This is a genomic window from Pseudomonas sp. 10(2024), assembly GCF_045164175.1.
In the GTDB taxonomy this organism is placed as follows: Bacteria; Pseudomonadota; Gammaproteobacteria; order Pseudomonadales; family Pseudomonadaceae; genus Aquipseudomonas; species Aquipseudomonas alloputida.
Genome location: NZ_CP174006.1, coordinates 2,838,726 through 2,892,943 on the forward strand (window position 1 = coordinate 2,838,726; position 54,218 = coordinate 2,892,943).

At 61.7% G+C, this 54,218-nt stretch carries 58 protein-coding genes and 2 pseudogenes (2 of these 60 cut by a window edge); 33 read left to right on the forward strand and 27 right to left on the reverse strand.

Annotated elements, in window-relative coordinates; translation table 11 throughout:
- Positions 1–209: the 5' portion of a hypothetical protein gene (locus tag ACI7M0_RS12565; RefSeq protein ID WP_177413589.1), read on the reverse strand. 79 nt of this gene lie to the left of the window's left edge; only the first 209 of its 288 coding nucleotides appear in the window; it begins with the start codon at positions 207–209; the stop codon falls past the left edge of the window.
- Between the two features lie 26 nt (positions 210–235).
- Positions 236–499 (reverse strand): hypothetical protein, encoded by a 264-nt coding sequence (locus ACI7M0_RS12570; RefSeq protein ID WP_177413588.1) that lies wholly within the window; start codon positions 497–499, stop codon positions 236–238.
- Positions 500–872: 373 nt separating this feature from the next.
- Here ACI7M0_RS12570 and ACI7M0_RS12575 point away from each other — a divergent pair, with 373 nt between their 5' ends.
- Complete coding sequence (locus ACI7M0_RS12575) at positions 873–3,017, forward strand: AAA family ATPase (protein ID WP_129931781.1); 2,145 nt, start codon at positions 873–875, stop codon at positions 3,015–3,017.
- Between the two features lie 400 nt (positions 3,018–3,417).
- Here ACI7M0_RS12575 and ACI7M0_RS12580 read toward each other — a convergent pair whose 3' ends face one another.
- The 5 genes from ACI7M0_RS12580 to ACI7M0_RS12600 all read right to left on the reverse strand — a co-directional run bounded on the left by ACI7M0_RS12580 (position 3,418) and on the right by ACI7M0_RS12600 (position 7,322).
- The gene (locus ACI7M0_RS12580) at positions 3,418–3,888 is read right to left on the reverse strand and encodes a hypothetical protein (protein WP_129931780.1); all 471 of its coding nucleotides are present in this window, start codon (positions 3,886–3,888) and stop codon (positions 3,418–3,420) included.
- An 864-nt stretch (positions 3,889–4,752) separates the two neighbouring features.
- Positions 4,753–5,088: a hypothetical protein gene (locus tag ACI7M0_RS12585; RefSeq protein WP_256658150.1), complete on the reverse strand. Its 336-nt coding sequence runs from the start codon at positions 5,086–5,088 to the stop codon at positions 4,753–4,755.
- A 416-nt stretch (positions 5,089–5,504) separates the two neighbouring features.
- Entirely contained in the window at positions 5,505–5,939 is a 435-nt protein-coding gene (locus ACI7M0_RS12590; RefSeq protein WP_129931778.1) for a DUF6691 family protein, read from the reverse strand.
- Position 5,940: 1 nt separating this feature from the next.
- Complete coding sequence (locus ACI7M0_RS12595) at positions 5,941–6,378, reverse strand: YeeE/YedE family protein (RefSeq protein ID WP_129931777.1); 438 nt, start codon at positions 6,376–6,378, stop codon at positions 5,941–5,943.
- 53 nt (positions 6,379–6,431) lie between these two features.
- Complete coding sequence (locus ACI7M0_RS12600; RefSeq protein ID WP_129931776.1) at positions 6,432–7,322, reverse strand: universal stress protein; 891 nt, start codon at positions 7,320–7,322, stop codon at positions 6,432–6,434.
- A gap of 212 nt (positions 7,323–7,534) precedes the next feature.
- Here ACI7M0_RS12600 and ACI7M0_RS12605 point away from each other — a divergent pair, with 212 nt between their 5' ends.
- Positions 7,535–7,960, forward strand: a complete 426-nt coding sequence (locus tag ACI7M0_RS12605) for a potassium channel family protein (RefSeq protein ID WP_129931775.1) — start codon at positions 7,535–7,537, stop codon at positions 7,958–7,960.
- A gap of 59 nt (positions 7,961–8,019) precedes the next feature.
- Here ACI7M0_RS12605 and ACI7M0_RS12610 read toward each other — a convergent pair whose 3' ends face one another.
- The 3 genes from ACI7M0_RS12610 to ACI7M0_RS12620 form a co-directional block, all read right to left on the reverse strand.
- Positions 8,020–8,664, reverse strand: coding sequence for a hypothetical protein (locus ACI7M0_RS12610; RefSeq protein WP_129931774.1), 645 nt, complete (start codon positions 8,662–8,664; stop codon positions 8,020–8,022).
- A gap of 74 nt (positions 8,665–8,738) precedes the next feature.
- On the reverse strand, positions 8,739–10,106 hold the full coding sequence (locus ACI7M0_RS12615) for an MBL fold metallo-hydrolase RNA specificity domain-containing protein (protein WP_129931773.1): 1,368 nt from the start codon (positions 10,104–10,106) through the stop codon (positions 8,739–8,741).
- Complete coding sequence (locus tag ACI7M0_RS12620; protein ID WP_121161630.1) at positions 10,097–11,023, reverse strand: universal stress protein; 927 nt, start codon at positions 11,021–11,023, stop codon at positions 10,097–10,099. The genes ACI7M0_RS12615 and ACI7M0_RS12620 overlap by 10 nt, the downstream gene beginning before the upstream one ends.
- A gap of 182 nt (positions 11,024–11,205) precedes the next feature.
- Here ACI7M0_RS12620 and ACI7M0_RS12625 point away from each other — a divergent pair, with 182 nt between their 5' ends.
- Positions 11,206–11,754 carry a GNAT family N-acetyltransferase gene (locus ACI7M0_RS12625; protein WP_104961636.1) on the forward strand — a complete coding sequence of 183 codons (549 nt, stop codon included), beginning with the start codon at positions 11,206–11,208 and terminating at the stop codon, positions 11,752–11,754.
- A 29-nt stretch (positions 11,755–11,783) separates the two neighbouring features.
- Here ACI7M0_RS12625 and ACI7M0_RS12630 read toward each other — a convergent pair whose 3' ends face one another.
- A complete protein-coding gene (locus ACI7M0_RS12630; RefSeq protein WP_129931772.1) occupies positions 11,784–12,710 on the reverse strand; it encodes a universal stress protein in 927 nt (308 codons plus the stop codon).
- A gap of 285 nt (positions 12,711–12,995) precedes the next feature.
- Between ACI7M0_RS12630 and ACI7M0_RS12635 the strand changes: the two genes are divergently transcribed.
- Both ACI7M0_RS12635 and fnrC read left to right on the forward strand, forming a co-directional pair.
- Positions 12,996–13,229 carry a hypothetical protein gene (locus tag ACI7M0_RS12635; RefSeq protein WP_129931771.1) on the forward strand — a complete coding sequence of 78 codons (234 nt, stop codon included), beginning with the start codon at positions 12,996–12,998 and terminating at the stop codon, positions 13,227–13,229.
- A gap of 2 nt (positions 13,230–13,231) precedes the next feature.
- The gene (gene fnrC / locus ACI7M0_RS12640; protein WP_129931770.1) at positions 13,232–14,029 is read left to right on the forward strand and encodes a Crp/Fnr family transcriptional regulator FnrC; all 798 of its coding nucleotides are present in this window, start codon (positions 13,232–13,234) and stop codon (positions 14,027–14,029) included.
- 58 nt (positions 14,030–14,087) lie between these two features.
- On the opposite strand, the gene paaX is transcribed toward fnrC, so the two are convergent.
- Positions 14,088–15,011 carry a phenylacetic acid degradation operon negative regulatory protein PaaX gene (paaX, locus tag ACI7M0_RS12645; RefSeq protein ID WP_177410047.1) on the reverse strand — a complete coding sequence of 308 codons (924 nt, stop codon included), beginning with the start codon at positions 15,009–15,011 and terminating at the stop codon, positions 14,088–14,090.
- A gap of 77 nt (positions 15,012–15,088) precedes the next feature.
- A complete protein-coding gene (gene paaY, locus ACI7M0_RS12650; RefSeq protein ID WP_129931769.1) occupies positions 15,089–15,688 on the reverse strand; it encodes a phenylacetic acid degradation protein PaaY in 600 nt (199 codons plus the stop codon).
- A 345-nt stretch (positions 15,689–16,033) separates the two neighbouring features.
- Here paaY and paaF point away from each other — a divergent pair, with 345 nt between their 5' ends.
- From paaF to ACI7M0_RS12730, 16 genes and pseudogenes are all read left to right on the forward strand, one after another.
- Positions 16,034–16,807, forward strand: a complete 774-nt coding sequence (paaF, locus tag ACI7M0_RS12655; RefSeq protein WP_129931768.1) for a 2,3-dehydroadipyl-CoA hydratase PaaF — start codon at positions 16,034–16,036, stop codon at positions 16,805–16,807.
- 34 nt (positions 16,808–16,841) lie between these two features.
- On the forward strand, positions 16,842–17,633 hold the full coding sequence (gene paaG, locus ACI7M0_RS12660; protein ID WP_104961642.1) for a 2-(1,2-epoxy-1,2-dihydrophenyl)acetyl-CoA isomerase PaaG: 792 nt from the start codon (positions 16,842–16,844) through the stop codon (positions 17,631–17,633).
- 2 nt (positions 17,634–17,635) lie between these two features.
- Positions 17,636–19,153 (forward strand): 3-hydroxyacyl-CoA dehydrogenase PaaH, encoded by a 1,518-nt coding sequence (gene paaH / locus ACI7M0_RS12665; protein ID WP_104961643.1) that lies wholly within the window; start codon positions 17,636–17,638, stop codon positions 19,151–19,153.
- Positions 19,146–19,586, forward strand: coding sequence for a hydroxyphenylacetyl-CoA thioesterase PaaI (gene paaI, locus ACI7M0_RS12670; RefSeq protein ID WP_129931767.1), 441 nt, complete (start codon positions 19,146–19,148; stop codon positions 19,584–19,586). Before paaH ends, paaI begins: the two co-directional genes overlap by 8 nt.
- On the forward strand, positions 19,579–20,799 hold the full coding sequence (gene pcaF, locus ACI7M0_RS12675) for a 3-oxoadipyl-CoA thiolase (RefSeq protein WP_129931766.1): 1,221 nt from the start codon (positions 19,579–19,581) through the stop codon (positions 20,797–20,799). Before paaI ends, pcaF begins: the two co-directional genes overlap by 8 nt.
- Before the next feature lie 121 nt (positions 20,800–20,920).
- Positions 20,921–22,240, forward strand: coding sequence for a phenylacetate--CoA ligase PaaK (gene paaK / locus ACI7M0_RS12680; RefSeq protein WP_029615400.1), 1,320 nt, complete (start codon positions 20,921–20,923; stop codon positions 22,238–22,240).
- A 198-nt stretch (positions 22,241–22,438) separates the two neighbouring features.
- The gene (gene paaA / locus ACI7M0_RS12685; RefSeq protein WP_129931765.1) at positions 22,439–23,428 is read left to right on the forward strand and encodes a 1,2-phenylacetyl-CoA epoxidase subunit PaaA; all 990 of its coding nucleotides are present in this window, start codon (positions 22,439–22,441) and stop codon (positions 23,426–23,428) included.
- A gap of 25 nt (positions 23,429–23,453) precedes the next feature.
- Positions 23,454–23,735: a 1,2-phenylacetyl-CoA epoxidase subunit PaaB gene (gene paaB / locus ACI7M0_RS12690; RefSeq protein ID WP_004374528.1), complete on the forward strand. Its 282-nt coding sequence runs from the start codon at positions 23,454–23,456 to the stop codon at positions 23,733–23,735.
- An 8-nt stretch (positions 23,736–23,743) separates the two neighbouring features.
- Positions 23,744–24,502 (forward strand): 1,2-phenylacetyl-CoA epoxidase subunit PaaC, encoded by a 759-nt coding sequence (paaC, locus tag ACI7M0_RS12695; RefSeq protein WP_129931764.1) that lies wholly within the window; start codon positions 23,744–23,746, stop codon positions 24,500–24,502.
- Positions 24,489–25,022 (forward strand): 1,2-phenylacetyl-CoA epoxidase subunit PaaD, encoded by a 534-nt coding sequence (paaD, locus tag ACI7M0_RS12700; protein WP_020190807.1) that lies wholly within the window; start codon positions 24,489–24,491, stop codon positions 25,020–25,022. The genes paaC and paaD overlap by 14 nt, the downstream gene beginning before the upstream one ends.
- Positions 25,023–25,037: 15 nt before the next feature.
- Positions 25,038–26,114: a 1,2-phenylacetyl-CoA epoxidase subunit PaaE gene (gene paaE / locus ACI7M0_RS12705; protein WP_070383930.1), complete on the forward strand. Its 1,077-nt coding sequence runs from the start codon at positions 25,038–25,040 to the stop codon at positions 26,112–26,114.
- Positions 26,115–26,266: 152 nt separating this feature from the next.
- Positions 26,267–26,575 carry a DUF485 domain-containing protein gene (locus ACI7M0_RS12710; protein WP_004374508.1) on the forward strand — a complete coding sequence of 103 codons (309 nt, stop codon included), beginning with the start codon at positions 26,267–26,269 and terminating at the stop codon, positions 26,573–26,575.
- Positions 26,566–28,134, forward strand: a pseudogene (locus tag ACI7M0_RS12715) (cation acetate symporter); the annotation flags it as partial. The gene ACI7M0_RS12710 and the pseudogene ACI7M0_RS12715, both read left to right, overlap by 10 nt.
- A gap of 39 nt (positions 28,135–28,173) precedes the next feature.
- Entirely contained in the window at positions 28,174–29,406 is a 1,233-nt protein-coding gene (locus ACI7M0_RS12720) for an OprD family porin (protein WP_129931763.1), read from the forward strand.
- A 39-nt stretch (positions 29,407–29,445) separates the two neighbouring features.
- A complete protein-coding gene (paaZ, locus tag ACI7M0_RS12725; protein WP_020190812.1) occupies positions 29,446–31,500 on the forward strand; it encodes a phenylacetic acid degradation bifunctional protein PaaZ in 2,055 nt (684 codons plus the stop codon).
- A 251-nt stretch (positions 31,501–31,751) separates the two neighbouring features.
- Positions 31,752–31,922, forward strand: a complete 171-nt coding sequence (locus tag ACI7M0_RS12730) for a hypothetical protein (protein ID WP_061405658.1) — start codon at positions 31,752–31,754, stop codon at positions 31,920–31,922.
- 78 nt (positions 31,923–32,000) lie between these two features.
- On the opposite strand, the gene ACI7M0_RS12735 is transcribed toward ACI7M0_RS12730, so the two are convergent.
- On the reverse strand, positions 32,001–32,270 hold the full coding sequence (locus ACI7M0_RS12735) for a DUF6555 family protein (RefSeq protein ID WP_004374494.1): 270 nt from the start codon (positions 32,268–32,270) through the stop codon (positions 32,001–32,003).
- A gap of 288 nt (positions 32,271–32,558) precedes the next feature.
- Here ACI7M0_RS12735 and ACI7M0_RS12740 point away from each other — a divergent pair, with 288 nt between their 5' ends.
- Positions 32,559–32,957, forward strand: a complete 399-nt coding sequence (locus ACI7M0_RS12740) for an NUDIX hydrolase (RefSeq protein ID WP_129931762.1) — start codon at positions 32,559–32,561, stop codon at positions 32,955–32,957.
- A gap of 1 nt (position 32,958) precedes the next feature.
- On the opposite strand, the gene ACI7M0_RS12745 is transcribed toward ACI7M0_RS12740, so the two are convergent.
- On the reverse strand, positions 32,959–33,510 hold the full coding sequence (locus ACI7M0_RS12745) for an ATP-dependent Clp protease proteolytic subunit (protein WP_014590953.1): 552 nt from the start codon (positions 33,508–33,510) through the stop codon (positions 32,959–32,961).
- A gap of 259 nt (positions 33,511–33,769) precedes the next feature.
- Here ACI7M0_RS12745 and ACI7M0_RS12750 point away from each other — a divergent pair, with 259 nt between their 5' ends.
- The 4 genes from ACI7M0_RS12750 to ACI7M0_RS12765 are packed head-to-tail and all read left to right on the forward strand — an operon-like array spanning position 33,770 to position 37,609.
- Entirely contained in the window at positions 33,770–34,687 is a 918-nt protein-coding gene (locus ACI7M0_RS12750; protein WP_165366963.1) for a DUF72 domain-containing protein, read from the forward strand.
- Complete coding sequence (locus ACI7M0_RS12755) at positions 34,684–35,457, forward strand: endonuclease/exonuclease/phosphatase family protein (RefSeq protein WP_064492044.1); 774 nt, start codon at positions 34,684–34,686, stop codon at positions 35,455–35,457. The genes ACI7M0_RS12750 and ACI7M0_RS12755 overlap by 4 nt, the downstream gene beginning before the upstream one ends.
- The gene (clsB, locus tag ACI7M0_RS12760) at positions 35,454–36,656 is read left to right on the forward strand and encodes a cardiolipin synthase ClsB (protein ID WP_020190817.1); all 1,203 of its coding nucleotides are present in this window, start codon (positions 35,454–35,456) and stop codon (positions 36,654–36,656) included. Before ACI7M0_RS12755 ends, clsB begins: the two co-directional genes overlap by 4 nt.
- Complete coding sequence (locus tag ACI7M0_RS12765; RefSeq protein ID WP_129931760.1) at positions 36,656–37,609, forward strand: lysylphosphatidylglycerol synthase domain-containing protein; 954 nt, start codon at positions 36,656–36,658, stop codon at positions 37,607–37,609. The genes clsB and ACI7M0_RS12765 overlap by 1 nt, the downstream gene beginning before the upstream one ends.
- 362 nt (positions 37,610–37,971) lie before the next feature.
- Here ACI7M0_RS12765 and ACI7M0_RS12770 read toward each other — a convergent pair whose 3' ends face one another.
- Complete coding sequence (locus ACI7M0_RS12770; RefSeq protein WP_104961651.1) at positions 37,972–38,196, reverse strand: metallothionein; 225 nt, start codon at positions 38,194–38,196, stop codon at positions 37,972–37,974.
- The gene (locus ACI7M0_RS12775) at positions 38,193–38,657 is read right to left on the reverse strand and encodes a phosphotransferase system, HPr-related protein (RefSeq protein ID WP_129931759.1); all 465 of its coding nucleotides are present in this window, start codon (positions 38,655–38,657) and stop codon (positions 38,193–38,195) included. Before ACI7M0_RS12775 ends, ACI7M0_RS12770 begins: the two co-directional genes overlap by 4 nt.
- Before the next feature lie 127 nt (positions 38,658–38,784).
- Here ACI7M0_RS12775 and ligD point away from each other — a divergent pair, with 127 nt between their 5' ends.
- From ligD to ACI7M0_RS12800, 5 genes are read left to right on the forward strand one after another with little or no spacing between them, the layout of a single operon-like run.
- Positions 38,785–41,286: a DNA ligase D gene (ligD, locus tag ACI7M0_RS12780; protein WP_129931758.1), complete on the forward strand. Its 2,502-nt coding sequence runs from the start codon at positions 38,785–38,787 to the stop codon at positions 41,284–41,286.
- A gap of 40 nt (positions 41,287–41,326) precedes the next feature.
- The gene (locus ACI7M0_RS12785) at positions 41,327–42,370 is read left to right on the forward strand and encodes an acyl-CoA dehydrogenase family protein (RefSeq protein ID WP_064492039.1); all 1,044 of its coding nucleotides are present in this window, start codon (positions 41,327–41,329) and stop codon (positions 42,368–42,370) included.
- The gene (locus tag ACI7M0_RS12790) at positions 42,367–43,122 is read left to right on the forward strand and encodes a PIG-L deacetylase family protein (RefSeq protein WP_129931757.1); all 756 of its coding nucleotides are present in this window, start codon (positions 42,367–42,369) and stop codon (positions 43,120–43,122) included. The genes ACI7M0_RS12785 and ACI7M0_RS12790 overlap by 4 nt, the downstream gene beginning before the upstream one ends.
- An 11-nt stretch (positions 43,123–43,133) precedes the next feature.
- Positions 43,134–43,733 carry a bifunctional 2-polyprenyl-6-hydroxyphenol methylase/3-demethylubiquinol 3-O-methyltransferase UbiG gene (locus ACI7M0_RS12795; RefSeq protein ID WP_129931756.1) on the forward strand — a complete coding sequence of 200 codons (600 nt, stop codon included), beginning with the start codon at positions 43,134–43,136 and terminating at the stop codon, positions 43,731–43,733.
- Complete coding sequence (locus ACI7M0_RS12800; protein ID WP_029615402.1) at positions 43,730–44,389, forward strand: glycosyltransferase family 2 protein; 660 nt, start codon at positions 43,730–43,732, stop codon at positions 44,387–44,389. The genes ACI7M0_RS12795 and ACI7M0_RS12800 overlap by 4 nt, the downstream gene beginning before the upstream one ends.
- A gap of 22 nt (positions 44,390–44,411) precedes the next feature.
- On the opposite strand, the gene ACI7M0_RS12805 is transcribed toward ACI7M0_RS12800, so the two are convergent.
- The 9 genes and pseudogenes from ACI7M0_RS12805 to ACI7M0_RS12845 form a co-directional block, all read right to left on the reverse strand.
- A complete protein-coding gene (locus ACI7M0_RS12805) occupies positions 44,412–45,233 on the reverse strand; it encodes a Ku protein (RefSeq protein ID WP_108190835.1) in 822 nt (273 codons plus the stop codon).
- Between the two features lie 85 nt (positions 45,234–45,318).
- Complete coding sequence (locus tag ACI7M0_RS12810) at positions 45,319–45,906, reverse strand: nucleosidase (protein WP_129931755.1); 588 nt, start codon at positions 45,904–45,906, stop codon at positions 45,319–45,321.
- A gap of 145 nt (positions 45,907–46,051) precedes the next feature.
- Positions 46,052–47,005 (reverse strand): class I SAM-dependent methyltransferase, encoded by a 954-nt coding sequence (locus ACI7M0_RS12815; RefSeq protein WP_129931754.1) that lies wholly within the window; start codon positions 47,003–47,005, stop codon positions 46,052–46,054.
- Positions 47,005–48,336 (reverse strand): iron-containing redox enzyme family protein, encoded by a 1,332-nt coding sequence (locus tag ACI7M0_RS12820; RefSeq protein WP_129931753.1) that lies wholly within the window; start codon positions 48,334–48,336, stop codon positions 47,005–47,007. Before ACI7M0_RS12820 ends, ACI7M0_RS12815 begins: the two co-directional genes overlap by 1 nt.
- An 18-nt stretch (positions 48,337–48,354) precedes the next feature.
- Positions 48,355–48,552: a hypothetical protein gene (locus tag ACI7M0_RS12825; RefSeq protein WP_020190830.1), complete on the reverse strand. Its 198-nt coding sequence runs from the start codon at positions 48,550–48,552 to the stop codon at positions 48,355–48,357.
- Positions 48,553–48,610: 58 nt separating this feature from the next.
- Positions 48,611–48,736, reverse strand: a pseudogene (locus ACI7M0_RS12830) (general stress protein); the annotation flags it as partial.
- Between the two features lie 204 nt (positions 48,737–48,940).
- Complete coding sequence (locus tag ACI7M0_RS12835; RefSeq protein WP_129931752.1) at positions 48,941–50,224, reverse strand: NTP/NDP exchange transporter; 1,284 nt, start codon at positions 50,222–50,224, stop codon at positions 48,941–48,943.
- A 4-nt stretch (positions 50,225–50,228) separates the two neighbouring features.
- Entirely contained in the window at positions 50,229–51,140 is a 912-nt protein-coding gene (locus ACI7M0_RS12840) for an aldo/keto reductase (protein WP_129931751.1), read from the reverse strand.
- 108 nt (positions 51,141–51,248) lie between these two features.
- Complete coding sequence (locus ACI7M0_RS12845) at positions 51,249–52,112, reverse strand: Dyp-type peroxidase (protein WP_129931750.1); 864 nt, start codon at positions 52,110–52,112, stop codon at positions 51,249–51,251.
- A 184-nt stretch (positions 52,113–52,296) separates the two neighbouring features.
- Between ACI7M0_RS12845 and ACI7M0_RS12850 the strand changes: the two genes are divergently transcribed.
- Positions 52,297–53,190: a bile acid:sodium symporter family protein gene (locus ACI7M0_RS12850; RefSeq protein WP_012052327.1), complete on the forward strand. Its 894-nt coding sequence runs from the start codon at positions 52,297–52,299 to the stop codon at positions 53,188–53,190.
- A 43-nt stretch (positions 53,191–53,233) separates the two neighbouring features.
- Here the strand turns inward: ACI7M0_RS12850 and ACI7M0_RS12855 are convergent, their stop codons facing one another.
- On the reverse strand, positions 53,234–53,701 hold the full coding sequence (locus ACI7M0_RS12855) for a sterol desaturase family protein (RefSeq protein ID WP_004374446.1): 468 nt from the start codon (positions 53,699–53,701) through the stop codon (positions 53,234–53,236).
- A 397-nt stretch (positions 53,702–54,098) separates the two neighbouring features.
- Between ACI7M0_RS12855 and ACI7M0_RS12860 the strand changes: the two genes are divergently transcribed.
- On the forward strand, positions 54,099–54,218 hold the 5' portion of the coding sequence (locus ACI7M0_RS12860; protein ID WP_004374444.1) for an MgtC/SapB family protein. It continues 594 nt past the right edge of the window; only the first 120 of its 714 coding nucleotides appear in the window; the start codon lies at positions 54,099–54,101; its stop codon lies off the right edge, out of view.

Genomic DNA, 54,218 nt, shown 5'->3' on the forward strand with positions numbered 1-54,218 from the left:
TGCCAGTCCTGATTTGCCAGGTTCAGATTGCGCTGAAGTTCCGGCAGGTTGAGGCTGTCAACATTGCCTTCACAGTTGTTGAGGTCAGTCAGGACAGCGTTCAACTCACCCTCCATTTCTTCCCAGACCTGCAGCAAGAAACCAATCAGGCTGCCCGCCGATTGTGACAGCTCAATAAGCTTGTTGAGCTGATCGTTCAGTGCAGCCAATCTGGCAGATTGCTAGGTCGCTGCATTCATTTTCGATGTGGCGGCGTCAATCTGGCTGCGCAACGTCTTGATCTTGATCTCTGCAGCCACCATTGTCGCAATCCCTGCAGCAGCGCCGACAATGCCGAATGCGATCCCGATACCAAAGGTGAGATTGCAATCACTGCACCCGCGAAGAATGCTACGCCAGCACTGATGGCCGCAGCGGTTTCCACCACCTGCCAGGTCTTGACCTGCTTACGCATGTCTTCAATCAACGCCTGAGATTCTGCGATCTGCTCGCGGTTCACATCCCTAAAACGGTACTGATCAAGAAGTAGTGGGTGCGGGTTGCTGAAAACCAGCCGCTCCCTACGTTGTCCGGGGGATTGATAATACGACCCTCCAAGGCTCTCACTGCCGGGCCTTGGAGGGTGAGGGCACTTTCATGCCCTTTGGCCCAGACCAGGTGACAGGCGCAAATTAAGCCCGATATTGCTGGAGCGGCTATCCATGGCGCGCCGTAGCAGTTGGACTGTGAGCACAGACCGATAAAGGTGCATTGCGTGCGGGTTGAGCGTATTGACCACGAACGTTTTTCGAGCATGTGTATTAGCTTCCCAACTCTCGCGCGCACCACTAGGATGAGACACGACTCGCCCCGTCTTCGCTAAGGATTGCTCTGTGATCAAGCGCATTATTCTTCGCGGTGTTTCCAGCTATTGCCCAGACACCAACCTGTCGATCGGCCCACTCACCAAGGTGAATTTGTTCTACGGACACAATGGGACGGGGAAAACTACGATCAGCAATTTTCTCCAGGCGCCTGGGCATAGCGATTTCCGTCAATGCCGCGTGCAGCCGGTCAACCCCGAGCGGGAGTTGATTGTCTATAACCACACTTTTCTCGAGCAAAATTTCCAAGCCAGCTCTCAACCGGGTGTGTTCACCCTGAATGAGGGCAATATCGAGGCCGAAAATGCATTGCTGGCCGCCGAGGCGGAGCTGAGCAAGCTCGCCAAGGAGCGCATGAGCCTCGTTGACGCGGGCATGGAACTGGCTACGGAGCAGGGGCGGGCTGACGAGAAGCACTGGGACGAGCTTTGGGCTCAAAAGAAGCTCTACGACGGTGAGGCTCTGAAATACTGTTTTGTTGGTTACAACACGAGGGAAAAGCTCGCTGAGAAAATCAACTCGGTGAAGCTGGTGCCGGTCGTGGACACGCTCGAGGGGTTAGCCACTGAGGCGCAGGAGCTCCTAGCTGCGGATGGTGAAGAGATTGCAAGTATCCCAGCATTCACGTTTCAGCCGGGCGAAATCGAAAAGGATCCACTGCTACAGGAGGCGATCGTAGGGTCGCAGGATTCGTACTTGGCGGCCCTGATCAATGAGCTGGGCAACTCCGATTGGATAAGGCAAGCGCTGGGATTCGTTGATCAGCAAGACTCTCGTTGCCCCTACTGTCAGCAACCTTTGCCACCAGACTTCTATGCTGAGCTTGGTCGGGTGTTTGATCAGACCTACTCCAAACGAGTCAAGCAACTTACCGCACTCAAGGCAAGGTACGAAGCTGGCGTCGCTCACATCCAGGATCAGTCGAGCCGCAAGGCGTACCAGCTGCCTGATTATCAGCCTCACCTGGCTGCTTTGCAGGTGACCTTCCAGAAGAATATCCAGTTGCTGGCAGGTAAAATCACCAATCCCTCAACCTCCATTTCACTAGCGTCAACGGCAGACATCGTGGCCAAGCTCAACTCAATCGTTCAGGTCGAGCAGGAAAAGATCGACGCCTTCAACCTTAAGGTACGAAACAGAAAGGTCTACCTGGAGAAGATCAAGACCCGGTTCTGGGACTGCTTCCGCGCGGCGTGTGACGGGATGATCGTGGCAGCGAAGAAAGCAGAGAAGGCCAATCTGGTTAAGCGCGATGAGAAGCGTGAGGCCATCGAAGACATCAAAAAGAAGGCCCAGATCCAGAAGGACATTATTGCCAGGAGCAGGGCGCAGATCACCAACATCGACCAGGCGATCGAAAGCATCAACAACTCGCTCAACATGCTCGGCCTCAAGGGCTTCGAGGTGGTTCGCGAAGAGAGCGAGCTGCCACGGTATCGCCTGGTGCGTCCGAGTAGGCAGGACGGTGTTTTCAAGACGCTCAGTGAGGGTGAGAAGACCCTGATCTCGTTCCTCTACTTTCTTGAGGTCTGCAACGGGGAGCTCGATACAAAGAGCGGGAAGCTCAAGACCAACCGCGTGATCGTCATGGACGACCCTATCTCTAGCCTTTCGCACAATTACGTCTACGACATCGCCTCGCTCATTTATCGACGGGTTCTGAACCCCAAGGATCGCTTCAAGCAGGTCTTCATCCTCACGCACAACCTTTTCTTCTTCCACGAGATGCTTAAGCACCTCAAGAAAGCGGATGAGTTTTCGCTGTTCAGGATCACCAAGGCACAGTACAGCGGCTTCGTGCCGATGAAAGCATCGGACGTGCAGAATGACTACCAGTCGTTCTGGCAGACTATCAAGGACGCGCAGGAAGGGCGCACCTCGGCGTCAGTCATCCCGAACATGATGCGCAACATTCTGGAGTACTACTTCAACTTCGTGCATCGGCAGGAAGCGCTCGCGGAGGCGCTCCAGTCCCTGGCAGAAGAAGACACCGCATTCCGGGCACTCTATCGCTACGTCAACCGAGAATCACACTCCGACGCGGTCAACCTTACCGATTTTGGCGAGATCGTCCCAGCTCATTACATTGATCGCTTCAAGCAGGTCTTCGTGAAAACAGGCTTTGAGGAGCACTACGTGAAAATGATGGGGTAGGGTGAATAGTCTGAGCGTAAAGCAGGCTGCGCGTGGAAGCCGCGCTCAGCCAACCTTTTGAAGTGTCAGCTGCTCCTGTATTTGGGACATCAAGAGCTTGCCAGCAGCCTCCAGAAGCTCCCCATAGAGGCTGATGTCGGTGCACGTGCGGCAGGTCAGAATCGAGTTTTTGTGCAGCCTGGTCGGTGTAACGAAATCCTCACCAGCGCAGTGTGGACATACCAATGTAATGCTCAATGCTTTCCTCTCCATGTAGGCATTAAGCTTCGCCCTATGCCTACCGAGAAGACTTTTGCTTGTAGGCTCAATCAGGCCGGTCTGCACCTGGCGAACTGTGTCTACCCATGCAAATGCATGAATCAATCAACTCGGGCAAGCGGAGCGCGCAGGCGTGAGGATGTCAGCCCGAAGGGTCAAGACGCACGCTCAGCGGGCGGCTTGATTTACGACAGCCCAGCTCACTTGAGGTGAAATAAAGTGGCGGCTTAACTTTCTCTAAACTGTCTAGGATGTCGCGCAGGCATTCCTCCGCGCAATTAGCTTTTAGCAATCCAGTTTCCGCCAAGTAAAAATCAAAGAAAACTTTTGCCGCTATCGCAGATCGCCCCAAGGCCCATTGCACTAGCTTTCCAAAACGTCCGTCGCCACTGTTTTCTTTATGAAAGACCTCAGCTTTCCGACGAAAAATCCGCCACCGTTCGTTGATAGGCCAATCGGCAAATTCGATCCTATTATTTGGCAGATATCTAAGGTGCGAAATAGAACTGCACCAGGCAACTGGAGGGTTGCATTGAAAGTTAAGAAACTCTCGAAAATCGCCGACATCCCAACCCATCAGTGGAATACCTTTGAAAAAGCTCCAGTTCAGCATGAGCTCCAGGCAATGGCAGGTTAGCGAATAGCGGCCTTTGGCTTGATCGGGGTCCACTCAAGCGCTGAACACTCCAGAAACTTCGAGCAATACATGACGCTCGTATAGGCTTTGCAGGTAGGGTCAACCTGGTCGAGCCTGGAACGGACATCATGGTTCTGAGGGACGCAGTGCGAACTGGCAGGTTTCCAATGTTCATACGGAGCGAAGATCGGGAATGGAGTGAACGGTAACGCCATATGCGCTCCCTGAGCCTATAATGGGTGCGAGAAGTCGGTGTCTAGTGAGCAGCATTTGAGGCGTCTGGGGCATGAATAGCCCCTGATCGGCGAAAGCGGCAGTGATCTCAAATGGTCTCAGTTATTAGATATGTATAGCGCAGATCACGTTTGCAGGTGCGTGCCGGCGCAGCAAATCTGATGATCGTTGTTGGCTTGGGTAGATCTTGGTGCAACGCGCTGGGTAGCAGTTGGAAGTGCGTAGCAGTACGTCAGGGGTTCGTGAAACGACGGGTGACAGAATGGATGAGCAAGGGATCGTAAGGCTGCTGATTTTCAACGGGTTCGGGGGTTTGCGTAATCAGCTGCGTAGGTTAGTGGAGACAGACAGGAGCTCAAGAGCATTTCTGACGTAGCATCTGATTTAACATAATATGCATTATGAGCATCTTCTTATGGGGCTGCCGGGGCGTGGGGTGGGCAGATTGCAAGCTAGGCCACGTCCGCTCAGGCGCCTTTCTGGCCTTGAGATGGAACATTTGGCGTCATGCCATGGCAAAGGATAAACAAATCCTCACAGCCTCGTTCGCGGTACCAAGACACGACATTGTCAATCAGCTCGCCAAGGATATGGACCAGCGTGTCGTCATAGCCACCAGGTGAGTCGGCCTCGCACGGATAAGTTAGTGAAAACGTTGCGATAACGCTCAATACATTCCTCGTGCCGAGTTAGGTCAAGGTGGCTCCGGAGTGTGGCCGGCACTGCATAAAACAATGTCAGCAGATCATGCTTATCAGCCCATTTTCGTTTGATGTCGACTATGCCGACACGTTGTAAATCTTGATGAGCGGCCTGGATAAGGTCGATATCCAAGTCGTAGGTTTCATCGACCTGGCCATGATTACCGTTTGGTCTAGCAACGGAGGTTTTCAGCAGAATTTCCATGCCAATGGCTGCATTCACCTGGGCAACTGCCATCATGTCGTACCCCTTAAGGAGGTACTTTGCTGCGGGATTCTCCAAGAGTAACGGCCCCGGGATTTTGGCTTTCCCTAGTTCAACAGACTATCGGCGGACAAGCTGCGGGATCACTGAAGCAGCCTCAAGATCAACGCAGTGACAGTGACCACAACGGTGATCAGCCCGACAGAAATCGCCACTGGATACCAAAAATTTTCGCGACTTAACTTGGTCGAATCCTGGTTTAGCGCTGCAGTTTCGGCAATCAGTTTCTGGATTTCCGAGTGCATTTCAAAACCCTTTGACCTGCTTGTACCGCTAGCCATACCCTGCCCCTATAATAACCTTAAGGAATAACTACGCTAAATATTCATTTAGTAGAGTTACACTCAGTAAGTGCCTTATTCTGATATCGATCAGAACTCAATTGTTTACCGTCAAACCCTGCCCTGATGACGGCTGCGAAACGCTTCCGCAACATTGAATAATCCCATACCGGCAAGCATCGCGAGCACGAATAGCCAGGCTTGCCAGTACCCCCCGGCGAGCAACACCAGCACCGGCCCCGGACATACGCCGGCAAGCCCCCAGCCTATGCCGAAAACCAGGCTCCCGCCGACGAGTCGACGGTCGATGTCGCCTCTGGCAGGCAGCTGTATCTTACCTCCCAGTAAGGCCGTGGTATGACGTCGCGCCCAAGTCATCGGCAACAGTGCGGCACCTATCGCACCCACCATGACCAGTCCCAGCGACGGGTCCCACTGCCCGGCAATGTCGAGAAACCCCAGCACCTTGGCAGGGTTTGCCATACCGGATAGCAATATCCCCATGCCGAACAGCAACCCAGCGATAAAGCCACTGATCCGCTTCATTTCATGCTCCTGAAAGTACATGCCTGACCACGAAGACCGTGGCAAAGCCTGCTGCCATGAAGCACAGCGTCGCCACTGCAGAACGAGGCGACAGGCGTGACAAGCCACAAACGCCATGGCCACTGGTGCAGCCACTGCCATAGCGGGTACCGAGGCCTACCAGAATTCCCGAGACCATAAACAGCCAAGGCGCCACTCTGAAATGAACGGGAGGCATTGCTGAGAACAGTTGCCAGGAAAGTGGCGCGGCAAGGAGTCCCAGCAAAAAGCACACTTTTTCGCCCCGCCCTTCCCCGCCACTTTGCAGCATAGAACCGAGCAAACCGCTGATGCCCGCGATGCGCCCGTTCGCAACGGCGAACAGCCCAGCGGCCAAACCGATCAATGCCCCGCCTGCCAATGCCGACCACGGTGTGAAGGCAGCCATATCAACAAACATCTCAGCGCTCCATTGTCGAATCAGCGACAAGAAAAGATGCCATCTTAATGAAGTCAGCTGGCGGGTGCAGACCTGATCGTCAGGATGCTGCACGGTGCATGGCTGACAAGCCGCTCGGTGGTATCGCCGATCACCTTGGCCCAATGCCTGGGCTGCACAGTGCCGACCACCACTGCATCGATTTTCAGCGTGGCGATGTAGGACTTGATCACGCGCAGGGGCGCACCTTCGCTGAAATGCCGGTGCGTGTGGGCGATGCCATGTGCATCGGCCAACGCATCGAAAGGCAGCTGCAGTGACTCGCGTAATTGGTTCACCCAAGGGCCGGCAAGGTCAGGGTTGGCCAGCATGGCGATGGGTAGGTCGTAAGCCGAGAGCAGGTGCAACTGCCCCTTGCATTGAGTCGCCAGTTGCTGACCTGCCGCGACCAGGGCATGGTTGAGGGCGTCGTTGTGTGGCGACGGGTTGGCGACATCCACTGCGACCAGAATGTTCTGGGGGATGGCTGGGGCATCCGCCGGTACGAACAACAACGGCGTCTCACTCCCATGCAGCAGCGCCTGGTCGAGCGAGGTCCGAGCGATCTGCTCGAGCAGGGAGTGGCCCGGGCAGCCCTTGATCACCAAATCAGGCGCGTAGCGGGCAATGCACGCTGGCAGCTGATCACGCGGATTGGAGGTTTCAACTGCCTCGAAACCTGGCCGAGCCCCAACGAATGGCTGCTCATCCAGCAGTGCTTTGAGTTCGGTACTGAAATGCATGAACGAGGCCGAATGAAGTGGGGCCTCCTGCAATTCGTGAGGCAGGCGCAGTGCACAAGATTCATGGATACCCAGTACATGCAAACTCGCACCGGACGCCGCAGACAATGCCATGGCCCGGGACAGCGCGGCATTGGCTTGGGCCTCGGTCATGATAAGCAGAATCCGGCGATACGGCTTCATGGGTACCTCCCGGCGCGTTGCCTGGGTTGCATGCGATGTCATTATTGAAGCAGGTGCTGGTTCGTTCTTGATAAATATCAATGCCCCCCAGGCGCCACTTTGCACCTGCTAGTGAAGAAATCCTACCGTTGCTGCCGCAGGCCAATGAGCTACCATCCATGCGTTGGTCGACAACTTGAAATGAACCGCCCATCAGGGCAAGAGTGCAGGCGATGCTCATTGTCACGCTGATCAACATGCTGGTCGTGATCCTGGTGGTGATCATTCACTACGAATGCTTGTTGCGCCTGAATGACTGGCTACCCCGCCTGAAGCTCTGGAGCCGGTTTCGCATCGTGGCGGGTGTGTTCGGCGCACTGCTGGCCCATGCCCTTGAGGTCTGGTGCTTTGCCCTGGTGTATTACCTGATGGCCCATGCCGACGGCTGGGGCACACTCAGCGGCAATTTCGACGGGAGTTTCCTGGACTGCGTGTACTTTTCCTTCACCACCTATACCACCATCGGTTTTGGCGACATCACCCCGAGCGGGCACCTGAAATACCTGACCGGCCTGCAGGCATTGACCGGCCTGGTGCTGATCACCTGGACCGCTTCGTTTCTCTTCCTGGAAATGCAGAAGTACTGGAAAGCCAAATAGCGGCGGTTCAGTCGTCCGGCTGCGGCGTCCAGCACCAGGGCACCCACAGGCGGGCCGGCTCAAGGCGCGGTTGCCTGGGGCTCCTCGGGCAGCAGGTCGAACTGTTCAAGACAGCGCTGCTCATCATCTGCAGTGAGCACCTTCAAGCCGCTCACTTCCTGCATGGGGGTTTCGAACAAGGCCATGCGCAGCACACCGTTGCGTTTCATGAAGGTCTGCGCCAGGCACGTGCACACCGGTTTGCCGACAAGCGCGGTGAGTTTTTCATCTTCGGGTATATCCACTTGAGCCTGCAGGTTGGCCTCGCAGTTCGCCACGATCTGCGTCACTGAGCGCCCTGCCAACCACAAGGTGCCTGTGCCCAGCAGGGCCAGGCACAACAGCACCACCAGCAGGATGTTCGATTCCCGAGCCACTGAGCGAAGGAACGCCAGTCTGGCCTGCCAACCTGTCTCCTGGCCGTTGAAAATGGCTTTGCCAACGGTGCGCTTCACGCCCCGCTGCACCGCCCAGCCTAGCGCCACGCTCAAGGTCAGCAAGGCCAGCATCACGACCGGATTGTCCAGGGGCAGGCGCCAGGTGGGGCTCAGCCCGCGGTAGGCCGATGCGGCGAGGAGTAACACAAGGATCGCTACGATCCAACCCAGGCTGCCCTTGGGGCGATGCAACCACGCTCTGAGTTTCGCCCTAGCTTGTGTGTTCATGAATACCTCCCGTGCCAGCCTGGGCTCTGTATGAAAAGCCTTGATACTCGGTGATGTTGCGTGGAAAACAGCCTCTAGCGAACAGGGTCGATGGCAACCGTTTCCTGATATTCAGGCACGCACACTTGCCAGCCGAGTTCGAGGCTGATCCGCCGCCGCAAGGTGTCGGCAGCGTGTGGCTCGCCATGAATCACATAGGTCTGACGGGGTGGCCGGGTGAACCCGCGCAACCATTCCATGATTTCATCGGCATCGGCGTGCGCAGAAAGATTCTCCATCGCGTGCACCTGTGCACGGATGGGCACATCCTCGCCTTGCAACCGCACACTGTGGGCGCCCGCGACGATATCGGCACCCCGCGTCCCCCCGGCTTGAAAGCCGGAGAACAGAATGCTGTTGCGCGGGTTTGGCGCCAGTGCCTTCAGGTGGTGAAGCACCCGTCCACCGGTCGCCATGCCACTGGCGGCGATGATCACTGAGGGCTCGCGCAGCTGGTCCAGGTGCCTGGACTCATCGACCGTCCGGACGATGTGCGTGCCTCTGCACATGGCGGCGCACTCGGCTGCGGTCAGCCGATGCTCACTGCGGTACTGCTGGTACAGGGCGGTGGCGTCGGTGGCCATCGGACTGTTCAGGTAGATCGGGATATCAGGGATCAGCCGGTCGCGCTTGAGCGTGTACAGGTAATACATGAGCAGTTGGGCGCGGCCAACGGCGAACGAGGGTACGAGGGTAATGCCATGGCGCAGGAGCGTTTCGTTGATGACCTTGGCCAGGTACTGCTCGGTCGATTCGGCGGGATGCTGGCGATCGCCATAGGTAGATTCGATCAACAGCACGTCCGCCGTCCTGACCAGCTCAGGCGCACGCATGATCGGATCCTGAGGGCGGCCGAGGTCACCCGAAAACAGCACGGTCTGCCCTTCGGCGCTGATCTGGACCGTGGCCGCCCCCAGAATATGTCCGGCGGTACGCAACAGCAACTCCATGCCCTCGGCGATCATGGTCACCTGGTGTAACGCTACGGGCCGAAACAGTGCCAGGGCACGTTTGGCATCCTGCTCGGTATAGAGCGGTTGCGCCGGCGCATGCTTGGAGTAACCGTGGCGATTGGCATGTTCGGCCTGCTCTTCCTGCAGCCGTGCACTGTCGAGCAGGAGGATTTCCGCCAAGGCGCACGTCGCCGGTGTGGCGTAGATCGGCCCGCGGTAGCCTTCCCGAACCAGCACCGGTAGATAACCACTGTGGTCAAGGTGGGCGTGGGTCAGCACCACCGCATCGAGCGCCCGCAGCGCCGGGGGCAGTGGCTGCCAGTTGCGCAGGCGCAGTTGCTTGAAACCCTGGAAGAGTCCGCAGTCGACCAATACCCGCGTGCTGTCACGGGTCAACAAGAACTTGCTGCCGGTCACGGTGCCAGTGCCGCCAAGAAATGTCAGTTGCATGGCCAAGGCTCCCAACTTTCGGCTATTTGGGGATGAACGGCGAGCACGCTGCACGGTGGGCGGCTGACGATACGCTCGGTGGTGTCTCCCAATAGTTTGTCCAGGCCTTTGGGCTGCACCACGCCCATCACCACCGCGTCGATGTCCAGGGCTGCGACCTGTTCCCGGATCACCTGTACCGGGCCTCCTTCCATGAAATGTCGGCGGTCCGGCGCGACGCCTTCGGCATCGGCCAGCGCTTCGAAAGGCTCCTGCAGTGCCTCGCGCATCTCGTCGATCCACGCCTGGGTGACATTCATGTCCGAGGCAAATACCCCTGCCAGGTTGTAGGCCGATAGCAGATGCAGGTGCGCGTCACACTGTAACGCCAGCGCCTGGCCAGCACGAATCAGTCCACGATTGAAGCACGCCTGGACGGCAGGCGTCTCGCTGAACGCAGTATCCACGGCGACCAGCACACGCCGCGGCAATGAAGTGGCCGCCGCCGGCACGAAATGGCTGACGCCTTTGAAACCTCGCATCAGCGCACAATCCAGTGGGGTGCCGAACATGCGCACCAGGGCCGACGCAGCTTCGCTGTCCTTGATGACCATATCGGGCTGCAGTTCGCTGATGTAATCGATCGCCTGGCTGCGGATATCCTCCGCATTCAGGCTGTCGACCGTCAGCGTTATACCGCTGCCGCGATGCCGCTCGACCAGTCCCGTCAACTGAGCGCGATAATGCTCGTACTGGCGCTTGATATCGGCCTCGTTCAGCCGCTCTTCGCGCAGAAGGTGCTCCTCGCTTGGCTCGAACAAGCCCAGTACATGCACGCTGGCGCCGCTGACATGCGCCAAGGCAAGGGCTCTGCGCAAAGCGGCGGAATGCGGTTCTACCTCGGTCAGCAGCACCAGCAATTGTCGATATTGCCCCATGGTGAACCTCCGCGCTTTCGTGAGTGGGTGTGATGCTGACGATATTCCGCGCACAGGACCGCTGCTGCTTGATGCAGATCAGAAAACCGCTACCCAGGCTGAACTTGATGATTGTCAGAACCGAAACGGCCCGCCACGTTAAAACGGCTGCACCAGGTACTGATCAAGCAACGGGAGGCGTCATGAACGGGCAGCAAACAGCACAGCCACAGACCTGCGAACACTGGGTCGAAAACCTCGAGGACGGTTCGGCGGTGCTGATCCGCCCACTGCGCGAAGAAGACCGCGAACGGGACAAGCGTTTTCTGAGCACAATCGCATATGAATCACGGCGCTTTCGCCTCATTGCCGGACTCAGCGGCGGCTTGCCTAGCTTGGACACGCAAGACATGCCCGTGGACTACCACCAGCGCATGGCCTATGTCGCCTTGGTTCATGTAGACGGTCAGTTGCAACAGATCGGCGTCAGCCGCTATGCGGGCATACCTGGCAGTCAACGTTGCGAATGTGCAGTGGCGGTCAGCGAAGACTGGCAGCGCAAGGGGTTGGGCAAGCGCCTGATGCAACACCTGATTGCAGCCGCGCGACGCAATGGCTTTCAGTGCATGGTCTCCAGGGATCTGGCCAGCAACTATGCCATGCACCGGCTGGTCAAGGCACTGGGCTTCACCTCACGCTACCCGGGCGGCGATGTGAGCGAGATTCTGCACGAACTTGACCTGCGGCCTTGAAAAGACAAGGCCCTTGCGGGCCTTGTGCTTCAGCCTTGGGAGCGCTCTGGAGAAATCACCAGCACACTGCTGGACAACCGATGCATAACGCGCTCGGCAGTACTGCCGATGAACCAGCCGATGCCACGGTGGTGATAACTGCCCATGACCAGTACGTCGATATCATTGTTATCCATGAATATCGCCAGGGCCTTTGCCGGGTCGCCTATGCGCATATGGCGGTGTTCGACGGCGATGCCGTTGCGTTCGGCAAGCTCCTGGAAGGCAGCGCTTTGAGCGTCATGCAAGGTCTGGGCATCGTTTGAATCGAACAGGAACGAATGTTCCCGGCTGCCGCCGGCGTCCAGGTACATGGAACCCAAGTCGTAGGCGTACAGCAACTCGATCTGGGCATTGCACTGCAATGTCAGCTTCAGCGCTTCGCTGATGATCAGGTCGTTGAAGCCTTCAAACTGATCCTCCGGCCTGGACAGGTCCACCGCCGCCAGAATCCTGCGTGGCAACGCATGGCTGGCCTTGTGTACCAGGTGCAAGGGTATTCGCGTTTCGCGCAGCAACTGGATATCCAGCGAGGTGAACATTGCGCGCATCCACCAAGGCTCATGCTCGAGCTCTTTGATCAGCATGGCAAACGGTTGCTCACGCAAGTGTATCAGGATCTCATTCAAGGGCTGCTGCACCCACACCACCTCGGTTGTGACGGTGACACCATTGCGCCGCATCGGCAACGCCTGGGTTTCCAGCCATTCACGGTGCTGCTGCACGTAACCCTCGCGCATGACTGCCAGCGCTTGGTCATTCACCAAGCCCGCCGTGGCAAGCCCTTCCACGTAGTCGAAAGCGACGATGTGCAGCGCCATTCCCTTGGCCTTGGCCAGCGCAGCAGCCCGGTCATAGACCGGGGTTCGGCGCATCAGGGGGGAGGCGATCAGCAGCAGTCTTTGCGGAGTTTCCATGGCACACCTCTGAGGTTGCGATACGTAGGTAAAGCATCTGCCACCTACGTGTTGCGAACTTGATGTTTATCAACTGGAGGCACCTGCCGACCAATGGCATTGCCCAGGGCGCAAGAACTTGACGCGGATCAATACCTCGGGGCTTCGCTGGCGCACCCTGTAACCAGATCACAGCCACTTCAGGCCCCGCAGGCGCGCCATGGCGACCCCGCCCTGAGCTTCACCTCCGCTGCCGGCAGGGACGCCTTCCTGCATTGTCGACCGATACATGCTTTGGAGGCCCTGATGAACGTTTACGTCGAGAAGAACACAGAGCAGGGACGCTGTTGGGTGCGCATGGATGACTGGCGGGTGGGTTTCAGTACGGCGGCCGAAGCCGAGCGGTTTGTCGAACGGCTTACAAGCCGCCTCAATGCCCCCCTCTCGCGGGACATGCTTGCTGATTGGTCGCCCGTCGGGCTCGGTGCGCGTAATGGCGCGGGGGCCCAAAGCGGCCTCCAAAATGCGAAGGAGGCCTGAAAATGCCTGGCCAGCTGAAGGTCACCCTGCTCGACTCACCCAACCCTTTGCCCAAGGCAAACCCTATTCACCTGAAACCGCTGGTGAACCACTGCATGGATTGCCGGGTAAGCGGCCTGTGCCTCCCCACTGGCCTGCCGGTTGACGAAAACAGCTGCCTGGGCGCGTTGATAGGCCCACGAATGCGCATTCGCAAGGGCGCCGCGCTGTTCAATGCCAACGATCCGCTGACCATGCTCTATGCCTTACGCTGCGGCAGTTTCAAGACCAGCCTGAACACCGCCGAGGGGCAAGGCGTGGTGATCAACTTCTGGATGCCGGGCGATGTACTCGGCCTCGATGCCATTGCCACAGAGCACCATGTCTGTGACGCCATTGCCCTGGAAGACAGCGAAGTCTGCCCTGTCCCCTATCGCCGCTTGCAAACCCTGGCGCGTGAGTTTCCGGACCTGCAGCAAAGCCTGAATCGCTTGATGAGCCGCGAGATCGTGCGTGAGCACGGGCGTGTGCTGATGCTGTGCAACCTGACTGCAGAACAGCGGCTGGCCAGCTTCCTGGTGGGGCTCTCCAGGCGCTTCGTCAGCCGCGGTTACTCTGCCCATGGCTTCATGTTGCGGATGTCTCGTGAAGACATGGCTTCGTACCTGGGTTTACGCCTGGAAACCGTGTGCCGATCCGTCGCCCGTCTGCGCGCGCTGGGTATCGTCGACCTGCATGGCAGGTTGGTAGAAATTCTTGATATGCCTGCACTCATGGCGCTCGAACAAGGTGGCGGTGAGTGTGAGGCCAAGGGCCCCTGAAGGCACCCTGCTCGACGCCGTGAATGTTGGCCGCGGCACTGTGAGGCGAGCACTCCCCTCAAGCCAACCCGCCAAAGCGCTTGTAAAAACTCTCGCTCACGTCCGGCAATGGGCCATCTGCCGTCTCCAGCGCTGCATTCAACCATTCTTCGGCTTTGGCAAACACCAGTCGGTAGAGGTTACGGCACAACTGTCGAGCAGCCCTTCCCTCCCAGTCCCCTGGCAGCAGCTCATCGGGCAGTTGCGGGTCGCGCAGCAGCAGGCGGCGGTACTCGTGAATCAGCAGCGTGCGCGCCAGGAAGCAATCTTGAGCATCCAGCAACGGCTGCTCTTTCAAACCTTGCCACAGCGGCCTGAACAGCTGGATAAACTCGCTGTATTGCTGCCCCAGTTCGTCGATACGCCAGCTTTCCCGCACCTGTGCGCGCATCGCCTTGGACGCGAGTACCTCTTGGGTGTGGGTTTCGAAGACGATACTGTCGTCGCCCGCCTCAAGATCACGCAACGTGGCCACCAGGTCGGCACGGTCTGCCCGTGGGCAACCCAGCAGGTTCGGCGCCATGACACCAAACCCCTGCCACTCCAGCTCTTCACGCACGGCCTTGCGTTTACCCGCCTCGAGTTGCGACAGCAACACCAGCGTCCAGGCCCCGTCCCAGGCTGGCTGGCTCGGGCTATAGACGCGCTTGAAGGCTTTTTCGAAACGCCGACGGCCAGTGCCTGTCAGGCTGTAATAACTGCGTCGGCCCACCTTTTCTGCAGTGAGCCAACCTTCTTTGGTCAGGCGAAAGATCGACGTCCGTATCAGCCGTTCATTGATGCCGATCGGCTCCAGCAGGTTGATCAGGCTACCGAGCCAGACTGTACCGCCGTGCGGCTCGATGGCATCGCCGTACAACGTGATGATCAGGGAACTGGCGCGGATTGGCGTCTGCTCCTGAAAGCGGGTGATCAAGTGGTTCAGTGGTGCGAGATTGCTCATGGGCGAACTGTGCGCGGATAAAGCACCGACTATACCTGTGCGGCGGGCCGCCTGGCCATTGCGTGTCACTGCCAGGCTCATGCGCTCGCCTGGCCCTTGGGCCTGACCCCGGTGTCTTCCATGCGCGGGCGTCCCGGCTCTGCCTCGGCCAGCGGCGGGCATTCGACCATGCTGTTCATGCAGCGCTGCGCGAGGTGCTGGTACTCCGCCGTCCCGCGCTGTTTCCAGGCCAGCTCCTGCTCGCTCAGTGGGCGTTTGACCTGGGCTGGCGACCCCATCACCAGGCTCTGCGCCGCGCATTCGAAGCCAGCTTTGACGAAGGCGGTGGCCGCGACGATGCAGCGAGGTGCTACATGGGCGCCATCCATCACCACGGCGTTCATGCCGATCAATGAATCTTCGCCGACGCGACAGCCGTGCAGCACGGCGCCATGGCCGATGTGCCCGTTACGCTCTACTACGGTGTCGCCCCCCGGGAAACCGTGCATCACGCAGGTGTCCTGCAAGTTGGCACCCTCCTCCAGCACGATGCGGCCGAAATCGCCCCTGAGCGATGCCAGTGGGCCGATGTAGCAGCGGGGTCCAACGATGACGTCGCCGATCAGGACTGCACTGGGGTGCACGTAGGCTGTCGGGTGAACCACGGGCGTCAGGCCGTCCAGTCGATAGCAAGGCATGGCATCACTCCTGAAATGATTTGAAATTTGTTTCGATCTTGTATCAGAAGCTGTTTGGTCGTCAATCGTGTATCGCTTATGTTGATTTGATTCTGCCAGGCAAAAACCGGCGGTAAATACCAGAAAATAACTAGATGAACCGATTCTTCTGCAGGGATTGCTCTGCGGCTTTGGCCGCTTGAAAATAAAAAGAGATACGCGAATACATTTTGAACCTTGCATTGATGTATCGCATAGAGCATATACTGACCTCACCTGGTCGTGATCCCGCATTACGCCCCTGCAAACAATTCCAAAAAATGCCGGCCACGCGATGTGCCGTGCGTGCAGCCAGAGGAACCCGAGATGCCGCGATATATCGATGTGCAGGCGCCCGAACACGGCGTTCAGCTCATTACCCTGCAACGGCCCGAGGCCTTGAATGCCCTGTGCACCGAGCTACTGGCAGAACTGGCTGCTGCGCTGCAGGCTGCCGGGGACGACGAGCATGTCCGGGCCACAGTGATTACCGGCAGTGCCAAAGCATTCGCCGCAGGCGCCGACATCCGCGAGATGGCTGATCGCGACCTGGTCGGCATCCTCAATGACCCGCGCGTAGCGCATTGGCAAAGCATCGCCGCATTCGCCAAACCGCTGATTGCCGCAGTCAACGGCTATGCCCTGGGTGGCGGCTGTGAACTGGCAATGTGCGCCGACATCGTCATCGCCGGGACCGACGCCCGTTTCGGCCAGCCGGAAATCAACCTTGGCATCATCCCCGGTGCTGGCGGCACCCAGCGCCTGTTACGTGCTGTCGGTAAGCCGTTGGCCATGCAGATGGTGCTGACGGGGGAAGCCATCACTGCCCTCCGCGCCCAGCAGGCCGGCCTGGTCAGCGAAATCACCCAGCCCGAACTCACCGTAGAACGCGCCATGCAGGTTGCCCGCAGCATCGCCACCAAAGCGCCGCTGGCTGTGCGCCTGGCCAAGGAGGCGTTACTGAAGGCCGGTGATACCGACCTGGCCAGCGGCCTGCGCTTCGAGCGCCATGCCTTCACCCTGCTGGCGGGCACCGCCGACCGCGATGAAGGCATCCGCGCCTTCCAGGAAAAGCGCCAGGCCCGTTTCCAGGGGCGCTGATCATCATTCTCTCGACTGACGGAGCGAGTCTGTCATGACTTTCCAGCACATCCTGTTTTCCATCGAGGACGGCGTTGCCTTCCTTTCATTGAACCGCCCCGAGCAGCTGAACAGCTTCAATACGGACATGCATCTGGAGGTGCGCGAAGCGCTCAAGCAAGTGCGCCAAAGCAGTGACGCGCGGGTGCTGCTGCTGACGGCTGAAGGCCGCGGCTTCTGCGCCGGACAGGACCTGTCCGACCGCAACGTTGCCCCAGGCGCCGAAATGCCTGACCTGGGCCAATCGATCGACAAGTTCTACAACCCGCTGGTGCGCACCCTGCGCGACCTGCCTTTGCCGGTGATCTGTGCGGTCAACGGCGTGGCAGCCGGTGCCGGTGCCAACATTCCCTTGGCCTGCGACCTGGTGCTGGCCGCCCGCTCGGCCAGTTTCATCCAGGCCTTCTGCAAGATCGGCCTGGTGCCGGACTCCGGCGGTACCTGGCTGCTGCCGCGCTTGGTCGGCATGGCCCGGGCCAAGGCGCTGGCCATGCTGGGCGAGCGCCTTGGCGCTGAACAGGCCGAGCAATGGGGGCTGATCTACCGCGTGGTGGATGATGCCGCGCTGCGTGATGAAGCCCTCACCCTCGCCCGCCACCTCGCCGCCCAGCCCACCTACGGCCTGGCACTGATCAAGCGCAGCCTCAATGCCAGTTTCGACAACGGTTTTGAGGCGCAGCTGGAGCTGGAGCGCGACCTGCAGCGCCTGGCCGGGCGCAGCGAGGACTACCGCGAAGGCGTGAACGCCTTCATGAACAAACGCACGCCAGCCTTCAAGGGGCGCTGAACATGGGCGCACTCGCAAGCAATGTGCAGGTGGCGGTGATTGGTGCCGGCGCCATGGGCGCCGGTATCGCCCAGGTCGCGGCCCAGGCCGGTCACCCCGTCAAGCTCTACGACAACCGCCCGGGTGCTGCCGCCCAGGCGGTGACGGGTATCGATCGCCAACTGACCCGGCTGGTGGACAAAGGAAAGTTACTGGCCGCTGAACGCGAAACGATCAATGCCCGCCTGTGCCCGGTCGATACACTCGAAGCCTTGGCAGATGCCGGCCTGGTGATTGAAGCCATCGTCGAAAACCTGCAGGTGAAGCAGGCGCTGTTCAGTCAGCTCGAAACCCTGTGCGCGGCCGACTGTATCCTTGCCAGCAATACTTCGTCACTGTCCATCACCAGCCTCGCCGCTGGCCTTGAACGCCCGCAGCACGTGGTCGGTATGCACTTCTTCAACCCGGCACCGCTGATGGCGCTTGTCGAGGTGGTATCGGGCCTGGCAACCGACCCTGCAGTCGCCGCATGCATCTACGCCACTGCCCAGGCCTGGGGCAAGCAGCCGGTCCATGCGCGCTCTACACCGGGCTTCATCGTCAACCGGGTAGCGCGGCCGTTCTATGCCGAAAGCCTGCGCCTGCTGCAGGAAGGTGCCGCCGATTGCGCCAGCCTGGATGCGCTGATGCGTGACGCGGGTGGCTTCCGCATGGGGGCGTTCGAGCTGACCGACCTGATTGGCCATGACGTCAATTACGCTGTCACCTGTTCCGTATTCGATGCTTTCTATGGCGATTTCCGCTTCCAGCCTTCGCTGGTGCAGAAAGAACTGGTGGACGCTGGTCACCTGGGGCGCAAGACCGGCCAAGGCTTCTATTGCTATGCCGAAGGCGTCGAGCGCCCGCAGCCGGCCGAACTGCACAGCTCCTCCCGCGCGGAGGCCTGCGTTGTCGAGGGCAACCTGGGGGTGATGCAACCGCTGGTCGAGCGCCTTCGCCAAAGCGGTATTGCCGTGACCCAGCGCGCCGGTAGTGGCCTGATCCAGGTGGGCGACGCCACCCTGGCCCTGTCCGACGGCCGCCTGGCTAGCCAACGTGCCCGTGAGGACGGGCTGCGCAACCTGGTGCTGCTCGACCTTGCGCTGGACTACAGCAGCGCCACGCGCATTGCCATCAGCTGGTCAGCGGATACCAGCGACAGCGCCCGTGACCAGGCCGTAGCCCTGCTGCAGCGTGCCGGCCTGAAAGTGACCGGTGTCGCCGACCTGCCCGGCCTGGTGGTACTGCGCACCGTGGCAATGCTTGCCAACGAGGCCGCGGATGCGGTGCTTCAGGGCGTCGGCAGCGCCGCCGACATCGACCTGGCCATGCGCGCCGGCGTCAATTACCCCTGCGGCCCGCTGGCCTGGGCGGCGAACATCGGTATTGCCCATACCCTGCGCGTGCTCGACAACCTGCAGCGCAGCTATGGCGAGAGCCGCTACCGCCCTTCCCTGTTGTTACGCCGCTGTGAAGCCAAAGGAGGCACCCTGCATGACTGAAGTGGAACTGGCACAAGCCTGTGCCGACGCCATGTTCGCCCGCGACCCGGCCACCCAGGGCCTGGGTATCAGCCTGCTGGATGCCGGCCCGGGCCGGGCCAGCCTGCGCATGGCGGTACGTGCCGACATGATCCAGGGGCATGGCACCTGCCATGGCGGTTTCCTGTTCGCGTTGGCCGATTCGGCGTTCGCCTTCGCCTGCAACAGCTACGACCAGGCCACGGTGGCGCTGGGCTGCAGCATCGACTACCTGGCCCCGGCGCTGCGCGATGACGTGCTCACCGCCCACGCCAGCGAAGTCAGCCGCAAAGGCCGCACCGGCCTGTATGACGTGCGCATCGACAACCAGCGCGGTGAGCTGGTGGCGATGTTCCATGGCAAATCCTACAAAGTGCGCGGCACCGTGCTGGCACAGGAGACGCAAGATGAATGAACCGACTCACGCCGATGCCTTGATCATCGACGCCGTGCGCACCCCCATTGGCCGCTATGCCGGGGCCCTGAGCAGTGTGCGCGCCGACGACCTGGCGGCTATCCCGCTCAAAGCCTTGATCCAGCGCCACCCCGAACTGGACTGGAAAGCCATTGATGACGTTATCTTCGGCTGCGCCAACCAGGCCGGCGAGGACAACCGCAACGTGGCTCACATGGCGAGCCTGCTGGCCGGGCTGCCAGTCGAAGTACCAGGGACCACGATCAACCGCCTGTGCGGTTCCGGCCTTGATGCCATCGGCAATGCGGCACGTGCCCTGCGCTGTGGTGAAGCAGGGCTCATGCTGGCCGGTGGTGTGGAATCCATGTCGCGTGCGCCGTTTGTGATGGGTAAGTCGGAGCAGGCATTCGGGCGTGCGGCCGATCTGTTCGACACCACGATCGGCTGGCGTTTCGTCAACCCACTGATGAAGGCCTCCTACGGCATCGATTCGATGCCGGAAACGGCCGAAAACGTGGCTGAACAGTTCGGCATCTCGCGCGCCGATCAGGATGCCTTTGCCCTGCGCAGCCAGCACAAGGCTGCAGCCGCTCAGGCCCGCGGCCGCCTGGCGCGGGAAATCGTGCCGGTCGAAATCCCGCAGCGTAAAGGCCCGGTCAAAGTGGTCGAGCATGACGAGCACCCGCGCGGCGACACCACGCTGGAGCAGCTGGCTCGGCTCGGCACGCCGTTTCGTGAAGGCGGTAGCGTAACGGCCGGTAATGCCTCCGGCGTGAATGACGGCGCTTGCGCCCTGCTGCTGGCCAGCAGCGCCGCGGCCCGCCGCCACGGCCTGAAGGCGCGCGGGCGCATCGTCGGCATGGCTGTGGCCGGGGTTGAGCCCAGGCTGATGGGCATCGGGCCGGTGCCTGCGACCCGCAAGGTGCTGGCGCTCACCGGCCTGGCACTGGCTGACATGGATGTCATCGAACTCAACGAGGCCTTTGCCGCCCAGGGGCTGGCCGTGTTGCGCGAGCTGGGCCTGGCCGACGACGACCCGCGAGTCAACCGCAACGGCGGTGCCATCGCCCTGGGCCATCCCCTGGGCATGAGCGGTGCCCGGTTGGTGACCACTGCCTTGCACGAGCTTGAAGAAACGGCCGGCCGCTACGCCCTGTGCACCATGTGCATCGGCGTAGGCCAAGGCATTGCCATGATCATCGAGCGCCTCTGAGCGGTTCAGACCCTGCGCTTGTTACCGAACTGAACGCAGCCGTATATGCTGCCTCCATGACACTCACCGCGTGGCCTGCAACCGCTGGCGCGCGGCGTACAAGAACAATTCGAGTGAAGCCATGAACATGTACCATGATGCCGATCGTGCCCTGCTGGACCCGATGGAAACCGCCAGCGTCGATGCCCTGCGCCAGCACCAGCTGGAGCGTCTGCGCTGGAGCCTGAAGCACGCCTACGACAATGTGCCGTTGTACCGCCAGCGCTTTGCCGAGTACGGCATCCACCCTGATGACCTCAAGTGCCTGGAAGACCTGGCGAAGTTCCCCTTCACCGGCAAGAACGACCTGCGCGACAACTACCCCTACGGCATGTTTGCCGTGCCCCAGGAAGAAGTGGTGCGCCTGCATGCCTCCAGTGGCACCACCGGAAAGCCGACGGTGGTCGGCTACACCCAGAACGATATCGACACCTGGGCCAATGTGGTTGCCCGTTCGATTCGTGCGGCCGGCGGGCGCAAAGGTGACAAGGTGCATGTGTCCTACGGCTACGGGCTGTTCACCGGCGGGCTCGGCGCGCACTACGGTGCCGAACGCCTGGGCTGCACCGTGATCCCCATGTCCGGTGGCCAGACCGAAAAGCAGGTGCAGCTGATTCGCGACTTCCAGCCCGACATCATCATGGTCACCCCGTCCTACATGCTCAACCTGGCTGATGAAATCGAGCGCCAAGGCATCGACCCGCACGACCTCAAGCTGCGCCTGGGCATTTTTGGTGCCGAGCCATGGACCGACGAGCTGCGCCGCTCGATCGAGCAGCGTCTGGGCATCAATGCCCTCGATATCTACGGCCTTTCGGAAATCATGGGGCCCGGGGTGGCAATGGAGTGCATAGAGACCAAGGACGGCCCGACCATCTGGGAAGACCACTTCTATCCCGAAATCATCGACCCTGCCACCGGCGAAGTGCTGCCGGATGGCCAACTGGGCGAGCTGGTATTCACCTCGCTGAGCAAGGAGGCATTGCCGATGGTGCGCTATCGCACCCGCGACCTCACCCGGCTGCTGCCGGGCACCGCTCGGCCGATGCGGCGGATCGGCAAGATCACCGGCCGCAGTGACGACATGCTGATCATTCGCGGGGTCAATGTGTTCCCGACTCAGATCGAGGAACAGGTGCTAAAAATAAAACAGCTTTCTGAGCTTTATGAGATTCATCTGTATCGCAATGGAAATCTGGACAGTGTCCAGGTGCACGTGGAACTGCGTGCAGAGTGCCAGCACCTTGACGAGGGCCAGCGCAAGCTGGTTGTCGGGGAGTTGAGCAAACAGATCAAGACTTACATCGGTATCAGCACCCAGGTGCACCTGCAGCCCTGCGGCACGCTCAAGCGCTCCGAGGGCAAGGCGTGCCACGTGTTCGACAGACGGTTGGCCAGCTGACCCATTCGGCTGCCATTTCGGCCCCGGCATTGTCCGGGGCCTTTTTTTGCCTGCGTTCTGCCGGGCACGCGCTGCTGCCCGACAGCCCTCTTGGCTGTCAACGTGATACACAAATCTTACTTGATACATATAAATGTGTTTGACGTTATGTTTTGTATCGCTTACAAATGACTCATGCCTTAGCAGGAGTCGCAGCACATGTACGCACAGCTAGTGGAAACCGGAGTCAAGCGCATCAAGTCGCTGGAAGAGATGTCCCCTGAGGAACGCAACTTCCAGGAAAAGATCGACGCCGAAATCAAGATCGAAGCCAAGAACTGGATGCCCGAGGCCTATCGCCAGACCCTCATCCGGCAGATCTCCCAGCACGCCCACTCTGAAATCGTCGGCATGCTGCCCGAAGGCAACTGGGTCACCCGTGCCCCCAGCCTCAAGCGCAAACTGCAGCTGATGGCCAAGATTCAGGACGAAGCCGGTCACGGCCTGTACCTGTACAGCGCCATGGAAACCCTGGGGGCTGACCGCGACGAAGAAATCGCCAAACTGCACAGCGGCAAGGCCAAGTACTCGAGCATCTTCAACTACCCCACCCTCAGCTGGGCCGACATGGGCGCTGTGGGCTGGCTGGTGGACGGCGCCGCCATCGTCAACCAGGTGGTACTGCAGCGCACCTCTTACGGCCCCTACTCCCGCGCGATGATCCGTATCTGCAAGGAAGAGAGCTTCCACCAGCGCCAGGGCTACGAAATGCTCCTGACCATGATGCGCCAGGGCACCCAAGCCCAGCGCGACATGGTTCAGGACGCCATCAACCGCCTGTGGTGGCCGGCGCTGATGATGTTCGGCCCGAGCGATGAACACTCGCCCAACAGCGCCCAGTCGATGGCCTGGAAGATCAAGCGCCAGACCAACGACGAACTGCGCCAGCGCTTCATCGACCAGACCGTGCCGCAGCTGGAACTGCTTGGCTGCACTGCGCCTGACCCTGAGCTGAAGTGGAACGCCGAGCGCGGCCACTACGACTTCGGCGAAATCCAGTGGGACGAGTTCTACGAAGTGATCAAGGGCAATGGCCCATGCAACCTGGAGCGCGTCGCCACCCGGCGCAAGGCCATCGAGGACGGCGCCTGGGTGCGCGAGGCCGCAGTGGCCTATGCGCGCAAGCAACAGCACAAGAACGCCGCCTGAGCGGCGATAGATGCGGAGATCGAAAATGTCTGTCTGGACCCTCTACGAAGTGTTCGTGCGCAGCAAGCACGGCCTTAACCACAAGCACGTCGGCAGCGTGCACGCCGCCGATGCCGCCATGGCCATCGAGAATGCCCGCGAGCTCTACACCCGCCGTAGCGAAGGTGTGAGCCTGTGGGTGGTGCCTTCGGCGCTGATCACCGCCTCCTCCCCCGACGAGAAAGACCCGCTGTTCGCCCCCTCGGACGACAAGGTCTATCGCCATGCCAGCTTCTACGAGCTGCCCGACGAAGTCGGACACATGTGAGGTGGGCCATGCATAAAGAAGCCCTTATCCCCTACCTGCTGTTGCTCGGCGACAGCGCCCTGGTACAGGGCCAGCGCCTCTGCGAATGGTGTGGCCGTGCCCCGGCCATCGAGGAAGAGCTGGCCCTGATGAACGTCGGCCTCGATCTGGTCGGCCAGGCCCGCAACTGGCTGGAGTATGCCGCCGAGCTGCTCGACGATGGCCGGGATGCCGATGCCCTGGCGTTCCGCCGTGACGAGCGCGCCTACCGCAACCTGCTGCTGGTCGAGCAACCCAACGGTGACTTTGCCGTGACCATGACCAAGCAGTTCCTTTACGACGCGTGGCACTTCGCCGTGCTGCAGGGGCTGGTCGAGTCCAGCGACGCGCGAATCGCCGGTATTGCCTCCAAGGCCCTGAAGGAAGTCACCTACCACCTGCGCCGGTCCAGCGAATGGGTACAACGTCTGGGCGGTGGTACCGATGCCAGCCGCCAGCGCATGCTCGCCGCTATCCCGGTACTGTGGCGCTTCACCGTTGAACTCACCGCTGGCAGCGACAACGAAGTCCGTCTGGCCGAATGCGGTATCGGCGCCGATCCCGCTACCGTCGGCGCCACCTGGCTGAAGCAGGTCGCCGCGACGTTTGCTTCGGTCGAACTGCCGCTGCCCAAGGCCGCCAGCCACTTCTATCTGGATGGCCGCAAAGGTCTGCACACCGAGCATCTGGGCCTGCTGCTGGCCGAAATGCAGTTCCTGCCAAGGGCCTACCCCGATGCAACCTGGTGAACTGATTGCCGGCGACCGCGGCGCACGGGCACAGCAAGGCGACGACCTGGCCCGCGCCTGGGCGGTATTGGGCCAGGTCATGGACCCTGAAGTGCCGGTGGTCAGCGTGGTCGACCTGGGGATCGTGCGCGACGTCGATTGGCGCGCCGGCCACCTGCACCTGGTGGTCACCCCGACCTATTCTGGCTGCCCGGCCACCGAAGTCATCGAAGGGGATATCCGCCAGGCGCTGGAGCAAGCCGGTTTCACCGCGCCAGACCTGGAGCGTCGGCTGACCCCGGCCTGGAGCACCGACTGGATCACCGAACTGGGCCGCGAGCGCCTGCGCGCTTATGGCATTGCGCCGCCGCAAGGCAGTGCCAGCAAGCGCAGCCTGCTCGGCGAAGCCCCCCAGGTGTGCTGCCCGCAATGCGGCAGCGCCCATACCGAATTGCTCAGCCAGTTCGGCTCCACGGCCTGCAAGGCGCTGTACCGCTGCCGCGAGTGCCTGGAGCCATTCGACTATTTCAAATGCATTTGAGCCGTGGAGACCACCATGAGCCAGTTTCACAGCCTGACCATCAAGCAAGTGCGCAATGAGACCCGTGATGCGGTATCGATTGCCTTCGATGTGCCCGAGCACCTGCAGGACCAGTTCCGCTTCACTCAGGGCCAGTACCTGGTCATGCGTACCCAGCTGGATAACGAAGAAGTCCGCCGCTCCTACTCCATCTGCAGCGCCGTGCAGGACGGCGAGCTGCGCGTGGCGGTCAAGCGCGTGCCGGGCGGGCGCTTCTCGGCGTTTGCCAATGAAGTGCTCAAGGCCGGTCAGCAGCTGGAAGTGATGCCGCCATCGGGGAGCTTCTTCGTGCCACTGGACCCGGCTCGCCAAGGCAACTATCTGGGGGTAGCTGCCGGCAGCGGCATCACCCCGATACTGTCGATCATCGCCACTACGCTGGCCAGCGAGCCGCACAGCCGTTTCACCTTGCTGTACGGCAACCGTTCCAGTTCGGGGGCGCTGTTCCGCGACAAGCTCGAAGACCTGAAAAACCGTTACCTCGACCGCTTGAACCTGATTTTCGTGTTCAGCCGCGAACAGCAGGATGTCGACCTGTACAACGGCCGCATCGACGCCGACAAATGCGGCCAGCTGTTTTCGCGCTGGCTGGACGTTGCCGGGCTGGACGCGGCATTCATCTGCGGCCCGCAGGCGATGACCGAGACCGTGCGTGACAGCCTGCAGGCCAACGGCATGGCCAAGGAACGCATTCACTTCGAGCTGTTCGCCGCCGCCGGCAGCGAGGCCCGCCGCGAAGCCCGTGAGGCGGCACGCCAGGTGGATTCGGCGCTTAGCCACATCACCGTGATCAGCGACGGCCGGGCACTGAGCTTCGACCTGCCGCGCAACACCCAGAACGTGCTGGACGCCGGCAACGCCATTGGCGCCGAGCTGCCCTACTCGTGCAAGGCCGGCGTGTGCTCCACCTGCAAGTGCCGGGTGATCGAGGGCGAAGTGGAGATGGACAGCAACCATGCCCTCGAAGACTACGAAGTGGCGGCCGGGTATGTGCTGTCGTGCCAGACCTACCCGGTGAGTGACAAGGTGGTGCTTGATTTCGACCAGCTGTAGACCGAGGCGACTGCTTCGCGGGTAAACCCGCTCCTACAGGGCCTGCGCAGGGCCTTAGGGCGGCATCCTTACCTGCGAAGAGGGCCTGAGCAGCAACGCAATACCCCGCGTGACCTCAACACAACAATTACAAAACCAAGAGATCGCTTGCCATGACACCCGAACGCATAGAAAGCATCGCCAACCACCCCGACTTCCAGCACCTGGTGCGGCGCAAACGCCGCCTTAACGGCAGCCTGACCCTGGCCATGCTGGTGGTCTACTACGGCTTCGTCCTGCTGGTTGCGTTTTCGCCCAGCACCCTCGGCCAGTCCCTCAGCGGCGGCGTGACCACGGTCGGCATGCTGGTGGGCGTGCTGATGGTGCTGCTGTCCTTTGCCCTGACCGGCATCTACGTACACCGCGCCAACAACGTGCTCGACCCGCTCAACGACAAGGTCAAGCAGGAGTGCGCACAATGAACTGGACAGCCATTTCGATGTTCATGGTGTTTGTCTGCTTCACCCTGCTGGTCACCCGCTGGGCTGCCCTGCGCACCCGCTCGGCCAGCGACTTCTACACCGCCGGCGGCGGCTTGAGCGGCATGCAGAACGGCCTGGCGATCGCGGGCGACATGATCAGTGCCGCTTCGTTCCTGGGCATTTCCGCGATGATGTTCATGAACGGCTACGACGGCCTGTTGTATGCCCTCGGTGTCCTGGCAGGCTGGCCGATCATCCTGTTCCTGATTGCCGAGCGCCTGCGCAACCTGGGCAAGTACACTTTCGCCGACGTGGTCAGCTACCGGCTGGCGCAAACCCCGGTGCGCTTGACCTCGGCTTTCGGCACCCTGGTGGTGGCGCTGATGTACCTGGTGGCGCAAATGGTCGGCGCCGGCAAGCTAATCGAGCTGCTGTTCGGCATCAGCTACCTGTACGCCGTGATGCTGGTCGGTGTGCTGATGGTTGCGTATGTCACCTTCGGTGGCATGCTCGCCACCACCTGGGTGCAGATCATCAAGGCGGTAATGCTGCTGTCGGGCACCAGTTTCATGGCCTTCATGGTGCTCAAGCACTTCGGCTTCAGCACCGAGGCCATGTTTGCCAGCGCCGTGGCCGTGCATGCCAAGGGCCAGGCGATCATGGCCCCAGGCGGTTTGTTGTCCAACCCGGTGGACGCCATTTCCCTCGGTTTGGGCATGATGTTCGGCACCGCTGGCCTGCCGCATATCCTGATGCGCTTCTTCACTGTCAGTGATGCCAAGGAAGCACGCAAGAGCGTGTTCTACGCCACCGGTTTCATTGGTTACTTCTACCTGTTGCTGATCGTTGTCGGCTTTGGCGCCATCGTCATGGTCGGCACCGAGCCGTCCTACCGCGACGCCACTGGCGCCATCATCGGTGGCGGCAACATGGTCGCCGTGCACCTGGCCCAGGCCGTGGGTGGCAACCTGTTCCTGGGTTTCATCTCTGCCGTCGCCTTCGCCACCATTCTGGCGGTGGTCGCTGGCCTGGCTCTGTCCGGCGCATCGGCCGTGTCCCACGACCTGTATGCCTGCGTGATGCGCAAAGGCAAGGCTACCGAGCAAGAGGAAATGCGCGTGTCGCGCATTGCCACGCTGGTCATCGGCCTGCTGGCGGTGATCCTGGGCCTGATGTTCGAGTCGCAGAACATTGCCTTCCTCTCCGGCCTGGTGCTGGCGGTGGCCGCTTCGGTCAACTTCCCGGTGCTGCTCCTTTCCATGTTCTGGAAAGGCCTGACCACCCGCGGCGCGGTGTGCGGCAGCATGGCCGGGCTGGTCTCGGCGGTGCTGTTGGTGGTGCTGGGCCCGGCGGTGTGGGTCAACGTGCTGCACAACGAAACGGCGCTGTTCCCCTACAGCAACCCTGCGCTGTTCTCCATGAGCCTGGCCTTCCTCAGTGCCTGGGTGTTCTCGGTTACCGACAGCTCCGAACGTGCCGTTGAAGAACGGGGTCGCTACCTGGGCCAATTCATCCGCTCCATGACCGGTATCGGCGCGGCTGGCGCCAGCAAACACTGACTTCAAGGACGAACAGACATGTCGGGTAAAACAACAACAATGAACCGCACACACTTCCTGTCAGCCGCCTGGCTGGCCACCTTCGCCCTGCCGATGCCCGCGCTGGCTGACTTCATCGGCGACAGCCATGCACGCCTGGAGCTGCGCAATCACTACATCAACCGTGATTTCCGCCAGAGCAACGCCCCGCAGGCCAAGGCCGAAGAATGGGGCCAGGGCTTTACCGCCAAGCTGGAATCGGGCTTCACCGAAGGCCCGGTCGGCTTTGGCGTGGACGCCCTGGGCCAGTTGGGCATCAAGCTCGACTCCAGCCGCGACCGTCGCAACACCGGCCTGCTGCCTTTTGGCCCGAACAGTCACGAACCGGTCGACGACTACAGCGAGCTGGGCCTGACCGGCAAGGTACGTGTGTCCAAGAGCACCTTGCGGCTGGGCACCTTGCAGCCGATCCTGCCGGTGGTGGTGTACAACGACACCCGCCTGCTGGCGTCCACCTTCCAGGGTGGCCTGCTCACCAGTCAGGACCTCGATGGCCTCACCTTCAATGCCGGACGCCTGACCAAGGCCAACCTGCGTGACTCCTCTGGCCGCGACGACATCGGCTATGGCGCTGCCAGCAGTGACCACCTGGACTTTGGTGGTGGCAGCTACGCCATCACCCCACAAACCACGGTCAGCTATTACTACGCCAAGCTCCAGGACATCTACCGTCAGCAGTTCGTCGGGCTGATCGACACCCGCCCACTGGCAGAAGGTGTGAGCCTGCGCAGTGACCTGCGCTACTTCGACAGCCGCAACGACGGTGCCGAGCGTGCCGGCAACATCGACAACCGTAACTTCAACGCCATGTTCACCCTGGGCGTGCGGGCGCACAAGTTCACCGCCACCTGGCAGCAGATGTCCGGTGACAGCGCCTTCCCGTTCGTCAACGGCGGCGACCCGTTCACCGTCAACCTGGTCACCTACAACACCTTCACCCGCGCCGGGCTGGACTCTTGGCAAGTGCGCTACGACTACGACTTCGTTGCCATGGGCATCCCCGGCCTGAGTTTCATGACCCGCTATACCGACGGTCGCCACGCGGAAACTGCCACCGTGACCAATGGCCGCGAGCGCGAGCGCGACACCGACATCACGTATGTCATCCAGAGTGGCCCGCTCAAGGACGTCAGCCTGCGCTGGCGCAATGTCACATTCCGCTCCGGCAACGGCCTGACCAACGCCGTGGACGAAAACCGCCTGATCATCGGCTACACCCTGGCGCTGTGGTAACAGCGCCCCCCCCACTTTTTGAACAGCATGGAGAACAGCATGTCTGCCGCCCCTACTCTGCAAAGTTTCATCGCCGGCCGTTGGCTCGGCCAGCACGGCGCCCAGGCCCTGCGCAGCGCCCTCGACGGCCACGTACTGGCCTACAGCCATGAAGAGCGCCCGGACTTCGCCGAAGCTGTGGACTACGCGCGTGCACGCGGCCTTGCTTCGCTGATGGGCATGGATTTCCAACAGCGTGCCCAACGCCTCAAAGCCCTGGCCCTGTACCTGGCCGAACGCAAGGAGCAGCTCTACGCCCTGTCGCACCACAGCGGCGCCACCCGGGCTGACAGCTGGATCGACATCGAAGGCGGCAACGCCACGCTGTTCTCCTATGCCGGCATCGGCAGCCGCGAGCTGCCGTCGGGTAACCTGGTGCACGAAGGCCCAGCCATACCGTTGGGCAAGCAAGGCCATTTCGCCGGTAGTCATATCCTGGTGCCCCGGGCAGGCGTTGCGGTGCACATCAACGCGTTCAACTTCCCCATCTGGGGCATGCTGGAAAAGTTTGCCCCGACGTTCCTCGCCGGTATGCCCTGCATCGTCAAGCCGGCGACCTCGACCAGCTATTTGACCGAGGCCGTGGTACGCCTGATGAATGCTTCCGGCCTGCTCCCCGAAGGCAGCCTGCAGCTTGTTATCGGCAGCACCGGCGACCTGCTCGACCGCCTGCAGGGGCAGGACGTGGTGACCTTCACCGGCTCCGCCGACACTGCCGCGAAACTGCGCGTGACGCCCAACCTGATTCGTAACTCGGTGCCGTTCACCGCCGAGGCCGACTCGCTCAACTGCGCCATCCTTGGCCCGGACGTGAGTCCGGACAGCGAAGAATTCGACCTGTACATCAAGGAAGTGGTGCGTGAAATGACCACTAAAGCCGGGCAGAAGTGCACCGCCATCCGCCGCGCGATCGTCCCGGCCAGGCACCTGGATGCCGTTGCCACGCGCCTGCGCGAGCGCCTGAGCAAGGTCGTGGTAGGCGACCCGTCGCTTGAAGGTGTGCGCATGGGGGCCCTGGCCTCCCATGACCAGCAGCGCGACGTCGGCGAGCGTGTGCGCAGCCTGCTGCAGAGTTGTGACCAGCTGTTCGGCGCCAGCGATGGCTTTGCCCCGCGTGGCGAAGGCGTGGCAGAAGGCGCGTTCTTTGCGCCAACCTTGTTGCAGGCCCGCGATCCGCATGCCGAGGGCGGCGCCCACGATATCGAAGCGTTCGGCCCGGTCAGTACGCTGATGGCCTATGACGACCTCGACGAAGCCTTGGCACTGGCTGCCCGTGGCAAAGGCAGCCTGGTGGCGACCCTGGTCACCGCCGACCGCAGCGTGGCCGCCAAGGCTATCCCGGTGGCTGCTGCCTGGCATGGCCGTCTGCTGGTGCTCGATAGCCAGGCCGCCAAGGAGTCCACCGGTCACGGCTCGCCGCTGCCGCAGCTCAAGCACGGTGGCCCGGGCCGCGCCGGCGGTGGTGAAGAGCTGGGAGGCCTGCGTGCGGTGAAGCACTACCTGCAGCGCGCCGCAGTACAAGGCTCGCCGAGCATGCTCACGGCGGTCACCGGCGAGTACGTGCGCGGCGGCGAAGTGATCGAAACCGAAGTACACCCGTTCCGTCGCTACTTCGAGCAGCTGCGTGTCGGCGAGTCGCTGCTCACCCATCGCCGCACCGTGACAGAAGCTGACCTGGTCAATTTCGGCTGCCTGTCAGGCGACCATTTCTACATGCACTTCGACGAAATCGCCGCCAAGGCGTCCCAGTTCGGTAAACGCATTGCCCACGGTTACTTCGTACTGTCGGCAGCGGCCGGGCTGTTCGTGTCGCCCGGCGCCGGACCGGTATTGGCCAACTATGGGCTGGACACCCTGCGCTTCATCAACCCGGTGGGCATTGGCGATACCATCCAGGCGCGCCTGACCTGCAAGCGCAAGATCGACCAGGGCAAGACCAGCCCGCTGGGGCAGCCGCAGGGGGTGGTGGCGTGGGATGTGGAAGTAACCAATCAGCTGGGTGAATTGGTGGCCAGCTATGACATCCTGACCTTGGTGCTGAAAAAACCAGCATGATGTGTTGACGCTACTGGCCTCTTCTCGGGCAAGCCGCCTCTGACCGGCACTGCACAGCTCCCCCGTAGGAGCGGGTTCACCCGCGAAGAGGCCAGTAGCTGCTCAAAACACTTGGGATCAATGCACCTAAGTGGCTGCCGTGAATTACTCAGGCACCTGAAACCGTTGGTCAGCGACTGCCAATGCTCAGTGGACCTCTGGCGTGCACCTGTCGCTCTTAATTCATAAGGATCATGAACGAGGACTGCACCATGAATTCCCTACTGCGAATGGGTGGCGGCAATGTTGAAGATGACTGGCCGGAGCTGGAGCCGGATCGACGCAATGATCGGGCAGACGACCCGGATACCGACCCTAATGTGACTGATGATGAGGAAAACCGGCCCGGGGTCCCGGCCAGCGACCCTGAGTCTGGCGCCTGACACTAGAAGTGTCAGCGTACACTGCAGGAGCGGGCGCGTCCGTTCCTGCAGTTTCTTTAACCGGTTGCAGGCGAGCTATTAAACCATCGCCGCCGGATCGCCCACCGACTGGTTGGGTTTGCTCCCCGAAATCCGCCAGCTCACGGCGGTAATCCCGTAGCGCTCGGCCATCGGCCGACTGACCTTCCTGATCTTCTCGCGTCCGAACTTGGGAATGATGCCGATGCCCGCATCACAACTTGCCCAATGCCAGGCCTCGGCATTGTCCAGGCGTTCCAGGCGGATGATGAAACTGCGCGGCTGGTCATGCAGTTTGTAATCGATTATGTACAGCTGTGGGCTAGGCATCGCAGGGGGCCTCCTCTTCTCCATGGATGACCTTTTGATTGATCGGGCCATGGCCAGAAGATTCAAAGTTTTTGTCGACCTTTGTTACCAGTGGCCGAATGTGCGCCCCTGCCGAGAGCCTGTTTTATCGCTGTGCTTGATCGCTTTGCTGTCAGCTGACCGTCGGTACGAAAAGCAGCACACAATATATTTGCGTGACGGATGTGACCGTTCGTCAGCTTCAACGCAACGTTTATTGCCAGCCAGGGCCGAAACTTCATGCAATGAAGGAATCGCCCAGGAGCCTGAATGAAGCCAGTCAAGCATCGCGCCACCATCATTTGCCGGCATGGCAAGCAGCGCCACAAATGGTTGTGGGTAAGAAAGCCCAACGCGCCCTGGACCCTTCCAGGCGGCAAGATCGAGCCCGGCGAGACGCCCATGCAGGCCGCCGAGCGGGAGTTGCTGGAAGAGACTGGGCTACAGGCTGAATCGCTGGTTTTGTTGATGCGCCACGAAACGCCAGAACGGATGCATTACGTGTTTGCAGCGGAGTTTGCCGACGCACCGCAGCCCAAGGCCCGGCATGAGATCTCCGACTGCCGCTTTGCCCGCCTGGACCAGGTGGCTGTGGTGAAGGGCGAGATCAAGGCCCTGATCCGCTCCTTGCTGGCTTGTGACGCGAGCACTGCAGCGTCCGTTCGGTAAGCTAGGCGTGCACACTCCACTGCGTTGCGTCTGACGCGATGGGCATCTCGTCGATTGCATGGATCATCCCGTTTTCCAGCGCCTCCCGCGGCGCCAGTATCCTTGGATAGGCCATTAGATAGCGCGGTACATCCAAAACCTCGGCCGCGCCTTTCGTGCGCTCCGCCACGATTTGCGCATACAGGCGCAGGTCGTAATCCAGGCTCATCGCATACTCGGACATCCGCGAATGGTCCACCGAACCATGCAAGGTCCAATGAAACGGGTGGAAAAGAAACTTGCTGAAACTGCAAGCCGTGCGTCGCTCTCCGGCAAGGAAGAGGATATTGCCCATGGATTCCACCGTACCCAGGTTGTGGGTATGCACCTCCACGGGTAACGCCCGCAGAAAGTTGTACAGGGTAAACCCATAGCTGCATTCGCCGCCCATGGTGGCGATGTTCAGTTGCAGAAGCTCGGCACCCTGTTGCAATGCCCGCGAGCAGGTCGTGATCAGGTTGCCGCAGGTTGACGAATTGATCGGTCCGGTGAAGTGGATGATATGTCTGGCCATGCTTGCCTCCACGGGTGGCAGGTCATTGCTTGATCTTTTGCCCATCGTCGCCCAGCCCGGCCCTCTGGCGGTGGGCGAAACGCTCGAATGTCATCCTGGCACCCTTCCATGAAACGGGTATGCGGTGGAGACGCCAACTGCCGCAAAGTTCAACTCGGCGTCAGCATTTCCGTTGGTCAAGCGTTGTGAACCCTCGGCGGTCTTTGCCGGTCGCACCTTCAGAGCGACCGAACTAGGAACCGGCAGTGAGGACGGCAGCGTGAGCGATATTCGCATCGGTATCTCCGGGTGGCGCTATGGCCCCTGGCGCAAGGATTTCTACCCCAAAGGCCTGAAACAGGACGATGAACTGGCATTCGCTTCACGGGCGGTGAACAGCATCGAGATCAATGGCTCGTTCTACAGCCTGCAGACGCCCGAGCGCTATCTGGGCTGGCGTGAAGCAACGCCGGAAGGTTTCGTGTTCGCGGTCAAGGGGCCGCGCTATATCACCCATGTCCGGCGGCTGAAGGATGTCGAAGAGCCTGTGGCCAATTTTTTCGCTTCCGGCCCGCTGCTGTTGGGCGAAAAGCTCGGGCCGTTCCTGTGGCAGTTCCCCCCTAGTATGAAGTTCGATGAAGACCGTTTTGCCCGGTTCCTGGAGCTGCTGCCACACACACGCGAAGCGGCCCGTGAACGCGCCCAAGGCTGCGCCGAGCGCCTGAAGGGTAATGGCAGCCTTGCCATCAAGGGCAATGCGCGCTTGCGCCACGCCGTGGAAATCCGCCACGAGAGCTTCCTCTGTGAAGCCTTCGTCAAGCTGTTACGCAAACATCGCGTGGCGCTGGTGGTTGCCGACAGCGCCGGCAAATGGCCCTGTGCCGAAGATGTAACCGCCGACTTCGTCTACATGCGCCTGCACGGGGATGTGGAGTTGTACAGCAGCGGATATACCGCACGCGCGCTGCGGCGCTGGAAGCAGCGTATCCAGCTATGGAGCGAAGGTAACCAGGCTGACGATGCCCGCCTGATCGTGCCGGGGCCGCCGCCTCGGTGTGCGGCACGGGATGTGTATTGCTACTTCGACAATGACCAGAAGGTTCACGCGCCATACGACGCCAGGCGCTTGCTGCAAAAGCTGTCCTTGGACCATGAGCTGATGACCGAGCCAGGCGTGGTGCCGGAGGTGGCCTTGTGAACAAGACCCTGCCCGCCCCACGCTGCATCATCGACAAGGTGACCGCTGTACGCCGGCTCAATGTGTTGACGCTGAACGTGCACAAAGGCTTCACCTTCTTCAACCGGCGCTTCATCCTGCCCGAGTTGCGCGAGGCGGTGCGCGCCACCGGCGCCGACCTGGTGTTTTTGCAGGAGGTGCACGGCAGTCATCAGCAGCATGCCTTGCGCCACCCAGCCTGGCCCGAAACGCCGCAGTACGAGTTTCTGGCCGACAGCATGTGGCCGCAGTTCGCCTATGGCCGCAATGCGGTCTATCCCCATGGCGACCACGGCAACGCGCTTTTGTCGAAATTCCCCATCAGGCGCTTCAACAACCTGGATGTTTCGGTGCAGGGCAATGAACAGCGTGGCCTGCTGCATTGCCAGCTGGAGGTGCCGGGCCATGACGAGGTGCATGCGGTATGCGTGCACCTGGGCCTGCGGGAAGCCCACCGGCAGCGCCAGGTGAAACTGATGCTGGACCTGCTGGCCAGCCTGCCGCCCAACGCGCCGGTCATCATCGCCGGCGATTTCAACGACTGGCGGCTGAAGGCGGACGCGGTGCTGAGCGAACACCTGACAGAGGCCTTCGGCACCCCGGCGCGCAGTTTCCCCGCGCGCCTGCCGTTGTTGCGCCTGGACCGCATCTACCTGCGAAACGCGGTGCCGGGCGCAGCCCAGGTGCTGTCCAAATACCCGTGGTCGCATCTGTCCGACCACGTACCACTGGCTGCGGAGATCAACCTGTGAACCGACCTTGGGTAGACGGCAACAGCGTGCAGTTGCTGATCAATGGCGAGCAGTACTATCCCCGCGTGTTCGAGGCCATGGCCCAGGCGCGGGAAGAAATATTGCTGGAAACCTTCATCATCTTCGACGACAAAGTGGGCAAGCAATTGCAGCAGGTGTTGATCGAGGCTGCCCGGCGCGGTGTACGCGTGGAAGTGGTCGCGGATGGCTACGGCACAGCCGAGCTGCCGGCTGAATTCATTTCAGCGATGACCGACGCCGGTGTCAGCTTTCATGCCTTCGATCCACAACCCCGCTTGTTCGGTATGCGCACCAACCTGTTTCGCCGTTTGCACCGCAAGATCGTGGTGGTCGATGGTGAGCGGGCCTTCATCGGCGGTATCAATTACAGCGCCGACCATTTAGGCGACTTTGGTGCGATGGCCAAGCAGGACTATGCCGTGGAGGTCACTGGGCCGGTAGTGGCACAGGTACATTCAGCCAGTAAGCGCCTGATGTCTCCCGTGCTGCAGCCACCCAGTGCGGTACGCCCCGTTACCGAGCCCGCCGGTAGCAGCAGTGCTGTGTTGATCGAGCGTGACAACGGCATGCGCAGCACCGACATCGAGGCACACTACCTTCAGGCGTTTCGTAAAGCCCGCCAACGCATTGTGGTCGCCAATGCGTATTTCTTTCCAGGCTACCGGCTGATGCGTGAGCTGCGCAACGCGGCCCGGCGTGGCGTGGAGGTTCGGTTGATTTTGCAGGGCCAGCCCGACATGCGCTGGGTACGCGCACTGTCGCGCCTGCTGTACAACTACCTGCTGCGCGACGGCGTGAAGATTCATGAGTACTGCCAGCGGCCGTTGCACGGCAAGGTGGCACTGGTGGACGACCAGTGGGCCACCGTCGGCTCCAGCAACCTCGACCCCCTGAGCCTGTCGTTCAACCTGGAGGCCAACCTGTTCATTCGTGACCGGGCCTTCAACCAGCAACTGCACCAGCATCTGCAGACACTGGCCAGCGAGCAATGCAAACCGGTCACCCTGGAGCGCATGATTCGCGGCTACTGGTGGCGAGCACCGTTGATCTTCGTGTGCTTCCACGTGATCCGCCACTTCCCGCGCATTGCGGGCTGGTTCCCTGCGCACCGGCAGCGTTTGCGCTCGGTGCAGCCGGAAGCCGAACCCCAGGGCAACTTGCACGAGGGCAACTCCTGATGGCGCGCAAAAGCTGGCAAACGTGGGGCAAACGCCTGTTCACACTCGCGTTTCTGATCCTGATCCCTGTGCTGCTGTACCTGCTGGCGCGCAATCTGGACTGGAACGAAGTGCGCCAGTCTTTGCTCGCCTACAAGCCTGGCACCCTTGCCATCGGCTTGGCGATCGCGTTGTGCAGCTACTTCGCGTTTGCCAGTTACGACCTGTTGGCCCGGGCTTACACCGGCCATACGCTACCTGCCCGGCAGGTATTGCCCGTCGCGTTCGTGTGCTACGCCTTCAACCTCAATTTCACTACCTGGGTAGGCGGGGTTGCCTTGCGCTACCGCCTTTATGGGCGGTTGGGCCTGGATACCGCGACCATTACACGAATCCTCACCTTGGGGCTGTTGACCAACTGGATGGGCTATATGCTGCTGGCCGGCACCGTATTTGCCCTGGGCCTGGTCGAGATGCCCGGCAACTGGGCGGTGGGCACTACAGGCCTGCGCCTGATCGGCCTGCTGTTGCTGGCGATTGCGGGCGGCTACCTGCTGGCCTGTGGTTTTGCCAAGAAGCGCACTTGGTGCTGGCGCGACCACGAAGTGACGCTGCCCTCGCTGCGTCTGGCGCTGTGCCAGGTGGCGCTGGGTGCCAGTAACTGGGCACTGATGGCGCTGCTGATCTTCTGGCTGCTGCCGGACGAAGCGTTCTACCCGTCGATTCTCGGCATCTTGCTGATCAGTTGTGTGGCCGGTGTGGTGGCGCATATCCCTGCGGGGCTGGGCGTGCTGGAAGCGGTGTTCCTCGCCCTCCTGCATGGGCAGATGGGCCAGGGCACGCTGGTGGCTGCCCTGCTCGGCTATCGCACGCTGTACTACCTGATTCCGCTGCTGTTGGCGGTGGTGACCTACCTGATCCTGGAAAAGCGCGCCAAGGCAATGCGCTTACGGGACAAGCCAGCCCGGACCTGAAAGGGGCCATGTGCGCTGGAGGTGGCAGATGCGACGCCTTGCACGGCACCGGCTTTGCCGGTGTTCGCGGGTGAACCCGCTCCTATGGGGGACGCGCCAAGAAACCAACCAAGCCCAAGACATGCGCCGTAAATAATGTAGGAGCGGGTTTACCCGCGAAGCAGGCAACACGTTGCATGGCACCGGCTTTGCCGGTGTTCGCGGGTGAACCCGCTCCTACGGGGGAGGCGCGCCAAGAAACCAACCAGGCCCAAGCCATGCGCCGTAAATGTAGGAGCGGGTTTACCCGCGAAGCAGGCAACACAACACCCTAGGCCCAAAGGATTGGGCGACCGGGTGAAAAGGCAGCCCGCCTACTGGCTTCAGGGCGAGATCGGATCACTCGCTGGAAAGGTTTCATCCAGCGCATTGTCCACCGCGCTCTCGCCCGGCTTCTCACCACAATGGCAGTCCTGCATCCGGCATGGCTCACCCTTGCGGTGGCCGCTGGCGCAGGCCTCGCAGCAATAGGCCTTGCCGTCGCGTTGCAAGGCATTGGCATCCACCGTGCAGGAACAGTGCGCGCAGGCGCAGCGTTGTTCGTTCATGGCTTGCTCTCCTCGTCATCAATCACATCGTCGGTCCAGGGCACCCCGTCCAGCGGCGCGGATCGGGCCAGTTCGGCCTCGTCCAGGCCAATGCCGCCACCGATCTCATCGGCATCCACCTGGCGCAAACGCTGGTCTGCCGGGCCGCCACTGGCGCCCGGCTCGTGGGGGTCGCGGGCACCGGTTTCGTCCAGCAAGGTGTCCGGGCTCAAATCGTCGTAGGTGACATTGTCCTCATGCAGGCTGTCACTCAGCGCCTCGCCGCCGGTCATGCCACTTTGCGCCACGCGCCGGGGGGGAAACTCACGGTCGACCTCGGCGGCAGGTCGCTCGTCGCCCACACGCCCTTCGCGCTCTTCCAGGCGTTCATCGAAATCCAGCTCATGCACGCTGCCCATGCGGTCTTCGATGTCATCGATTTCGGTGGGGGTGTATGGCTTAGTTGCATCGGGTCGGGTCATGTGCGTTCTCCATCAGGTGGCTTCATTCGGTCGACTACGCCAGCTCACGGAAGATTCAGAGTTTTTTGAACTACCGCCTCGGCCGGCGCCTCCCACCTTAGAGACCTTGATCTGCCCGGAGCCCGCCATGGCCAAGCCCCTGCAGGAATACGCGCGCAAGCGCGACTTCAACGCCACACCCGAGCCCAGCGGCAAACGCAAACGTGGCAAACGGGCCCATGCGCTGCAGTTCTGCATCCAGAAACACGACGCCAGTCATTTGCACTACGACTTCCGCCTGGAGCTCGATGGCACCCTGAAAAGCTGGGCGATCCCCAAAGGCCCGTCGTTGGATCCCAAGGTGCGCCGCCTGGCGGTGCATGTGGAGGATCACCCGCTGGACTACGCCGATTTCGAGGGCCATATCCCGGAAGGCCACTATGGTGCAGGGGACGTGATCGTCTGGGACCGCGGTATCTGGGAGCCTGAAGGCGACGCGCATGAAGCCTACGTCAAAGGCAAGCTGCGATTCCGCCTGCTGGGTGAGAAGCTAGGCGGCGTGTGGAACCTGTTCCGCACCCACCTGGCCGGCAAGAAAGAGCAATGGATGCTGGTCAAGTCGCACGATGGCCAGGCGCGCAGCGAAACCGAGTACAGCATTGTCGAGGCCCTGCCCGACAGCGTGCTCAGCGAGCGCACGCTGGTGCCACGCAAATCCGCTGCCAAAAAAGCCACTGCCCCGCGCAGCAGCCGTAAACGCGCCGACAAAGCTCAGGCTGCACCCTTGCCAGCACAGTTACAGCCACAGTTGGCAACGTTGGTGGATTCTCCCCCCAGCGGCGACTGGCGCTACGAAGTCAAGTTCGATGGCTACCGTATCCTGGCCCGCATCGAGGGCCAGGACATCCGCCTGTTCACCCGCAACGGCCATGACTGGAGCAGCAAGATGCCCCGGCAGGTTGCCGCCCTGCGCGCGCTGGGCATCGACTCGGCCTGGCTCGATGGCGAAATGGTGGTGGCCGATGACACCGGCGTGGCTGATTTCCAGGCGCTGCAGAACGCCTTCGATACCGAGCACGACGAACGCATCACCTATTACCTGTTCGACCTGCCATTTCTGGGCGGTCAGGACCTGCGACAGCTACCGCTGCAGAACCGCCGCGATACATTGCGCCAACTGCTTGAGCACAACCATTCCGACGTCATCAAGTATTCCGCCGACTTCGACGAACCTGTCCAGTCACTGCTCGACAGTGCCTGCCGGCTGAAGCTGGAAGGCCTGATCGGCAAGCGAGCTGACAGTGTCTACAGCGGCCGCCGTAGCCCGGACTGGATCAAGCTCAAGTGCAAGCAACGCCAGGAATTCGTGATCGTCGGCTACACCGACCCCAAAGGCAGCCGCAGCGGCTTCGGTGCCCTGCTGCTGGCCCTGCACGACAACGACAGTGGCGAGCTGCGCTATGCCGGTAAGGTCGGTACCGGCTTCAATGCCACGACACTGGCCAGCATCCACGCGCGGCTCAAGCCCCTGGAAATCGCCAGGCCAGCCCTGCCCTCGCCGCCTGCCGGAGCCGAAGCGCGTGGTGTGCACTGGCTGCGGCCGCAGTTGTTGGCGGAAGTCGCCTTTGCCCAGATGACCCGTGACGGCATCGTGCGCCATTCGGTGTTCCACGGCCTGCGCGATGACAAAGCGGCAACCGCCATTGACCTGGAGCGCGCCATGCCCGCCAAGACTGTATCCAGCCGCAACAAACAGGCCAAGGCGTCCGAGAACCTGGGTGAACTGCGGCTGACCCACCCCGACCGGGTCATCGACCCTTCAACCGGGGTAACCAAGCGTGAGGTCGCCGAGTATTACGCCGGCATCAGCCAGTGGATCCTGCCCCAGCTCAAGCATCGCCCGGTGGCATTGGTACGCGCCCCGGACGGCCTGGGCGGCGAGCTGTTCTTCCAGAAAAATGCGGGCCAGCTGCACATACCCAACGTACTTAGCTACGAAAAGGCCGAGGCCGGCCAGGCAGCGATGGTCATCAATCGCGCCGATACGCTGCTGGGTGCGGTGCAGATGAACATGCTGGAGCTGCACACCTGGAACGCCACGGACAAGGATTTCGATAAACCGGACCGTTTTGTCCTCGACCTGGACCCTGACCCTGCGCTGCCCTGGAAGGCCATGGTGGAGGCGACCCAACTGACCCTCACCCTGCTGGACGAACTGGGCCTCAAGGTGTTCCTGAAAACCAGTGGTGGCAAGGGTATTCACGTGGTTGTGCCCTTGACCCGGCGAGCCGGGTGGGACGAGGTCAAGGACTTCAGCCACGCCATCGTCAATTACCTGGCCAAGCTGTTTCCGGAGCGCCTGAGCGCGGTGTCGGGGCCAAAAAACCGCGTGGGGCGCATCTTCATCGACTACCTGCGCAACGGCAAAGGCGCCACCACGGCGTGCGCCTATTCACTGCGTGCCCGTGACGGGCTGCCGGTATCGGTACCTGTCTGGCGTGAGGAGCTGGCGCAGATCAAGGCCGCCAACCAATGGAACATCACCAACCTGCGCGAGCGTCTGGCGGAGGTCGACGACCCTTGGGCCGACATGGGCAAGGTACGCCAGTCGATCACCGCGCGCATGCGCAAGCAGCTAGGGCTCGAATGATGACGCCAAAGCGATTGGACACGACCTGGGAGGCCCGCCCATGAGCATCGTTCAGGACTTCAACCTGACCACCCTTGACCGCCTTTTACGCACCTTTGGCGAACGCCAGCTACCGCTCAACCTCGATACCCAATTGCCGCAACTGATCCAGGCGCTGCAAGCTGATCACCTCGACCTGCTACCGTTGCCGGGGCAAGGCAACACCTTGCGTCGCTGGCAGACCTTGGCACGGGTGGCCGGCTGTGACCTGGCACTGGCCAAGCTCTATGAGGGTCATACCGATGCCTTGGCGATCCTGGCGGAATGCGGCGCAGCGCACCACGCCAACGACGGCATCTGGGGCGTGTGGGCGGCAGAGCCACCCGATGCGCGGGTCCACATCACTGCGCGTGAAGGTGACCAGGTGCGCCTCAACGGCACCAAGGCCTGGTGTTCCGGTGCCTTGCAGATCGATCGCGCGCTGATTACTGCCTGGGATGAGGCCGAGCAGCCGCAATTGGTGGCAATCGAGCTGTCACAGCCAAGCCAGGGCCTGAACATCGAACACTGGCAGGCCGTTGGCATGGCCACTACCGCCAGTGTCGAGGTGGCGTTCAACGATACCCCAGGCACGCTCATCGGCACGCCAGGCCAATACCTCTCGCGCCCTGGCTTCTGGCAAGGCGGTGCGGGTATCGCCGCATGCTGGTACGGCGCAGCCGAGGCGCTGGCGGATTACCTGCGTGAACATTGCCGCAAACCTCGCCCAGACCCGCATGCCGATGCGCATCTGGGCGCTGTGGACGCTGCGCTGCATGGCGCCCGTGCGTCACTGCGTGAATGTGCTGCCTGGATCGATCAACAGCCCGGTGTGGATGCCAGTTTCGAAGTTCGCCGCACCCGCGCCCAGGTAGAACAGGCCGTAGAGCAGGTCATCAGCCACGTCGGGCGTGCCTTGGGGGCCACGCCGTTCTGTCGCAGCAGTCATTTTGCCCGGCTGAGCGCCGACCTGCCGGTGTTCCTGCGTCAGAGCCACGCCGAGCGTGATCTGGCGATGCTGGGCCAGCAGCTGGCCCAGCTGCCAGCCGGGGTGTGGCAACTATGAGCCAGAACCTGATCCAGTCCGCGGGCGGCACGCCTTGGGCAGCCTGGCAGCAAAGCGCGCACCTGGCGCGTGCGACCTGGCTCGACTCACGCCAACTGTGCCCGCCGGGGCGCCGGCTGGTATTGATTGCTCCGCATCCGGATGACGAAATTCTCATGGCCGGCGGCCTGCTGGCAGGCTTCAAGGGGCGTGAGGATGAGCTGGTGCTGATCTCCGCCACCGACGGCGAAGGCAGCCACCCCGGCTCCAGCCACTGGACCGAACATCGCTTGCGCCGCCAGCGTCCCCAGGAAAGCCGACAGGCCCTGCAACAGCTCGACCTGGACCTTGAACGCCTGGACTGGCGCAGGCTCCATCTGAAGGATGGCCAGTTGCCGCGCGAAGAAGCGTTTCTGACCCGTCACCTCACCCAGCTACTGCGACCCGATGACCTGCTGATGGCCACCTGGCGCAGTGACGGCCATTGCGATCACGAGGCCGTCGGCCGCGCCGCTGCGCAGGCGGCGGCAAGCCGTGGGGTGCAGTTGGCTGAGGTACCGGTCTGGGCCTGGCACTGGGCCGAGCCTGACGACCCGCGCCTGCCATGGCCCCGTGCGCACCGCGTGCAACTCGATGAAAGCCGTCTGGCACGCAAGCGCAAGGCCTTGGCCGCCCACGTCAGCCAGCTGCAGCCGGACGGCGAGCAGCCGCCGGTGCTACCGCCGCACCTGCTGGATTGCCTTCTGCAACCTTTCGAACTGGTGTTCCTTTGAATGGAGCTGTCATGAGCCTCGATCCACAGTATTTCGCCGAGCTATACGCCACCAATGAAGACCCTTGGGCCTTTCGCACCCGCTGGTACGAGAGGCGCAAACGCGAGCTGGTGATGGCCAGCCTGCCACGCCAGTGCTATCAGCGCGTGTTCGAGCCAGCCTGTGCAAATGGCGAGCTCAGTGCGCTACTGGCCGAACGCTGCGCCGACCTGCTGTGCCAGGACCTGGACCCCACGGCCGTAGGCCTGGCCCGGGAACGCCTGACGCATCTGCACAATGCTTCGGTCGAACTGGCCCGGTTACCGGGGGACTGGCCAGGCGGGCGCTTTGACCTGATCGTGCTCAGCGAGGTGGGCTATTACCTCGATCCCACTGACTGGCTGCAGGTCATCGAACAATCGGTGGCCAGCCTCAGCTACGACGGTGCGCTGCTGGCCTGCCACTGGAAGCACCCTATCGCGGGTTGCCCGCAGGACGGCCGCGAAGTGCACCGCCTATTGACCCGGCATTTGCCGTTGCATCAGCAGTTTCGGCATGAGGAGGCGGACTTTTTGCTGGAGTACTGGTCATGCCAGCCAAGCGTCGTCGATCTCGATGAGACTTGCCCATGATCGCCGTTGTCATCCCGGCGCATAACGAAGCCCGCCGCCTTGGGCGATGCCTGCGGGCGGTGCTGGTGGCTGCCCGGCAGGCGCAGCAAGCGGGACTGCACGTGGAAGTGCTGGTGGTACTGGACCGTTGCAGCGACGGCAGCGCCGCCGTGGCGCGGCGTTTCGGTGTACACATGCTGGAGGTGGAAGCCGGTAATGTCGGCATGGCACGTCGTGTGGGGGCCGCGCACATGGTCGAGCGTGGCGCCACATGGCTGGCGTGCACCGATGCGGACAGCCGGGTCCCGGCGCACTGGCTGCTGTCGCAGCTGGCCTGTAGCGCCGAGGTGGTTTGCGGCACCGTGCATATCGAGTACTGGCAACCCTGGCAGACCGCCGCGCTGCGCAAGCTGTACCAGAGCCGCTACCAGGCGTGTGAAGGGCATCGGCATGTGCATGGCGCGAATCTGGGGGTATGTGCCGATGCTTACGAGCGTGTGGGTGGCTTCCAGCCCCTGGCGGCGCATGAGGATGTGCAACTGGTCAGCGACCTGCAGGCCAGCGGCGCCCAGATCGTCTGGACCGCCAGGCATAGCGTGGCCACCAGCAGCCGGCGCGACAGCCGCGCCCGCGAGGGGTTTGGTGATTACCTGGCCGGGTTGCAGGCGCAGTCCTGAAATCAATGGATTTCGGCGGTATTCATGAAGCCTTGCGCGTTTTCTTCACCGGTTTCTTGCCACCCAGGCTGCGCTTGAGCAGTTCGGTCAGGTCGAGGATGTCCGCACCTTTCTCGGCCGCCCCTGCGTCGCCCTTCTCCACCGCCTCGATCTTGCCCTTGCTGGCCTTCTCTTCCACCAGGTCCATGATCGTCTGGCGGAAGGCGTCGTGATAATCCTCAGGCTTCCAGGGCCCGCTCATGTCCTCCACCAGGCGTTTGGCCATCTCCAGCTCACGCTTCTCCACCTTGCTGTCGGTCACGCTGGCATCGAGCTCCAGCGTTTCCAGCCCGCGCACCTCTTCAGGCCAGCGCAAGGTGATCATCACCAGCGCCTGGTCCAGCGGCCGCAGCAGCGCCAAGTGCTGCCGGGTATGCAATACCACGGTGGCCAGTGCCACCTTGCCGGTCTTTTCCAGCGTCTCGCGCAGCAAGGCGTACACCTTGCCGCCACGGCGGTCCGGGGTCAGGTAGTACGGCGTATCAAAATGCTGCAGCGGAATATCGCCCGCTTCCACAAAGGAAAAGATATCGATCGTCTGGGTCGCTTCGGGCCGGGCCTTGCGGATCTCCTCCTCACTGATCACCACATAGCGGCCCTTCTCGAACTCTACGCCCTTGACGATATTGTCCTTGTCGATTTCCTTGCCGGTCACTTTGTTCACCCGCTTGTAGCCGACCGGCTCCATGCTGCGCTTGTCCAGCCAGTCGAAGTCCACGCGCTCGGTGCGCACGGCGGTATTGAGTGCCACGGGGATGTGCACAAGGCCAAAACTGATGGCGCCTTTCCAGATTGCCCGAGCCATGAGGGTGCTCCCAGGGTTGCCTGCTGATACCAGAAGTGACTGCGCCGGGCGACAAAGGTTTAGCTGCCCTGCCCTGCGGCAACCGTCACGCTTGGCTGAACAGCACCCGCTTGAACGCTTCGGCCGCCTGGTGCACTTGCACTGCCCAATCCTGCGCAGCATCGCTGCCGGCATCATCGGAAATGTATTTAAGGCACACGAACGGAATACCTTCGTCACGCGCGATCAATGCCAGCACATAGGCTTCCATGTCGATCACGTCATAAGGCGCGTCGCCATGGTTGATCTCGAAGCTGTCACCGCTGCCACAGGTTTCCACAGCCAGGCCGGGTATTGCCGCCCCGTGCTCGAGTACCACCGGGGTGTCGGACAAGGGCGTTTCATAACGGGCAAAGCCCAGTGGGGTCACATCCATGTCGCGTTGAACGAAGCGGTTACAGCACACGACTTCGCCCTTGCCATGACGCTGGCTGCCAGCCGAGCCCAAGTTGACGATAAGTTTGGGCCTGCGCCTGGCTATCGCCTTGGTCAGGGCGATAGCGGCATTGACCTTGCCAATGCCGGTGAACACGGTGTTCACCTCGGTAAAGACATCGCCAGCCTCGGCCTCGAGGGCAAAGACGAACAGCGTGTCATCCAGGGAAATGTCGGGGAATTGCTTGATAAGCATCATGGAGCAGGTGTTTCCGAGTGGCTGCAAAGGGCGCGGCCATTGTCGGTCAACACAGCCTAAATGCAAGTCCCGCCTCCACCATCACCTTTGGCGAGCGGGTGCTGTCGTGAAGCACTTGACCGGCGCAGGGCCGGACCATGCTGCCTCAGCAGTTACGGGTAACGGTGAGCGCCACGGCGGCGATGCGCTCGACCTGTTCGTAGCCTGGCTCAGCCAGTTGCTCGCCAAATACATCGGGGTCGATTTCCCGATACACCCAGGCCCAATCCTGACCGGCCAGGCGCAGGCGGATGGCTTCGAGCAAGGCATCGCGGCCTTCGACAATGGCCACGCCTGTGTATAGCAGCAACGTACCGTGGCGGCTCAGCCGATCGCGAGCCTGCTCCACGATACGTAGCGACAGGTCGACGCCTAGCGCGCCTCCGCCGTGACGGTACAGGCGGGCGTTGGGGTCAAGCATGTAGGGCGGGTTGGCAACGATCAGGTCGAACGTGCCGCTGATACCGTCCAGCAAGTCGCTGGGCTCGACCGACAGGTTACTCACACCCGCCAAGGCTGCATTGATTGCCGTATAGCGCAGTGCCAGGGGGTTGATGTCAACGGCGCTGACCTGAGCGTGCTGGGCGGCGCGGGCAATCAGCAAGGCGCCCACCCCGCTGCCACAGCCGATATCCACTGCATGCTCGACCCGCGCGGGGCAGTGCTGAAGGTGCTCGTGAATGACCTGGGCAAAGCGGTAACTGTCCGGGCCGAAGAACACGGCATCGCTGGCGTCGGTTGGAAACGCCGAATGCAGCAAAAGAAATTCATCCAGGCTGGACCAGCGTACCGTGCTGGTCAGCAGTTCACCCTGCGCAACTAACGCCTGCGCACGTTCGAGCAACTGCAACTGATCTGCCGACAGCAAACCGGGGTCGAAAGGCCGGCTCCAGCCGAATACATCGCGCAGGGTGCTGGCCTGCCCGCAGCCCACGCGGGCATTGACGCGCGCGTGGGTGGCGGGCGTTACGCAGGTAAAGCGGTATCCATCGGCACGCAGGCGCTGTCCCAGTTGCAGCAACGCCTGGTCTGCCTCGATTTGCCTGGGCGCGAGCATCATCAACGCGGTTCCTCCTGGCGCAGCCCGTTTAAGCGCATGTAGGCGCGCGTGGCAGACAGACCGTCCGGCGTGGCGTGGCGGTTGCCAGCCATCCGCTGGATCAAGGCCTCGGGGGCCACATTCAAGGCGTCGCCGGGTATTTCCTCATGCACCTCCGGCAGCCCCCAACTGCCAGGGGCCACGCGGCGGATGGACGGCCGCCAGTCGTCGGCGATCCAGTCATGCCAAAGCTGTTTTTCATAGGCGTTGAATACACCGAACATCGCCGCAGACGGCCCCTCGATCAGCGTCCACCAGCGGCTGTTAGCCGGCGGTTGCCCTCTGCGGATCCAGCCATGGGCCTGCAATGCGGCAACGAATGCGGGCATGGCGCCGGGTTCGGCCAGCCATTGATTGATCGTGCGCTGCTGCAGGCGGCAATGGTCGGCATGCATGAACTGGCCGTATACCCGCTTGCGTTCCAAGGCTGCGAACAGTTCGCCTTGCAGGTCGAACTGGCGGATGAGGTCTGGCGTGGCGATACCCCGGTCATTCAGACGGTAGCCGCGGCGCACCCTGGCGTAGAACCCCTGGGGGTCACGCGGGGGGGTTAGCTGGTTCAATGCCTGGATTGCCAGGCGCGCGTGGCCGCTGGCGGCATTGTCGATGGTCACGTGCAGCTGAAAATACTGCCCGTCGATGCCCAGCTCGGCCAGCTCGTACGTGGTGATCAGCAGATGCAGCGGTGGCTGCTCATAACCGAGGTTGTAGCCAACTAACTCTGGCAGGTAAGTGTCGCAATGCTGCCCCAGGGCAAGTTGTATCGCCCCTTGCAGATATCGCATGTCATCCAGGGGCATGGCCTCTACGCAACCCAGGCGACCAAGCAGACGCTGATAGATCAGCACATGGTTGCAGCGTGGGTCGCCGTTGCCGAGCTCTTCCAGGTAAGTGCGAATCAGCCCGTGGTAACGTGGATCGCGCCAGTGATGAAGGGTGCCCTGTAGCCAGGCGCCGTCGACGGCCTTGGTCGGCGCAACCTGTTGCAGGAACCACAATGCGTGGGCGCGGTTGGAAAAGTAACGGCGTGGCATGCCTTGACGGCGTTGTGCCAGGTAACGGGTATAGGCCTCGGCGACCTTGGCAGTATGCTTTCTGCTCCAGTCGGGCAACTCGGACGGTGTGTCTGGCAAGTCGTCCTGCATGTTTGCGGCACCCGCCAGTTGTTCCTCGAGCCATGAGGCGCTGCCAGCATCCTGCCCTGCGAGCATTGTTTCATAGCGTTGTCGCAGACTGGTCGATTCGGCGGCCACTTGCGCAGCGCTTGCAGTATTGCGGTTCATCACCGTCATGCCGTGCTCCTTGTCTACTTACTGGCTCGGCTTCTGCCCCGGCATCGGCTCGGGGTCGGGCGCAGGCTGCGGCGCAGGCTTGTTATCCGGTTGCTGCATCTGCAGCGAAGGCTTGCTGGGGTCCGAATCTTTGCCGGGGTGGTCATTGTCGCGGTCGAAACAACCGCCGACCAAGCTCAGCGAACCCATCAGGATGATCAGTGGAGTCAGGCGCATGGATTACCCCCTTGGATAATTGCAGTGCCAGGTCGCCCCGGCACTGCGCCTCGGTCAGTTACGAACGGCCGCCCTTGTGGCCCGACTCGCGGTCGTGGGGCATGTTGCCGCCCGAGGACTGGCCGCCTTTGCGACCGGCTTCGGAGGCTTTTTCACGGTCATTGGCGAAATTGCCCGGGTTCTTGTTACCGCCTTGGCTGCCTTGTTGATTGCCGGTGCGGCTGTTGTCTTTAGTGGCCATGGTGTTCAAACCTCATATGACTTCGGAATGCACGGCAAGATGCCGTACACAGATTCGGAGTTCGGCGATATCGGCAGATTCGCTTTATTAGGAGAGGTTCGGACCGGTGGCGTTAAATAAGCGGCATCGCCATATTTGGTGCGCGTGTCAGTGGTGCGGCGGGCTATCCATGCGCGCCTGCCGGCGGCCCAGCCAAGCGCCCGTCGCGCCCCAGCCCACGGCAAGCAATGCGCCGATGAGCATCGCCAATTGCGGGTGTTCGCCCATCACGTCCAGCGCACGCTTGACCCAGCCGCTCAGCGCATCGCCGCCACGGTAGACCACGGTGTCGATGAAGTTCTTGGCTTTGTACTTGTCCTCGGCGGACAGCACGGTGAACAGCATCTCCCGCCCTGGCCGCACCAATGCGTATTCACCTGCCCGCCGCACCACCATCACCACCACGAACAGGGCGAACACCGGGGCCAGTGCCAGCCACAAGAAGCCGGCAGCCATCACCAGCGGCACTGCGACCAGCAACACACCGACTCCCAGCCGACGGGCCAGACGCCCGGTAAGAAAGACCTGGGTGAGGATGGCCAGGGCCTGCACAACCGTGTCGATCAGGCCGAACACCTGTGTCTGCCGGGTGCGGTCAGTGAAGGTTTCGCTGACAATACGCGCCTGCTCGAAGTACAGGAATGTGCTGACGCTGGCCAGCAATACCACGAACAAAGCGATGCCTAGCAGATAGGGCGAGCGCAGGACGGCGGTGGCGCCGGTAAACGGGTTGCCACCCAGTCGCCGCGCGTCCTGGTGTTTGGTTTGCATCGCAATGGGTTGGCGTGCTCGCCAGCGGTGCAGGAACAGTGTCGCGCCGATACTGCCCATCAGAAACACCGCCGCCAGCACCAGCAACCCGGCATGGCCGAGCGGCGCCACCAGCAACGTGCCAAGCACGGGGCCACTGAGCCCGCCCAGGCTGGCCCCGGCTGCCAGCAGGCCGAACAGCCGCTTGCCTTGGGCGGTGGAGAACAGATCGGCGAGCACGCTCCAGGCCAGCGAGATCGTCAGCAAATTGAACACCGACAGCCAGATGTAGAAGGCCCGGGCGGTCCAGAGATTGTCAGGGTTACCGGCTAAAAGTGCCGCGAACAGCAACAGGTTGCTGGCGAAAAAACCATAGGTCCAAGGCAAGATATGCCTGCGCTGCACCCTGGAGGCCAGCCAGCCAAACAGCGGCAGGCACGCCAACGTGGCAAGGAAGGTGCCGGTGAACAGCCACTGCAGGTTTTCCACGCCACCGGCAACGCCCATGGTTTCGCGTACCGGGCGCAGCATGAAGTAACCAGTGAACAGCAGGTAGAACAGCAGCAAGCCGGCGATGACCGCCGGCCCCTCACCAGGCTGGATGTTCAGCCCTCGGTCCAGGCGCCGCCGCCAGGCTTGCATGGCGTCAGGCAAACTGTGTGATCAGCGCCTGTTGCTGCGCCTGGGTGAGCATTGGCTCATGCCCGGCCTTGAGCTGATCGAGCTGGCGGTCAGGCCGACTGGTAGCGGGTATGACCGTGGTCACTGCCGGGTGACTGAGGGCGAACTTGAGAAACAGCTGTGCCCAGCTGCCGATGCCTGCTTCGGCGGCCCAGCCCGGCAAGGCCTGGCCTTTGACCCGGGCGAACAGCCGGCCATCGTCGAAGGCCCGATTGATCAACACCGCAACGCCCTTGTCCTGGCACAGCGGCAGCAGTTCCCGGGCAGCGTCCGGCGCGTTGACCGAGTAGTTGATCTGGATGAAGTCCAGCGGCTCGCTGCGCACGATACGGGCGACGTCGTCGTGGCCACTGTTCAGGTAATGGGTGATGCCGACATAACGTGTCCCGCCCTGCTGCTTCAGCTCGCGGGCATAAGGCAGCTGCGTCTGCCAGTCACGCAGGTTGTGAATCTGCAGCAGGTCGACCTTGTCGGTGCGCAGGCTCTTGAGGCTGCCGGCCCACTGCGCCTGGGCTTCAGCCCGGCTATTGGCGGCGATCTTGGTAGCAAGGAAGCACTGGCGGTGCCAGCCGCCCTCTTCCAGCAACTGGCCGAGAATGCTGTCGGCGCCCCCGTAGTTGGGCGAGGTGTCGATCACCCGGCCGCCGCCGTCGAAAAATGCCTTGAGCACCGTTTTGAGTTGAAGGTACTGGGGCGAACCGCTTTCTACCTCGAAACTGCCCGACGTACCGGCACCGATCACCGGCAACGCTTCACCGGTGGACGGGACTTTGCGCGCAAGCAAACCCGCCGGCACGGCAGCGTGCAGCCAAGGGCTGGCGGCGGCCAGCAATCCCAATGTTGCACCTGCGCGTAGGACTTCACGACGTGCGTACATGGAAAATCTCCCGTCATGAATCGGAAACTTTCAAGGCTAGCCGCTCCATCCCTCGCCTGCGGGTGTTTCTGTATCCGGATGTTTAGAGAGTATCCGGATGTTTAGAGATCAGGCCCCCAGCAAGGGGCTCAAATCGACACCCGTCTCGCTCATTGGCGGGCACCAGTAGTAGCCCCCCGTCAGCGGGCGGCTAAAGCGGTACAGCCCGTCGATGATGCCGTCTTCCAGGCCACTCATGCGCCGCAGCTGCACCTCGAATGCCTCGAAACTCTTGCCCAGGGCGACGAAAGCCAGGCCGGCGCCGCGTTGGTCGGCCCAGGATACCGAGCGACGGACCATGAACGCCTCGGGTTCAAAACTTTCCTGGGCGGTGCGCTTTACGTGCGCGGACGCGGGGGCGTCGTCGAGTTCTTCGTTATCGCTCAAGCGACGGCCGATGATGTTGTCCTGGTCTGCCTGGGGCAGCGACTTGAAGTATTGCAGATCGTGCTTCCACAGCTGGAACGCGGCAAAGCTGGAGCCATCTGCGGCAATGGCCGCTTGCACCGCCTCTTCGTCTGTCGGGTTTTCGGTGCCGTCTTCATAACCGGTAAGGTCATGGCCGCCCCGGTGCAGGAAGCCATCAACGCTGTCGGCCAGGCTCAGGGCGGGTGCCAGCGCCTGCTCCAGGGCCTGGGCGCGCAGCAGCAGGTCGCCACGTTCGTCGCCACGCAGCCACAGCCACAGGGCGTGTTGGGTGCTGGGGTTCTCAACCGCGGCATCCAGAAGCGGGAACGGGCGCAGGCCTGGTATTTCCCGGCCCAGGGCCTTGGCCAAGGGGGCGCCTACGCCCAGCAGCAACTGTTTGCCATCGACCTGCGGCAGCAAGGCATCCAGCGCGGCAGGCAACGCCTCGGGCGACTGCAGGGTGAAGAACAGGTGACGGGCGTGGGCCGGCACCGGGGTGGCAAGCAGACCTTGCTGGAACGGCATATCAGGCTAATCCTAAGGTAAAAACGGAATGCTACTTCGCCTGCATGCCTGCTGCAATGCGGCATGCAGCCTCGCCAGCCGCTGCACGTGGTAACAAACGGTTACCAAGAGCTGGCCCTTTGCAATTAGCTATCAATCAAGGCCGACCTACACTGCTTCAGATCCTTCGCCCGAGAGACCACTCATGACCGCCTCGCCCCTGCTCACTGCGTTTCTGCCGCTTGCCCTGGGCATCATCATGCTTGGCCTTGGGTTGTCGTTGACCCTGGCTGACTTCGCTCGCGTGGTGAAGTATCCAAAGCCCGTGGTGGTGGGCCTGGTGTGCCAGATCCTGCTGTTGCCGCTGGTGTGCTTCCTGATCGCCAACGGCTTTGGCCTGGAATCTGCCCTGGCAGTGGGGTTGATGCTGCTGGCTGCTTCGCCGGGCGGGACCACGGCCAACCTGTTCAGCCATCTGGCCCACGGTGACGTGGCATTGAACATCACCCTGACGGCGGTCAACTCACTGATCGCGATCCTGACCATGCCGTTGCTGGTGAACCTGTCGCTGAGCTGGTTCATGGCCTCGGACCAGGCTATCCCACTGCAGTTCGCCAAGGTCATGCAGGTGTTCGCCATCGTCTTGCTGCCGGTGGCGCTGGGCATGCTGATTCGCCATTTCGCCCCGGCGTTCGCTGCGCGCATGGAAAAACCGATGAAGCTGGTGGCTGCGCTGTTCCTGGCCTTCACCATCGTCCTGGCATTGGCCAAGGACTGGCAGACAGTGGTCGAGTACGCACCGGTGGTGGGCCTGGCGGCGCTGCTGTTCAACCTGCTGAGCCTGACGGTGGGCTATTGGGTGCCGCGGCTGTTGAACATTCCCAAGCGCCAGGCGATTGCCATTGGTATGGAAATTGGCATCCATAACGGGACCTTGGCGATTGCCCTGGCGTTGAGCCCTTCGCTGCTGAACAACGCGACCATGGCGGTGCCGGCTGCGTTGTACAGCTTGATCATGTTCTTTACCGCGGCCGGGTTTGGCTGGTGGGTGAGCCGGGGGCATGTGGCGGCAGAGCCCAAGGGTGAAACCGTGAACTGACGTCACCCGGTGCCCGGCAGGTGCCGGGCGTGCCAGGGATGCATCACGATTGGCTGCGCCTGCTGCGCAATTGCTGCTTCAACACCTTCAGCGGCGGCGCATAGAAGAACCCGAACGACACGCTCCCCGTGCGCCCCTTTACCGCATGGTGCAGGCGGTGCGCGCGGTGCAAGCGTTTCAGGTAGCGGTTGACCGGCCGCGGCTTGCGCGGCCAGTGCCGGTGAAAGAAACCGTCGTGGGCCAGTACATACAGTGCACCATAGCCTGCCACACCACCGCCTACCCACTGCAAAGGCGCATAACCACTTTTGCCCAGCGCCACCAGCGCCGTGGCGATCAGCCCCAGGGCCACCAGGTACAGGTCGTTGGTTTCGAGCATGCCCAGGTGTGGCTCATGGTGCGATCGGTGCAGCCACCAGCCCCAGCCATGCATGATGTACTTGTGAGCCAGCGTACCAACGCCCTCCATGGCCACCAGGGTGCCGAACAATATGGCGAGATTGAACAGCATGGAACGGTCCGGGTGATGGCAAAGGAAGGCGCAAGGTTACCGGCTGCCCAGGGTTTTTTCCATGTGGGCGTGACCGGCAGCAGGCCGTTCCCGGATGAAGCCATTGTCATGTCTTTGCCCTTGACCTGCTCTGCCCTGCGGCGTATGGTCCGCGACGCAATTTTGCCTTCCTCAACAGGAGACCTGCCTTGGACAGTAGCCCCAGTCGCTTGCGACAGGCCCGCGTGGCGCGCTAGCCCGGCAGTGTTCTGCCCTGTCTGGCCGCTCTGGCAAGACGGTGGTTTCCTGTAACCCCCGCTTCTCCTTCCCTCCGCGTGGTCCTGCGCAATTTCTGGTTATTTCAACCGCGCCAACTGATGGCGTTCATGCGGGCGTGTGCCTGCGGAAGAGGTTTGCTATGGATTGGAAAGTATTTCTGCTGCGCGTCAGCATTGCCCTGGTGCTGGGGGCGCTGATCGGTGCCGAACGGCAATTGCGCCAACGCCTGACCGGGCTGCGCACCAATGCGCTGGTCAGT

Bases quoted from the DNA above. Each gene is read 5' to 3' on its own strand.
- ACI7M0_RS12730 (WP_061405658.1), top strand. From the start codon at position 31,752: ATGAATTCCCTACTGCGAATGGGTGGCGGCAATGTTGAAGATGACTGG.
- paaH (WP_104961643.1), top strand. From the start codon at position 17,636: ATGGGCGCACTCGCAAGCAATGTGCAGGTGGCGGTGATTGGTGCCGGC.
- paaY (WP_129931769.1), bottom strand. From the start codon at position 15,688: ATGCCTTGCTATCGACTGGACGGCCTGACGCCCGTGGTTCACCCGACA.
- ACI7M0_RS12580 (WP_129931780.1), bottom strand. From the start codon at position 3,888: ATGCTGAACTGGAGCTTTTTCAAAGGTATTCCACTGATGGGTTGGGAT.
- ACI7M0_RS12770 (WP_104961651.1), bottom strand. From the start codon at position 38,196: ATGAACGAACAACGCTGCGCCTGCGCGCACTGTTCCTGCACGGTGGAT.
- paaG (WP_104961642.1), top strand. From the start codon at position 16,842: ATGACTTTCCAGCACATCCTGTTTTCCATCGAGGACGGCGTTGCCTTC.
- ACI7M0_RS12735 (WP_004374494.1), bottom strand. From the start codon at position 32,270: ATGCCTAGCCCACAGCTGTACATAATCGATTACAAACTGCATGACCAG.
- ACI7M0_RS12600 (WP_129931776.1), bottom strand. From the start codon at position 7,322: ATGAAGCCGTATCGCCGGATTCTGCTTATCATGACCGAGGCCCAAGCC.
- ACI7M0_RS12815 (WP_129931754.1), bottom strand. From the start codon at position 47,005: ATGATGCTCGCGCCCAGGCAAATCGAGGCAGACCAGGCGTTGCTGCAA.
- ACI7M0_RS12615 (WP_129931773.1), bottom strand. From the start codon at position 10,106: ATGCAACTGACATTTCTTGGCGGCACTGGCACCGTGACCGGCAGCAAG.
- ACI7M0_RS12610 (WP_129931774.1), bottom strand. From the start codon at position 8,664: ATGAACACACAAGCTAGGGCGAAACTCAGAGCGTGGTTGCATCGCCCC.
- ACI7M0_RS12800 (WP_029615402.1), top strand. From the start codon at position 43,730: ATGATCGCCGTTGTCATCCCGGCGCATAACGAAGCCCGCCGCCTTGGG.
- fnrC (WP_129931770.1), top strand. From the start codon at position 13,232: ATGCCTGGCCAGCTGAAGGTCACCCTGCTCGACTCACCCAACCCTTTG.
- paaE (WP_070383930.1), top strand. From the start codon at position 25,038: ATGAGCCAGTTTCACAGCCTGACCATCAAGCAAGTGCGCAATGAGACC.
- ACI7M0_RS12820 (WP_129931753.1), bottom strand. From the start codon at position 48,336: ATGACGGTGATGAACCGCAATACTGCAAGCGCTGCGCAAGTGGCCGCC.
- ACI7M0_RS12605 (WP_129931775.1), top strand. From the start codon at position 7,535: ATGCTCATTGTCACGCTGATCAACATGCTGGTCGTGATCCTGGTGGTG.
- ACI7M0_RS12710 (WP_004374508.1), top strand. From the start codon at position 26,267: ATGACACCCGAACGCATAGAAAGCATCGCCAACCACCCCGACTTCCAG.
- ACI7M0_RS12765 (WP_129931760.1), top strand. From the start codon at position 36,656: ATGGCGCGCAAAAGCTGGCAAACGTGGGGCAAACGCCTGTTCACACTC.
- ACI7M0_RS12745 (WP_014590953.1), bottom strand. From the start codon at position 33,510: ATGGCCAGACATATCATCCACTTCACCGGACCGATCAATTCGTCAACC.
- ACI7M0_RS12595 (WP_129931777.1), bottom strand. From the start codon at position 6,378: ATGTTTGTTGATATGGCTGCCTTCACACCGTGGTCGGCATTGGCAGGC.
- paaA (WP_129931765.1), top strand. From the start codon at position 22,439: ATGTACGCACAGCTAGTGGAAACCGGAGTCAAGCGCATCAAGTCGCTG.
- ACI7M0_RS12785 (WP_064492039.1), top strand. From the start codon at position 41,327: ATGAGCATCGTTCAGGACTTCAACCTGACCACCCTTGACCGCCTTTTA.
- ACI7M0_RS12625 (WP_104961636.1), top strand. From the start codon at position 11,206: ATGAACGGGCAGCAAACAGCACAGCCACAGACCTGCGAACACTGGGTC.
- ACI7M0_RS12810 (WP_129931755.1), bottom strand. From the start codon at position 45,906: ATGATGCTTATCAAGCAATTCCCCGACATTTCCCTGGATGACACGCTG.
- ACI7M0_RS12850 (WP_012052327.1), top strand. From the start codon at position 52,297: ATGACCGCCTCGCCCCTGCTCACTGCGTTTCTGCCGCTTGCCCTGGGC.
- paaI (WP_129931767.1), top strand. From the start codon at position 19,146: ATGACTGAAGTGGAACTGGCACAAGCCTGTGCCGACGCCATGTTCGCC.
- ACI7M0_RS12775 (WP_129931759.1), bottom strand. From the start codon at position 38,657: ATGACCCGACCCGATGCAACTAAGCCATACACCCCCACCGAAATCGAT.
- ACI7M0_RS12805 (WP_108190835.1), bottom strand. From the start codon at position 45,233: ATGGCTCGGGCAATCTGGAAAGGCGCCATCAGTTTTGGCCTTGTGCAC.
- ACI7M0_RS12585 (WP_256658150.1), bottom strand. From the start codon at position 5,088: ATGATGGCAGTTGCCCAGGTGAATGCAGCCATTGGCATGGAAATTCTG.
- paaF (WP_129931768.1), top strand. From the start codon at position 16,034: ATGCCGCGATATATCGATGTGCAGGCGCCCGAACACGGCGTTCAGCTC.
- ACI7M0_RS12720 (WP_129931763.1), top strand. From the start codon at position 28,174: ATGAACCGCACACACTTCCTGTCAGCCGCCTGGCTGGCCACCTTCGCC.
- ACI7M0_RS12590 (WP_129931778.1), bottom strand. From the start codon at position 5,939: ATGAAGCGGATCAGTGGCTTTATCGCTGGGTTGCTGTTCGGCATGGGG.
- ACI7M0_RS12630 (WP_129931772.1), bottom strand. From the start codon at position 12,710: ATGGAAACTCCGCAAAGACTGCTGCTGATCGCCTCCCCCCTGATGCGC.
- ACI7M0_RS12740 (WP_129931762.1), top strand. From the start codon at position 32,559: ATGAAGCCAGTCAAGCATCGCGCCACCATCATTTGCCGGCATGGCAAG.
- ACI7M0_RS12795 (WP_129931756.1), top strand. From the start codon at position 43,134: ATGAGCCTCGATCCACAGTATTTCGCCGAGCTATACGCCACCAATGAA.
- paaX (WP_177410047.1), bottom strand. From the start codon at position 15,011: ATGAGCAATCTCGCACCACTGAACCACTTGATCACCCGCTTTCAGGAG.
- ACI7M0_RS12855 (WP_004374446.1), bottom strand. From the start codon at position 53,701: ATGCTGTTCAATCTCGCCATATTGTTCGGCACCCTGGTGGCCATGGAG.
- paaZ (WP_020190812.1), top strand. From the start codon at position 29,446: ATGTCTGCCGCCCCTACTCTGCAAAGTTTCATCGCCGGCCGTTGGCTC.
- ACI7M0_RS12635 (WP_129931771.1), top strand. From the start codon at position 12,996: ATGAACGTTTACGTCGAGAAGAACACAGAGCAGGGACGCTGTTGGGTG.
- paaC (WP_129931764.1), top strand. From the start codon at position 23,744: ATGCATAAAGAAGCCCTTATCCCCTACCTGCTGTTGCTCGGCGACAGC.
- paaK (WP_029615400.1), top strand. From the start codon at position 20,921: ATGAACATGTACCATGATGCCGATCGTGCCCTGCTGGACCCGATGGAA.
- paaD (WP_020190807.1), top strand. From the start codon at position 24,489: ATGCAACCTGGTGAACTGATTGCCGGCGACCGCGGCGCACGGGCACAG.
- ACI7M0_RS12835 (WP_129931752.1), bottom strand. From the start codon at position 50,224: ATGCAAGCCTGGCGGCGGCGCCTGGACCGAGGGCTGAACATCCAGCCT.
- ACI7M0_RS12790 (WP_129931757.1), top strand. From the start codon at position 42,367: ATGAGCCAGAACCTGATCCAGTCCGCGGGCGGCACGCCTTGGGCAGCC.
- ACI7M0_RS12840 (WP_129931751.1), bottom strand. From the start codon at position 51,140: ATGTACGCACGTCGTGAAGTCCTACGCGCAGGTGCAACATTGGGATTG.
- pcaF (WP_129931766.1), top strand. From the start codon at position 19,579: ATGAATGAACCGACTCACGCCGATGCCTTGATCATCGACGCCGTGCGC.
- paaB (WP_004374528.1), top strand. From the start codon at position 23,454: ATGTCTGTCTGGACCCTCTACGAAGTGTTCGTGCGCAGCAAGCACGGC.
- ACI7M0_RS12825 (WP_020190830.1), bottom strand. From the start codon at position 48,552: ATGCGCCTGACTCCACTGATCATCCTGATGGGTTCGCTGAGCTTGGTC.
- ACI7M0_RS12845 (WP_129931750.1), bottom strand. From the start codon at position 52,112: ATGCCGTTCCAGCAAGGTCTGCTTGCCACCCCGGTGCCGGCCCACGCC.
- ACI7M0_RS12620 (WP_121161630.1), bottom strand. From the start codon at position 11,023: ATGGGGCAATATCGACAATTGCTGGTGCTGCTGACCGAGGTAGAACCG.
- ligD (WP_129931758.1), top strand. From the start codon at position 38,785: ATGGCCAAGCCCCTGCAGGAATACGCGCGCAAGCGCGACTTCAACGCC.